A 51,538-nucleotide genomic window follows, 5' to 3' on the forward strand; every position below is an offset into this window, starting at 1 on the left:
CAGGTCCGAATGGACTTTTTATTTTTTATCAAGTGTTCAATTTAATTTTACAATCGGCGTAATTAATAAATGTTGTGTGGTAATGATTTTTATTGAATTAAGAGGACTGTGTCCTCTTTTTTTGATGCAGTAAAAAACCTGTTAACAACTTACCACTAAGATAAGTCATCAACAGGATTTATTATAGAGCCTTTTAAGTTAAGAGAGGCTATGGCCTCTTTTTTATGACGGTTAAAGTGCTACTTTATTCTTAACTAATTCAGCTAAATTTTTAATCAACAATCTATTTCCTTCATTATTCAAATGAATGCCATCTTTTTGCAATAATTTATTAGGATGACCAGTTTGACGCATTACTTTAGCAAAGTTTAAGAATGGAATATTATTTTCGATATGACATTGCTCAGCTACTAATTCAAATTGTAATGTTTTTGGCCATGCTTGATCTTTGGCGATTTTCCAATTAGTATAGGAAGGTCCCATTAAAATTGTTTTGTCGACACCAATTAAATCTACTAGAACTTGCAAGTTATGTGCATAGCGCCCAGCGCTTAAGCCAAATTGCATGTTTGCGTCATTAGTACCTAAGGCAAGTATAACCAAGTCGTAATTGAAAGGTTTAATCCTTAAATCATAAAAATCAATTGCCTCCTCAGTTGTACTTCCAGGTACAGAATTATTAATAATTGTAAAATTAGGTAATTTTTCTTGCAGTCCTTGAGTTACAATATTAGTTGCGTGTCCATCAATATACCCTGCAAGTAGGGAATCACCAAAAAGAATTAATTTTTTCATAGATATCTTCTTTTCTTTCTCTCAATATATATGATAGGCTGAACAATGTAAAAATACTAGGAACAAGGCAGAAGGAAGGCGGGCTTTTTATGCAAGAGCAATTTTTACACTTGACACCTGATAAGTGGCAGGCATTAATTCCTCCAAGTGATGAATTTAGTGCAGAAATTTTCATGATGAAGAATCTTCAATATATCATGAGTCAAAAAAATGCTGTTTACCATACTCAACAAACATTTTATAAAGAACAGTGGCAAAAGATTCCTTTTATAATTGGAGTAACGGGATCTGTTGCTGTTGGTAAGTCCACCTTTGCCAAGAAAATAACGCGGTTATTTGAACGCCTTGAACCGGATAAAAAGATTGCTCAAGTTTCTACTGACGGCTTTTTAATGTCTAATGCAGAACTTAAAGCTAAAAACTTAATGGATCAAAAGGGCTTCCCAGTATCATTTAATTGGGATGCCTTTTCTACTTTTCTGTCAAGTGTTAAAGCTGGTAAAGAAAGAGTACCATATCGACTATACTCACAGGAAATTTCTGATCTAGTTCCTAATGAAGTTGGATCGGTTGAACAGCCGGATGTCTTAGTAGTGGAAGGAATAAATTTACTAGAAGTTCCTCCTAACGGCCAAGCACCGCCAAGTGATTTCTTAGATTATGTGATTTATCTAGATGCTAGTGAAGAGGACCTAGAAAGATGGTATCTTGATCGCTATCATTTAATGTTAGAAATTAATCGCAATAATCCAGACAATTATTTTTATCAATGGGCTCATGTACCACGTGAACAAGCAGATATTTTTGCCAAAAAAGTTTGGCGAGATGTTAATTTGAAGAACTTACACGAGTATATTGAACCAACTAAAAAACGAGCAGACATGATTATTAAAAAGTATGGTAATCATGAAATTAGTGATATGTATATTAAGAAATTTTAGAGGTACTTGTTAATGCAAGCAATTGAATTAAAAAAAGGTATGATTTTTAACCAAGATGGTAAGTTGATTGAAGTATTAAAGAGTAATCACCACAAACCTGGTAAGGGTAATACAGTTATGCAAATGGATTTGCGTGATGTTATGAGTGGTGCAGTTGTACATAAAACAATGCGTCCAAGTGAAAAAGTAGACTTAGTTAATGTCTCCTTGAAAAAGGCACAATATCTTTACGATGATGACACTAACTTTATTTTTATGGATACAGATACTTATGAACAATATTTAATTCCTAAAGAACATTTAGCTTCAGAAGCTAAATTCTTAATGCCAAATATTGAAGTAGACCTTAAGTTTACTGATGAAGGTAAATTAATCGGAATTAACTTACCATCCACTGTAAAGATGACAGTTAAAGAGACTCAACCAGAAATCAAGGGTGCAACTGCTGCTGGTGGTGGTAAGCCTGCAACAATGGATACTGGTTTAGTTGTAACTGTACCAGATTTCATTAAGGAAGGCGAAGAATTAATTATTGGAACTGAAAACGGTGATTATAAAGGCCGTGCAGATAGTATTACTAGATAGTAGAGAAGGAACTGTGTAAAAGCAGTTCCTTTTTCTATATAAACGTGATTCGTCGGATGATATTTCTTAAAACATTTAATAATAGTGCAGCCTTGGTTCAGGACGACCAAGGTCAAGAACAAGTAGTTCTAGGTAAAGGCGTTAGCTTTGGCCTAAAAAAGGGTGATAAGATTGATGAGAGTAAAATTGAAAGACGTTTCATTGCCAACTCTCATCAAGATGAAGTTAACCAAGTTAAAGAAATAAACGCTTCGACCATCGATTTAACTAATAAGGTGATCCAGATGGTTGAACTTTTATTGAATGTAAAGTTCAACGACTTTCAACACTTGGCTTTAGCTGATCATATTGATTTTGCCCTTTCAAGAATTGAAGATAATATTGATATTAGTGCTGCCAATATACGTTGGGAAGTTAAGAATCTTTTTCCTAAGGAATATAAAATTAGTGAAAAAGTCATTGCTTTAATTAATAAAGAAATGAAGGTTAACTTGCCAGTAAGTGAAAGTACTTTTATGACTTATCATTTTGTTAATGCGGCATCTGATAATGATCAAGTGCAAGAAACAGTTGAAATAACTGAGTTCATAAGCGGGATTATTGATATTATTCAATACAAATATCAAATGGACTTAGCTACAGAGTCATTTAACTATAGCCGCTTTATTACCCACTTGAGAGTATTATTAGTAAGACTTTTAAGAAATAAGCATCATAAGAGCGGAGAACTTGATGGTTCTCTACTAGGATTTATGAAGATTAAGTATAATCATGCTTATGATACGGCTGAACAAATCGCAACTTATTTACACAGTAAAAAAGTTTTATTTGACATATTTAATGGCACTTTTCTACATTCACAAGTGCATGCAACATTCTTAGGTATCCCAATTATTTCTATGAACTATACCTCAACTGTTATTCCAATAATTTTGGCAGTGTGATTTGCTTCAATTATTGAAAAATGGTGTAAAAAGTGGATTCCAACTGTTGTAAAAACTTTCTTAGTACCATTTGTTACCTTGTTAATTGTTGTTCCATTGACTTTTTTAATTATTGGACCAATTGCTACTTGGATTGGTAATGCATTAGCTGCTATGACTTCAGCTATTTACGGCTTTAGTCCAGTTCTAGCCGGAGTTTTACTTGGCGTTTTCTGGCAAGTATTCGTTATCTTCGGTGTTCACTGGGGATTTGTCGCAGTTATGATGTCTAATGTAGCTGCAATGGGATATGATCAAATTTTAGGATTGTCATTAGGTGCTTCTTTTGCACAAATTGGTGTCGTTTTAGCAATTTTATTACAAACAAAAGATCAAAAATTAAAGGGAATTGCTTTACCAGCATTTATCTCAGGAATCTTTGGTGTTACTGAACCAGCTATTTATGGTGTAACTCTTCCACGTAAAAAGCCATTTATTTTAAGTTGTATTGCTGCTGGTGTTGGTGGCGGCTTAATCGGCTTCTTTGGTACCAGAATGTACATGATGGGTGGTATGGGAATCTTCTCTATTCCAGCTACTATTGGCCCAAAGAGCGGGGTTGATATGAGTGTTTATGGCTTGATGATTGCCATGGCCGTATCATTTGTTTTAGGATTTGTACTACAAATAGCACTTGGTAAGAAGAGTGTTGATGCTGATTATGATGAAAAACAAGCAAAGGCTGTTCAAGAAGTAGCAAATCAAGCTGATGTAATTGCTAAAGCTGCTCCAGCAAGTAATACTGATTTAAATGTATCAACTGAATTGGTTAGTCCTTTAGATGGTGAATTATTACCATTATCTGAAGTAAAAGATGAAGTATTTTCAAGTGGTGCAATGGGTGAAGGTGTAGCCATTGAACCTAGTCAAGGAGTTTTACACGCACCAGACGATGGTAGAGTTGTGATGACTTCTCCAACAGGACATGCAATTGGTATGAAGACAAAAGATGGTGCAGAAATCTTAATGCACATTGGTATGGATACAGTTAACTTACAAGGCAAAGGCTTTGAAACTTTAGTTGACAAGGGTGACGAAGTTAAGGCTGGTGATGAGCTAGTTAATTTTGATATCGATGAAATTCATTCAGCTGGTTATATTGTTACTACACCGATTGTTGTTACAAATTCTAAAGATTATGAAAAAGTTTCAGTAGTTTGTCAAGGTGAAGTCAAGGTTGGTCAAGAGATTTTAGACTTAGAAGGAGCAACTGAAAAAGAAGTCTCAACTAATGAAAATCCACAAATGGCTTAAATAATGTAATCGATTTCATATATAATAAAAATGATTAGTGTTAAAAAGGAGAATATAGTATGTCATTTCCAAAGAACTTTTTATGGGGCGGAGCTACTGCCGCAAATCAAATTGAAGGTGCCTACGATGTAGATGGTAAAGGCTTATCAGTAACTGATATTATGACAGCAGGTAATCTAGATCATCCCCGCATGCTTACTTATAAGTTTGATGATAAGATGCAAAAAATTCCTTCTGTTCCAGGTGCGGGTCTTCCCAAAGGAGCAGTTGGTGCAATTGATCCAAACGAATATTATCCAAACCATGTAGCAATTGATTTTTATCATCATTATGAAGAAGACATTAAAATGTTTGCAGAAATGGGCTTTAAGAACTTCCGCCTTTCAATTGCTTGGACTAGAATTTTTCCAAATGGTGATGATAAAGAACCAAACCAAAAAGGCTTAGATTTTTATCGTCGAGTCTTTGAAGAATGTAAAAAATATGGTATTGAACCTCTTGTAACTATTTCTCACTATGAAGACCCCCTTCATTTAAGTGAAAAGTATAACGACTGGCAAGATCGCGGAATGATTGATTGTTACGTAAGATATGCCACTACTTTGTTTAAAGAATACAAGGGATTAGTTAAATACTGGTTAACCTTTAACGAAATTAATACTGCCGTTATGTTCTTAGATATGTTTGGTGGTAATGGAACAGATGAAGACTATCAACATGCATATCAAAAGTTACACTATCAATTTGTTGCTTCTGCTCGTTCAGTTAAAGCAGCTCATGAGATTGATCCAAACTATGTAATCGGAAATATGATTTGTGGTATTGTTGATTATCCTCTTACACCGGATCCAAAGGATATTTTGCTTAATTTCCATTCCTGGGAAAAGAATATTTTCTACTGCGGCGATGTGCAATGCAAGGGTAAATATCCAACATTTGCTAAGAGATTATGGGATGAACATAATGTTCATCTTGATATCACTGATCAAGATAAGCAAGACTTACTTGAAGGAAAAGTAGATATGTATACTTTCTCTTATTACATGTCTAATGTTGTTACAACCCATGAAGTAAAGGATAAAGTAGGTGGCAACTTTGCTGCTGGAGCCAAGAACCCATATTTGAAGTATTCTGAATGGGGATGGGCAACTGATCCAGATGGTTTACAATACTATCTTGAATTAATGTATGACCGTTACGATATTCCAATGATGGTTGTTGAAAATGGCCTTGGTGCAGTCGATGAAATTAGTGAAGATGGAAAAATTCATGATGATTATAGAATTGACTACTTAAGAATGCACATTAAGGCAATGGAGCGTGCGATTAATGATGGTGTAGATCTTATTGGTTATACTACTTGGGGATGTATTGACTTAGTATCTGCTGGTACTGGACAGATGAGTAAGCGTTATGGCTTCATCTATGTAGATCGTGACGATAACGGTAAAGGCACTTTAGAAAGAATGCCAAAGGATTCATTCTATTGGTATAAGAAAGTTATTGAATCAAACGGAAAAGATTTAGATTAGGTGAATATAAAAAATACTGCTCGATTTTTCGGGCAGTATTTTTTTATGAAGCGAGAAATAAGTAACAAAGGAAGTATGTTATGATGATTTAGATCAATTTTAATTTGTGAGGAAAAGTTGGATGGATAAACAGTCAAAAAGTAGGTTATGGACAGTCCTAGCTGCTTTAGCAGCAGTAATGTGGGGAATATCTGGATTATTTGCAGAATCTCTATTTAAAGTGAGTAGTAAGATTACACCGATTTGGTTAACACAAATCCGATTAATTATCTCTGGGATTGTTTTATTAATTATTGCGACAGTCTTACACCAAAAGCCATTTTCAGTTTTAAAAGATAAGAAAAATACTCTTCATATTATTGCTTATGGGATTTTTGGCTTGTTACCAGTACAAGTCTTTTACTTTATTGCAATTGAAATGGCAAATGCATCAATTGCTACGATTTTGCAGTTTATTGGACCATTTTTCGTCCTAACATATTTGGCTGTCACTCATCAACAAGTATTAAGAAGATTGGATGTGCTAGCTGCTATCCTAGCTTTTATTGGGGTATTTTTGTTATCAACTCATGGTAATTTTAATCAGCTAGCAATTACTCCTCTTGCATTGCTTTTTGGATTGCTATCGGCATTAGGAGAAGCAAGTTATACTTTAATCCCGGTTAAACTTGTTAAAAGAGTATCAAGTTTGGTTGTAACGGGATGGGGAATGCTATTGGCGGGAATTGGACTGATGCTTGTATATCCGCAGTTTCCATCAATTCCCAATACACTTAGAGTATGGCTGGACGTAAGTGCAATAATTATTATTGGAACGATTATTCCATTTCAAATTATGGCTAACGCTCTACGCTACGTAAAACCATCGAATGTAAGTTTACTAGATGCATTTGAACCCCTATCAGCTACAGTTGGTTCAGTTTTAGTTTTTGGTTTAGTAATGTCGGGGATGGATTGGCTAGGAACCTTCTTAGTAATTGGTTCAGTATTGGCTTTAAATTTTACTCCTAAAAGAAATATTAAAAAGAAATCTTAATTAATAAAAAATATGTGAAAGAAACTGATATATTTTCGTTTAAATAACGAAAGTATATTAGTTTTTTTTATTTGCTCATCTTTATTTTAATGGCTTTCAGTCTATATATTATAAATAAGGAATAAATTCTATTGTAATTTTAAGCTAAATAAAATTTATAACTAAAATATTTTAAATTTTATATTGCTTTTTTCACTTTAATATCATATAATCAAAAACAAGAAATTTAAGTCATCTCATAAAGGAGGAGAACAAATTGAAAAAAGTTAAGTGGTTAGGAGCAATTACAGTATTGTCCGGTGCGGCATTAACTTTAACTGCTTGTGGGAATAACAATAATAATAATGCTAGCGATAAGAAAGTTAGCTTTAAGGAAGCAGTTCCTAAGAAACAAGTTAAAAAAGGTGGAACATTAAAGTACGCAATTGAAAGTGACTCACCTTTCACAGGTATTTTCTTACCAGAATTATCTGACACTTCAACTGATAGTGAAATTCAAGGGCCAGGTTTAGAAGGACTCTTCGCTGTTAATGATACCTATAAAATTAACAACAAAGGTGCAGCTACCTTCAAGTTAGATAAGGATGCTAAGACTATTACCATTGAAGTTAAGAAGGGCGTTAAGTGGTCTGACGGTAAACAAGTAACTGCTAAGGACGTTGAATATGCTTACGAAATTGTTGGTAATCCTAAGACCAAGACTTCAAGATATACGGATTCTTTGGCTAACCTGGTTGGTTTAGATGAATATCACAAAGGTAAGGCCGACAAGATTTCCGGTATTGAAATGCCAAATGGTGAAGATGGTCGAAAAGTTGTACTTCATTTTAAGGAAATGAAACCAGGTATGCTTCAATCTGGTAATGGTTACTTCCTTGAAAGTGCAGAACCATACCACTACTTGAAAGACGTTCCATTTGATAAACTTTTATCAGATGATAAGGTTCGTAAACAACCACTTTTCTTTGGTCCATACAAGGTTCAAAAAGTTGTTCGTGGTCAATCAGTTACTTATGTACCAAATGAACATTACTGGCGTGGTAAGCCAAACTTAGACAAGGTTACTATGGAAGTAATCGGAACTAACTCTGTTTCTCAAGCTATTAAGAGTCATAAGTTTGATGTTACTGGTGTGCTTAACGCTCAATGGAACAATGTTAAGGATACTAAGGGCGTTAACTTCATTGGTAAGATTCCTCTATCTTACAGCTACTTAGGCTTTAAGGTAGGTAAGTTTGACAAGAAGACTGGCAAGAACGTTGAGGATAAGAACGCTAAGATGAACAATGTCTCATTACGTAAGGCGATGGCTTATGCAATGAACATTGACGCTGTTGCCAAGCGTTACGGCAATGGTTTGTCATTTAGAATTAACACATTTATCCCAGCACAATTTGGCGACTTCTCTGATAAGAGTATTAAGGGTTACCCATACAACTTGAAGAAAGCTAACGAGTTATTAGACAAGGCCGGCTACAAGAAGAAGAAGGGTGAAAAATACCGTCGTCAACCAAATGGTAAGAAGTTAACTATTAACGTTGCTGTTCGTAATACACAACCTAATGCTGAAAAGATCTGGACTAACTACCTCCAACAATGGCAAAAGATTGGCTTAGATGCTAAATTTGTTGGGGGTCGTCCAATGGAATTCAACTCTTGGGTACAAGATATTCAAGCAGACAGTCCTAAGATTGATGTTTTTGAAGGTGGTTGGAGTTTATCATCTGAACCATCACCAATGGACCTTTACAGTGAAGGTGCTCCATACAACTTTGCTCGTTTTGTTTCTCCAACTCAATCTAAACTTCTTAATAACATTGATTCAACTAAGGCCTTTAACCACAAGTACCGTGTACAAGCATTTGATAAGTGGCAACAATGGATGTATGACAATGCCTATGTTGTACCTACCACAAACAGTTGGTCAGTAACTGCAGTTAACAACAAGGTAACTGGCTGGTCACTTAAGCCATCTGCAAATTCATGGTATGATGTTGGCTTTACTAAGTAATTAAAATAAATTTTCCTATAATCCTCATATATCAACAAAAATTAAATTCTTAAATAATATTTCATTAAATAAAATTTTCATAGTTATATTCCTTAAGAAGACTCTACTTTTGCCAAGTAGGGTCTTCTTTTTGTATCAATAATGATACCGATTACAAGTATAAAAAAATAAAATTGAACTATACCAATTCCTTATAATATACTACAAAGCGCTATTATATTTAGCTTTAATTTACATACCAATTAGGATAAAATATAAACATTGTGAATTCTGGAGGAATTAAATGTGGATAACTTTTTAATAGTTAGTCATGGTGAATATGCTAAGGCAACTCTAGCTAGCTGTGAAATGATTGCAGGAAAATTATCAAATGTAAAAGCGATTGCTTTTAAACAAACAATGAATCAAGATGATTTACTTGATGAGATTGCTCAAACTGCCGAAAGTTTTGAACAAGTGCCAACTATTATTGTGGATATTGCCGGAGGAACTCCTGCTAACGCTGCATTACGCTATCAGCAAGAACATCCTGAAGTAAAAGTATACAGCGGTCTGTGCTTGCCACTTTTGCTAGCGGCAGTAATGGGAACTCCGATGAAGGAAGCAATCAAACAAGCTAAAGAAAATATGGCGCCTGTTGGAAAGCCAATTGGAGAGAAGACCACCTCAAACAAGAAAGAGTCTCATCAAAGTAACGAATTAAATGAAAATGCGGAAGTAGAACCACAAACTATGCATAACGTTCGAATTGATGAAAGACTTATCCACGGACAAGTTGCCACCATGTGGACAAATGCATTGCGATTAACGCGAATTATGGTAGTTGGGGATGATATCGTAAAGAATGATATTCAAAAAACAGCCTTAAAGACCGCATGTCCGCATGGTGTTCACTTAAGTATTTTGACTGCTAAAGGTGCAGCCAGAAGAATTAATGAAGGAAAATATAAGGGTCAAACCGTTTTAGTTTTAGTTAAAAATCCTGGGGTTTTACGTCAAATGGTTGATAATGGTGTGAACTTGCCTGAAATTAATGTAGGAAACATGTCTACTAAGGCTGATTCACGTCAAGTTGCGAAGAGTGTGGCTGTTACTGCAGAAGATGTGGATAATTTTAGCTACTTAAATGAGCACGGTTGTCATCTTTATCATCAAATGGTGCCGTCAGAAGACAAAGAAGAATTTATGGAGTTATTAAAAAAGTAAAGGAAAGATAAGACAATGACAATACAATGGTGGCAGATTTTATTACTAACTTGCCTAGCATTTTGGGCAATTATTGATCAATTGACTGTATCAATTGTGAATAATCCTTTAGCAATTGGGATGATTTCAGGAATTATTATGGGTGATATTACAACTGGGCTGGCAGTTGGAGCAACGCTCCAATTAATGGTCTTAGGGGTTTCAACATATGGAGGAGCATCAATGCCGGACTTTATGACTGGTGCAATTGTTGGTACAGTTTACGCCGTTATTTCAGGAAAAGGTGTGCAGTTTGCAATTGGTTTGGCAGTTCCAGTAGGACTCTTAATGGTCCAACTAGATGTTTTAGCCAGATTTGCTAATACTATTTTTCAACATCGAATTGATACTTTTATTAAAGAAAATAAGCCAAATGCTGCAGCAAGAAATGCATTGTGGGGAACATTTACCTGGGGATTTTCACGTGCAATCCCAGTTTTTATCTTACTTGTAGTAGGAAATGATGTTGTTAAAGCAATTCTACGAATAATTCCAGCTTGGTTGACTGATGGGTTAAAAGTATCTGGGCATATTTTGCCAATTGTTGGTATTGCAATTTTACTTAGATACTTACCAACTAAAAGATTTATTTCTTATTTAGCAATAGGCTTCATTGCAGCAGCTTACTTAAAAATGCCAATGCTAGGGGTAGCGTTGCTGGGAGCAGCCTTAGCTTACCTTCACTACACTCGTGAAGTAGAAAAATTAAATACAAAGAAAAATAGTTCAGAAAAAGTAACTGAGAGTGAAGAATATACAAATGAAGAGGGAGAATATGAAAACTAATTCAAATAAATTAACAAAAAAGGATCTTTTCCGAGCAAATTGGCGTTGGCTCTGGGCTAGTCAGTTATCTTGGAACTATGAAAAAATGATGGCTCCCGGTTACTTTTATACTGTTTTGCCATTTTTAAAACGCTGGTACAAAGATGAAGAATTAGTTGAAATGATGCAGATGCAGTCACAATTCTTCAACGTGAATGCATTTGATGGAAACTTTATCATTGGAATGGATCTGGCAATTGAAGAAAAGCAAGGAAGTAAAGCTAAAGAAACAATCGCCGGCTTAAAGACAGGTTTAATGGGCCCCTTAGCTGGAGTAGGAGACACAATTTTTGGTGCTATTATTCCTACAATCTGTGGATCAATTGGTGCATATATGGGATTACGAGGAAATCCTTTTGGAGCTTTCTTGTGGATAATTGTTAATTTGATTGTTTTATTCACAAGATTTGGCTTTTTAAACCTCGGTTATTCACAGGGAGCAAAATTAATTGATTCTGCTTCAGGTAAGTTAAATGCAATTACCGACTCTGCTATTTTACTTGGGGTTACCGTCGTTGGGGCTTTGATACCAACTGTAGTTAATGTGAAAGTCCCCTTTGTATATCGAGCAGGCAAAGTAACATTAAAGATGCAAACAATTTTAAATCAAATTATGCCATCTTTAGTACCTGTTTTACTTGTAGCTTTAGTTTACTGGTTACTAGGAAAGAAACATGTGACGTCCACTAAGATGATCTGGTTTGTTTTGATTTTAGGAATTGTTTTAAGTTACTTCCATATCTTAAGTGCCTAAAGCCAGCTTTAATATTTTTAATGCTGAAATGAAGGCTATTGTTCTATAATTAAAAGAAACAATAAGATTGATAAAGGGACTTTTATGAAAGAAAAAGAAAAGAACACCATTGTAGGACAATTGCTTACTTTAGATTTATTTGCAATGATTTGTGGCTATTATTTTATTGATACGATAAATATGTTTGTTAAGCGACAAGAATGGTGGTATGACCTACTAGTAGTGTTAATCGTAATTTGTGAGATAGTCTACAATTGGCTTCAGCTGCTAAACTATAAGAAAAAAATAACAAATTTAGTAGTTATCTTAACTAGCATTACATTAAGTGCAATTCTGAGTGGAATATATATTGGTGTGATTTGGGGTAATATTCAAAGTAAACAAAGTTACCAAAACAACGTATTTCTCGCAGCTATCTGGATATGTATGCTGGTAATTGGCAATATAGTTTTGTGGAATAGATATAAGAAAAATAATTAAAAAATGCATTATTACTAGTTTCAAACTAGTAATAATGCATTTTTATATTTATTCAGAAAAATTATTCTACAACATGTCTCTCAAAGGGATCATCGGAAATACCTTTTTCTAAAATATCTCTTGACCATTGCTTAGCTGAGAAAAGGGAGTGATCGCGATAATTACCACAAGATTTAATTGTAGTACCTGGAACATCTTCCCAGGTAATGTTATCGCGAATTTCTTCAAGCGATTCTTTAAGTGCCTTAGCTACCTCTGTAGTAGATGGAGTACCCCAAACTAAGAGGTGGAAGCCGGTGCGACAACCAAATGGTGAACAATCAATATAACCATTAATGCGGTCACGTAATAATCCAGCTAATAAGTGTTCAATGGTATGCAAGCCTCCAGTAGGAATGGCATTTTCATTAGGCTGAACCAAACGAAGATCAAAATTACTAATTTTATCGCCTTTTTGTCCTTCTTCAACAGTAATTAAACGAACGTAAGGTGCCTTAACTTTAGTATGATCTAATTAAAAACTTTCAACTTTACCCATAATATTTCCCTCCGTTAAAAACTTTTCCAAATATTATTTGCTATCTTAACAACAAATTTAATCTTTTTCCATTGATCAGCTTCACTTAAAATGTTTCCTTCTTCAGTAGAAGCAAAGCCGCATTGGGTACTTAGAGCCAGATTATTCAAGGGTACTAATTGGCCGGCTTCCCTGATGCGTTTTGCGATTGTAATCGGATCTTCTAATTCGCCATTTTTTGAAGTAATCAAGCCTAGAACAATAGTGACATTATCACGATTATTCCAAATTTGCTTAATTGGTTTTAAATCACCAGCACGATCACTGTCATATTCTAAGAAAAAGCGATCATAGTTTAACTGCCCAAGATATTTCGCAATTGGTTCATATCCACCAGAAAAAAGAAAAGTAGACTTAAAATTTCCACGACAAATATGTGTAGCAATTGTTAGATCAGCAGGCAGCTTTTCTATTGACTTATTAATTACATAAACAGACTCTTCTGCTAATTGAACATATTTTTCATGTTCTTTGGGATCATTTTGTGTTTCGTTTAATTTACTGATCAAAAAAGCCCAAGTAGTATCATCAATTTGAATATAGCGACAACCTAAATCATAAAAATGTTTGATTGTTTTATTGTAGGCTGTAGCTAGGTCATCTAAGTAAGCTTTTTTATTATCGTAGAAGTTAGGCCAATTATCAGAGCGATTGTCCCGAAATAGTAGAGTTGGAGAAGGAATCGTTTGCTTAGCAATTGCATTTTTTACATTAGCCTTAACAAATTTAAATGCTTCAAAAAAAGGATGGTCAGGATTATAAGCAATTTTTCCAGATAGCTCTGCATTATCGGTCCTAGTTTTAGCACCGTAGAACTTATAGCTCTCTTTGTAATCATATTTGGCAACGCCATTTAATCCCCACAAGAAGTCAAGATGCCACCAACTACGACGAAATTCACCGTCTGTGACTGCTTTTAGTCCTAATTCTTCTTCTTTTTGAATTAGCTTTTTAATTTCTTGATCTTCAATTTTAGTTAGCTCTTCTTGTGAAATCTTTTCCTGATTGAAATTCTTTCTTGCTTCTTTTAATTCTTCTGGTCTTAAGAAACTACCAACAATATCGTAATGTGCTAATTTTGTCATCAAATCTACCTCCTAATTTTAACTAAAAATTTCTTTTAAATATTATCTGAAGATCCGCTGACAAGAGGGATCAGAGAATGTAAGCTGCACATTCGATTAAATACCTGTTCACTAAAATATTCTTTTTTGATATTCAAAATAATCCCTCCTTTGAATTTAATAAACTAATTGAGCAAAAGAAAAAGCGCCCCAAGTATAGTTTTTAAACTACACTTGGGACGCTTAATAGCGTGTTACCACCCTGCATTCGAATTAATCTTACAATTAATTCCTCACTAAGTACTCCAACATTTGGAAGACTCGGACATGATAACGAACGTCAATCGTAAATTGCTTACTTAAATTAGCTTGCACTTTAATTTAGCTCCAAGACCATCTTCATTACATCAGCAACATCGGCTTGCACCTAATCCGACTCTCTGGGGGATGCTTTAAGTAATTACTCATCTTTTCTAAGCTTTAATTAATTTTGTTGTCATAATATTACAACGCTAAAAAAATAATGTCAATAAAAATTTTTAGTAAGCTATTCAACTTCAGCATCTACATCAGATTTTTCATTATTAAAAGTATTCCAGTTTAGTTCTGCGGTACGCTTAGCAGTGATAACACCAGCAACCATTGAGTCGTTAACGTTAAGAGCAGTTCTAGCCATATCAACAACTGGGTCAATAGCAATTAAAACACCTAAAACTGTTACTGGTAGGTTAAGAGCACCTAAGACCATTAGAGTAGTAAATGTAGCACCGCCACCAACACCGGCAACGCCGAAACTAGAAATAACGTCAATTACAACTAAACTTAATACAAATTGCCATGAGAAAATGTTAACTCCAACAAGTGGGGCAGTGATTGCTGCTACCATTGATGGATAAATACCTGCACATCCATTTTGACCAATAGTTAAACCAAAGCTAGCAGCAAAGTCGGCAATCGTATCGCTTACTCCCATTGATTCACGTTGAGTACGTACGTTAAGTGGTAAACTACCACCACTAGTTCTAGAAGTGAAAGCAAAGACTAAGACAGGCCATGCCTTCTTGAAGTAGGTAATTGGATTAATTCCGTTAATTAAAAGTAGAACTGCATGAACAATGAACATAACAGCAATTGCAAGGTAAGCAGCAACGATAAAGACAAGTAGTTTACTCATTGTTGCAAAACTGTTACTTGCAGTAGTTCTAGCAATCAAAGCAAAAATTCCATAAGGAGTGATTTCAAGTACAATCTTAACTATGCGCATGATAACTGCACGTAAGGCTTGAATACCGCGTGCAAATGTAGCAGCTACATCTGCTTTTTCTTTCTTAATTTGTAAGAAGGCAATTCCAACAAAAATAGAAAAAATTACTACTGCAATTGTGCTAGTTGAGCGCATTCCAGCAAAATCCGCAAAAATATTTTGTGGGAAGAAGGATGTTATTTGTTGAGGAAGGGTCAAGCCTTTTAATTGAGCTTGATGATCTTTAATAGAGGTAAGAGCAGTGGAGGATGCAGACATTCCCTTAGCAAAGCCAGCCCCACCTAAATTAAAAATAGCTACACTACTGAAACCTAAGAAGGAAGCAACAGCTGTAGTTCCTAACAAAATAGCTAAAACACTGGTAGCAATTTTTCTAATCTTAGTAGTCATTTTTAGTTGAGTGAATGCACCAACTAAAGAAACAAAGATTAGAGGAATTACTAGCATTTGTAGTAAGGAAACATAGCCATCTCCAACAATGGAAATCCAGTCGATACTATTTTTTACAATATTACTATTAGCACCAAAAATTAATTGAAGGGAAACGCCAAAGACGATTCCGACGATAAGGGAGAGGAATACTAATTTAGTAAATCCCCAATTCTTTTTATGCAAGTAAGCCATACCAGCTAGAATAGCGATGGCCACTAAAACAACGAGAGTAGTTTGCACTTTATTCAACTCCAATTCTAAGCAAACAAAAAAGAGCCATTGGCCTAATGTCAACAGCTCTTGAGAAAAATCATAGTTATAACTTTGAAAAGCTAGTTTCTAACTAGAGAAATTCTTGAATGAACTAATGACTGTACGCCAAATAATTGCCAAATTTTTTTGACAATTGCAACAACAAGAATTTGCTTGACGTACATTAAACATAATCATTAGCTCCTTTCTTACTTTTCACAAGTTATATTATCGTATAACTTACTTTTAGTCAACATCTAATTTTAAAAATAATTTATATTCCATAAATATATATTATGCCAACTTTATATATAAAATACTGCATATAAACATTGCAAGCCCTTTCGTTAGTGGGTATAATCAAGTTGAAGAGACGTAGATTTATGAGGTGAAATAAAATGGCAGAACCTAAATGGTTACAAGACTTAAAAGAAGAAGATTATATTAAAGAGGATTTTGATGCTACTGGTAAATCACGCTACACAGTCGAAGGTGTAGATAAAAATGATCCAGATTGGTTAAATAAAGCTGCTAAAAAAGTACATGCAGCTGAAGGCGATGATTATGTAAAGCTTGATGCAGGTCTTCTTACTGTTAACCAAATTAATTGGATGCTTCGTCGTGCATTTGGTGAATTAACTTATGTAGATGATAATAATCAATTCTTGTGGTATAACAGACCAACTGATCCAAATAAGAAAATGCTCGCTAAACGTACGCCAGATCAAGTTGGTGATACAATGGGCGCTGTTCATCCAGATATTCGTAATGTTATTCCTGAAGCCAAGAAAGTTATTTATGCTTTAAGAAACAAGATAGATGGCCATGATGAAGTGAAGATGCCCGTGCCTAATGGCAATCGCCATAAGTTGATTCTCCATGACTACAAGCGAATTGAAGATGACGAAGGAAATTACGTGGGAACTTATGAATGGGTACAAGATATTTATCCATTTGTGAAGTACTTCTGTGAAACTACTGGTCAAAAGCTAGTAGATGATCCGGATGCTACAACGGGTGCAACTTATAAGAGAGATGAAGTTGATACTGCAACTGGTGCATCTAAGCATGAAGAGCATGTGGAAAAGAAGCAAGAAGAAACTGATACAAGTTCCGGTGCTTCAGAGTATTAATTGAATAGAAGTTAAAAATAAAAATGCCGTTAAATCTTGGTAGTAGTGAACCTTGATTTAGCGGTATTTTTGTTTTGATCAATATAGAGAAATTGAATTATATAAAAATATTATTATTCTACTTATTCTTTTCTTGCAATAAGTCACGAATTTGGCGAAGATATATTTCTTCGTTAGTTGGTGCAGGATCTTCTTCAACTTCTTTTTTAGGTGTAATTTTGTTAACTAACTTAATTAAGAAGAAGACAACTAGAGCAATAATTAAGAAGTTAATAACAGCATTTAAGAAGCTACCGTATTTAAATGTAGCTTCACCAATAGTGAATTTTAAGTTGGAAAGGTCAATTTTTCCAATAAATAATCCAATTAGAGGATTAATTAAATTTTTGACTAAAGAATTTACAATTGCTGTAAAAGCAGCCCCGATAATAACCCCGACAGCTAAATCCATCATGTTACCCCGAGAAATAAATTCTTTGAATTCTTTAACCATGGTTGATCTCCTTTCAAAAAAATACTTATTAATTAAAAATTATATCAAAAGTAGAAATGGTAACGCTAGAAAAAATGTTAGAAAGCAATCTAACGTTTTTTAAGATAATTAATTATGCTTTTTTCTGTTAACTTTATCGCTAATAAGTCCAAGTAGAGAGGCTGCAGTAGCAAAGGCTAAACCGAGAATACTTATATCCGTTGTTTTTGTACCAGTTTGAGGTAAAATCTTTTTCTTTTGAACTGATACATTCTTAGTGTTTTGACGGCTCACTTTAGAATAAGGTAAAAAACGACTGAAAAAGTAAACATAAAAATAAAAAATACGTGGCTTATTGAATCATAAAGACAAAAAAATATATAAAAAGTTAGTTGAAGATAATCATCAAGATGAAGAAAGCGCTATCCAAATTTTAAATGACACCTACCCGCATATTTAACGAAAATTGTAAACTCTTGTTTTAAATTTATTAACTACTATACTAGATACAGATGCTTTTTTGATAAAAATGCGGATAAGGCACAATATATTGTGTGACCTAATATAAAGAAAGAGGAGTTAATACATGGACAATTCCACATCATTACAGGAAGATCGTAAAGAAAGAAAGGATAACTACTTCGTTTGGCTTTTTAAGCAATTACACGGTTGGCCAGTTCAAAATTATATGCTTTGGTTCTTTGCTTTTGGCTTCCAATTAGCTATTTTGATTCAAAACAAGATTACTACTTTAACAGTAATTACTTTCATTGGTACATTGCTTGGGACTTTATGTGTTTTAGCTATTAATGCAACGAAAGCAATTAATGGATGGTTAGGATTAATCTCAGCAGCTTGTTTCATTTATGCAGGACTAGCTGCTAAGAATTATCTTTCAATTTTTGAACAAATTGCCTATATTTTAACTTTAGACTTACCAGTTATTATTTCAGTTAGATCTTGGAATGATGATACTAAGAACCACTTACGTAAGTTTGGTACTAAAGAATGGATTGTTGCTATTGTTGGTACATTAGTTGTTTACGCTGTATCTGGCTACTTGATCGGTAAATTTACTAATGATCCACGTCCTTGGATCGATGCTATTAGTTTTGCGATTTCGTTAACTGCTGGTATTATTTGTTTCTTACGATACAACAACCAATATTTCTGGTGGACTGCCAGCGGAATTTTTCAACTAATTCTTTGGGGCATTACTTATGCACAGGGAGATGCAACTTTAGCAATGGCTGTTAACTCCTTAATTTATGTTGTTAATGACGTTTTAGCCTTTACTGTTTCACCATGGTTCAATATGGGAAGAAAACGTGAAGGATTAAAGTCTATTAAAGACTAACAATAATCAAAATAAGTTAAAATTAGCATGTCGAGTTCGACATGCTTTTTTATTTGTGAGGTATCAGATATGAATGAAAATTGGACTGAAAATTATAGAAATGCTGCACAAGGTAATGACTATGTAAGGTTAAACGCGGGACTAATGAAAGTAAAAGACCTCGATAATTATCTTTCTTCGTTTCCCAGCAGCTTGCTCAGTTTTAATAAGACTGGAGAATTTACATATTATAAACAATTGCCAGGGATGAATTACAATCCGCCAGAACTTGGAGAAAATATTACGGCTCTTGGTCAAACCGAGAACGAAAAGAAGCAATTAACAGAAATATTCCACAAGTTAAGCACGGGGGAAGAAAAAGAATTGCACTTTGTGGATCAAACTAATACTCAAAAACGATTTATGGTAGACACATATCGGGCTATTTTTGATAAAGACCATCAGTTTGCTGGAATTAATGAAACGGTTCAAGATATTTATCCACTTGTGGAATACTACTTAAAAGAAACCGGACAAAAATTGGTTGATGATCCCAATAATCCTAAAGGGGACATTTATCGTAAAAATCAGAAAATTGATGCAGAGAGTGGAGCCTCGGAACTATAGTTAATTGACAGAAAAATATTTTTTCTTAAAATATAATTAAAAATAGTTTGGGGGATAGTAAAAATGCCTGAAATCGATCAAAAATATATTCAAGATAAATTTATAGAATACTGTAAAGTAAATACCCGATCAGACGAACAAAGTACAACTGTACCGACAACTGTGGGACAAGTTGACTTGTTGAAAATTATTGAGAAAGAATTAGAAAAATTAGGCTTGGAAGAGATTTCTTTTTCAGAAGAAGATTCATATTTAGTAGGAAAACTAAAAAAGACAACTAAGAAAGAAGTAACTCCAATTGGTTTTGTAGCACATGTAGATACGGCTGATTTTAATGCAGAAAATATTAAGCCATTAATACATCAAAACTATGATGGAAAGGATATTTTTTTAAAAGAAGGACGTGTCTTATCCACAAGTGAATTTCCTAGTTTAAAAAAACATTTAGGTGAAACTTTGATTACCGCTGATGGCACTACATTACTTGGTGCAGATGATAAGGCGGGAATTGCTGGATTACTAGGAATGCTTAAATCTTTAAAAGAAAATCCTGATCTTGAACATGGAGATATTTGGGTTGCTTTTGGTCCAGATGAAGAAATTGGTAAAGGTGCTGCTCGTTTTAATGTGGAACGTTTTCCTGTGGAATTTGCTTATACATTAGATAATGGTGATCCAGGAGATATTGCCTTTGAGACCTTCAATGCTGCCGCTGCTACAATTGATTTTTATGGAACAGTAGTTCATCCTGGGGAGGCGTACGGACTTATGGTCAATGCTGCATTGATGGCTAGTGAATTTATTCAGGCTTTACCAGCAAGTGAGGTGCCTGAAAATAGTAAAGATTTTGATGGCTATTTGATGGTTTTATCTAATAATGGCAATGTCGATCATGCACAAATTCAACTGATTATTCGAGATTTTGATACTGATGGTTTTGAGCAAAAGAAAAAGTTAATCACAAGTACAGTGGATAAGTTGAATAAAAAGTATGGAACAAATCGAGTAACTTTTGAAATGCATGATCAATATCATAGTCCAGGAGATTTGATTAAAGAGCATCCCTATGTAGTAAATCTAGTTTTACATGCCTATAAGTCTCTTGGATTAGAGCCAAAAGTTATCCCATTTCGGGGAGGAACAGATGGCGATTTTATTTCAGAAAAGGGTATTCCTACACCTAACTTATTTAATGGTGGGGCAAATTTCCATGGACCATATGAATATGTAACAACTGAAAGTATGGCTCTTTTAGCTAAAACATTGATTGAAATTGCGAAGCAGCATGTTTTATTAAATGATAAACGTGACGAAAGTCCATTAAAGAGAAAGTACTAGACTTAAATGAATTTCTATACAATAAATTATATTCAGAACCATCAAAATACAGATCGAACAGCCTTATATATTCTAATGATTGTTGCTGCCAGTGCGATGATTATTTTTACAATTCTATATTTACGTGATCGTTTTAATACAAGATATAGGGATTTAGGAATCATTGCCCTCTTATTTTTATTATTATTTACTGGCACACAATATGAAAAATATGTGCAAAATAATGAACAGAAGTCTAAGGCTGCCCAAATTGTTCCCTTTATTAAATCAGTTGCTGATGATGAGAACGTTAAAGAAAGCGATGTGATGGTCAGTTCGATGAATTTGCAGGATGGGATGATTGTGCGGATTGATTCGAAAAATGAAGACTATCAATTGAATTTAAACGAGGATAATAATAGTTATACCTTAAATCGGGCGCACGTGATTGATCATCATGTATATGTACAAGAGTAGGTAAGAGATGGATTATACACAATTATTTATTAAATTTTCTCTAGGAATATTAACCTTGATTATCCAAATTAATGCTTTTGGAAAAAGTAATTTAGCTCCAACAACGGCTTTGGATCAACTCCAAAATTATGTACTAGGCGGTATTATCGGTGGTTTAATATATAATCAAAGTATTACCGTTCTTCAATTTTTATTGGTGTTAATCATTTGGACTTTAGTAGTTTTTATTTTGAAGTTTGGTCGTGAGCGTAGTAATTGGATTCGTAATTTGATTGATGGAAAACCGGTTCAAGTAATTAAAAATGGTCATGTGTTGGTAGGAAATTGTATGAAAGCCGGTATTTCTGCTAACGAATTAATGTTTAGGCTTAGAAGTCGCGGGATTTATTCAGTTGAAAAAGTGAAAAATTGTATTTTTGAGCAAAATGGACAATTAACGATAATTGAAAACGATGAGGACAATATTCGCTTCCCGATTATTAGTGATGGACAGGTAAATGAAGACGTTTTGGAGTTGATCCATAAATCTAATGCTTGGCTTGAACAAGAAGTAACTAAAGCTGGTTATAATAGTCCTGATGATGTCTTTTTAGGAGAATATATTGATGGACAGTTACGTCTGATAGGATATTCTGAAAAATAAAAAGGAAGAAATGATCATGAAAGATTTTAAAGAAATAAAAAAATGGTTAGCAGATGCCGATGCGGTTATTGTGACTGCAGGTAATGGGTTTGCACAGATGGAAGGTCTTGATATGTTTGACAATTTGGCCTTTCCGATTGAATATAAAAATATAAGTGAAAAATATCATGTAAAAACAATTGCGGATGCACTAGATAAAGATTTGGATTCTTGGGATGAAAAGTGGCAATTCTGGAGTCAACTAATTAATGAGTATTCAGTTGAATATGAGCCAAGTAAAGCAATGAAGCAATTAAAAGAACTGTTAAATGGAAAGAATTATTTTATTGCTACTAGTACTTTTGGCCATTTTTTTGAAAAAGCTGGCTTTGATCAAGAAAAAATCTTTAATGTTTTTGGTGACTGGACAATGATGCAGTGCTCTAGTGGTTTAAATCACGGTACACGTTCTGATTTGTCAACAGTGAAGAGATACGTTAATGGCCAGGGTGAGGTTCCAATATGCGAGGATTGTAATTCACCAATGGAACTTCATATGCCGCTAAATGCTCACTTCTTTCCAGATGAAGATGCAAATACGAGATTTCGTTGGTTTTTAACAAGAAATCAGACTAAGAAGGTCGTAGTGCTTGAACTAGGAGTTGATCCAACTAGTCCTCAGCTTCTTGATCCAATGGTAAAACTGGTTGAGCAGTTCAAAGATTGGCATTATGTAGCAGCAGACTTAAGTCAAGATGAATTGCCAGACGATATCCAAAAAAGAAGTGTCGGCCTAGAAATGGCTCTTCCTGGAGCAATTGAACAGATTTCAAAATAATGAAAGGTAAAAAATGAGTATTTCAGTTATTCAAGGTGTTTTACGAATTCCAGCAGCTCAAGAAAAAATACGGCAAAAAGGCATTGAAAAGCCTGGTTTTCCTGATAACTATACCTTAATTGATGTGGAGACTACGGGGCTTAGTCCATACCGTGATCGAATTACAGAGATGGGTGGTTTAAGGGTTCGCCATGGAGAAGTAGTTGCAACTTTTTCAGAATTGGTGAAGTTTCCTGATAGCAACAAGGTGCCTGCTTTTATTACCAAATTAAATGGAATTGATGAAGCGACGATTGAAGAAAAGGGTCTACCGGTTCAAGAGGCAATAAAGAAATATCGTGAATTTATCGGTAGTGATCCGATTGTTGGATATAATGTGAATTTTGATTTGAATTTTGTCTATGACCTAGCTGAAAAATATCACTTAACTGTCTTAAATAATGATTATGTTGATGTTTATCGTTTGGCTCGTAGTTTTTACCCACAAGAACAACACAATCGTCTTTTAGATTGCATGCACCGATTAGATATCGCAGAAACGCAAGAGCACCGCGGGTTAGATGATTGCCTAGATACAAAAAAGGTTTTTGATGAATTTCATAGATTATTTAGACAGGAACATATGCTTAGAGCGCAAGAAATGGTCAAAACACTAGACTTAACTAGTGAATGGCCTGAGATTGTTAAACAAAGCCAAGTTTTTCGTAGTCCTTTTGCTCATAAGAATGTTGTAATTGCTGGTGACTTAGATGTAGATGACTATGAACTAGCTAATGCTGTAAAGAATTTGGGTGGCTTTATTCGGGATGAAGTTGGTCAAGATACAGACTATCTTTTAGTTGGAGATCATGATTTCTTAAGAACTGATATCGTTGAATTAAATAAGGCAAGAGCATTAAAGAAACAAGGTCAAAATATTAGAATTTGGTCGGAACAATTTTTCTTGAATGTTCTTGATAATTGGGCACGTAGTTAAAATATTTTTACATTAAAAAGGAATCCTAAAGCAGGATTCCTTTTTTGATATGGGGAAGATTTACATGTACGAGCCAATCAATATTAATTGAAACAATAATAAAAGTGAGAATAGTAATAACTTCAAAGCTTGACCAGATGAGACAAGAAATAGTTCCAATTAAAGTTGTACTAATAAAAAGAAAAATAGTTGATTTTTTTAACTTAAATTGCAGTTTATTGTAATGAGTTGAAAATAATAATCCTAAATAGAATAAACCAGTTCCACAATATAAACATAAAACAGCAAACCATGAGTTAGCATCCGATTCATGGATAAATTTTATACTTACAGTAATTAAACTAATGCCAAAGATTATTAAATAGTGAAGATAGATTAGTATATTACCTGTTACATCCTCTTGGTCTTCATTAATTAATTTATCAAATTGTAGTGCATACGTGCAAAAGAGCAAGGCAACAGTTAAAAAGATAAGAATAGAATAGAAGGAAAAGTTTTAGGTTGAAAGTAATCCGCAATACCAATAATTTTTTCACCAAAGATAATAATTACTAAAAGATTCAGTCTTTCAAGTAAATGGGGAAAAATAATTGGATGCTTAAGGGTATATTTTGTAGTGAGAAGTGGCATTAACCAACTTAGTATGATGCCGATAACAGCTAAAATAAAGCCAAAAATATTATCTAAAATTCCTCCGATAATTAAGGTAAGGGCTCTAAAAATTAAAATCATGAAAAATGCCAGGGAAATATTTTGATCAACGGGATTTTTAACCTGAAAGTAATTAATTAAATAGTGACTTGCTAGAGTAAGAGATAGTAAGCCAGCAGAAATAAATAGGATTTTCATCTCAGTTAGATTATTAGTATCAAAGGAATTAGACATGTAGAGTACGATCATCATATCAATAAAGTAAAAAGCAATGTCAGCCCAACTACCGATCCCATATCTATTAGTAAAGACAGTCTGAATCATCCATGAATTAATAAAAATAATTACAATCAATGCAAAAAGAGAAAAAGAGGTAGGTGAAACTAATCCATGCTCTAGATGATGAAGAATCTCGGTTGTTTTAGATATCATGTAGACAAAAACGAGGTCATAAAACAAGGCAATTTTTGAGACTCACTTATTTAACATATTTTGCCTCCAACCTACCTACTTTCTAAAATTCTTCATGTTCATTAGGATCAAATCTTCTTGCAGAAATTTTGTCTAAATTGATAAGTTTTTGGACTTCTTCAGGCGTTAATTTGAAATCAAAAATATCCAAATTGCTAATTTGATGTTCATAGGAACTAGCTTTAGGAATAGGAACAACATTAAGTTGAGTTTCCCACCGTAAAATTATTTGAGCGGGTGACTTATGGTATTTTTGAGCTAAGTCAATGATTTCTTTTTCTTTAAAAGCTTCACCTGCACGCTGCAATGGACTCCATGCTTCGGTAATGATGTTATGGTTATCATCATACTCACGAATTGTCTTGCTGGACCAGTAGGGATGAAGTTCTACTTGGTTAACAGCTGGCATAACGCCTGTTTCACGGTATAAATGTTCAATATGCGATGGTTCAAAGTTAGAAACACCGACTGAACGAATTAAGCCAAATCTTTGGGCATCTAGCATGGCTTGCCAGGCTTCAAGATAATGATTTTCCTTTGGATTTGGCCAATGGATCAGATAGAGATCATAGTAATCAAGATTAGCAGCATAAAGCGATTCTTGAATTTGTTCTATGGCTTCCTGATATTTATGATGACGACCTGGTAATTTAGATGTTATAAAAATATCATCACGATTTATACCGCTATTTTTAATAGCACTACCTACTGCTCCTTCGTTTTCATAATTAACAGCAGAATCAAGTAGACGATAGCCATTTTTTAATGCAGCTTGGATAGCAAAAACCCCACGAGAACCATTTAATTTATAGGTTCCGAAACCAATTTTTGGGATTCGATTTCCATCATTTAAATTAAAGTATTCCATTCTTAATCTTCTTTCTATTTTCAGTATACTTATTACGTTTATTGTAACAGTCTGAATAAACAAAAACTTATTAATTACATTGCAAACGTACGTTCAAATATCTATACTGAAAGAAATAATGTTAGGGGAAAGAATAAATGGCGAAGAGAAAAAAATATCGAAAAAAACAGACAAATACAGTAGCAAACTGGATTATAGCGCTAGTAATTATTATTTGGGGTGGTTGGTTTAAGCTTAATTCTTCTAATCAAGCAGCGAATCAAAATCAAAACCAAGATAATTCCCAGCAAGTAGTAAAGAATGCTACAACAGCGGATACCAACTATGGCGGATTGTCCAGTGCTGACTATCAAAAATTAGCTAATTTAGACTTTAAGAGCGGGGACAAGGCCTATGTCTATGTAAATAATAATAAGTCAACTTTGATTAAAAATGCCTGGAAGGTTAATAAAGTAATCTATTCTAATTTAGATAATTTGAACAGAACTTCTCATTCAAATACTGCCTTCTTAGAGCCAAGAAATGTGGCAAATGATTCTTTACGTGTAAGACAGTTCATCAATCCAACTGCATGGCATTCTAATCGTGAAAATGGGACTCAAATTTATAATCGTGGACACTTAATTGCTTATTCAGTTTCTGCAGGAATTGATCAAGATGGAAATTATAATCCTGATAATCAATCAGGCGATCAAAATAATCCCAAAAACCTATTTACGCAAACAGCTTTTTCTAATCAGAAAATCCAGACTATTTTTGAAGGAAAAGTACGTAATGCCTTAAAACAAGGAAATAAGGTTATTTTTCAGGCAACGCCAATTTTTAGGGGAAATGAATTAATGGCACGTGGTATTAATTTGCAGGCTATAAGTTTAAATAATAATTTAGATTTCAACGTTTATATCTATAACGTGCAGCCTGATTATGTATTTGATTATAATAATGGTAGGGCTAAAATAGATCGGAATATGGTAGTTAATCAATAGTTAATTTTTATATTTAATTTAGGAGAAAATAATGAACAAAAGCAAGGATAACTGTACGGCAATGATTGTCGGAAAAAAAGCTACAATTGATGGCTCAACTATTATTGCCCGTGATGAAGACGGTTATGGTGGTATTAATGAAAAGCTTTTTGTTGTCCATGAAGCAAAAGATTACGATGAAGAATATGTTTCAAAATATAATGGTTTAAAGCTTCATTTAAAGGGACATGGTTGCAAGTGGACCGCAACCCCAACAGCTGATGAATCAGAAGGCCGCTGGGATGAACAGGGAATTAATGAATATAACGTTGCTATGTCGGCTACTGAAACAGAGGCCACAAATGCGCGCTGCTTAGGTCACGATCCATTAGTAGAGAATGGAATAGATGAAGATTCGATGGTTTACCTTGTCTTACCATTTGTTAAGACTGCTCGTGAAGGGGTAGAACGTTTAGGTAAATTAATTGAAAAATATGGTACTGGTGAAAGTAACGGTATCGCTTTTTCTGACCACGATGAAGTTTGGTATTTTGAAACTGGCGCTGGTCATCAATGGGTAGCACAAAGAATTCCCGAAGATTCTTATGCAATTTGTCCTAATATAATGGTGATTCAAGATATTGATTTTGATGATCATGATAATTTTATGTATGCACCAACTATTCGTGATTTTGTAGAAAAAAATCACTTAAATCCAAGTACTGATGGTAAGTGGAGTTTTAGAGATATTTTTGGTACAAAAGCAGAAGCAGACAGTTACTATAACACCCCAAGAACTTGGTACGGTCAGAAGCTTTTTAATCCAAGTGTTGAGCAAGACCCATTAAGTCAAGAAATGCCATTTATTAGAAAGCCAGAAAAGAAAATTGGCGTTGAGGATGTAGAATTTTTCTTGTCTAGTCACTATAACGGTACTGAATATGACCCAATGGGATCTTTTGCTTCAGGGGATGATAAGAAGCAAAAAATGTTTAGATCAATTGCTTTGGACAGAAATCAATCTAGTTGTATTCTCCAAATTAGAAATGATGTTCCTAAAAAAATAGCAGGTATTCAATGGGTTAACTTTGGTTTTTATGCTTACAGTCCTTATGTACCTTTCTATACAAATATTGATGACACGCCATTAAATTATCAAACGGCTAGTCATATGGTTACTCCAGAATCTAGTGCATATTGGTTGTATAAGAGTTTGCAAGTTTTAGTAGAGCCAAGATATCATCAGTTTATTTACCAAGTTGAGAACTTTAGAGATGAATGTCAAAGTTACGCTGTTAGCCGCATTTCAGCAACCGATGAGAAAGCTGGAGAATTAGCTGGAAAAGAACAAACTAAATATTTAACTGCTGCTAATGCTGAAACTGCTGCTTATATTACTAATGAAACTACGAAATTGATAAGTGATTTGACGAGACAAGCACTAAATTCTTCTAAATTTCAATTTGAACGTGGCGACAATTTGTAATTTTTTGAAAAACACTGCACAAGATGTAGTGTTTTTTTATTGTTCGACTTTCTCTATCTTGTATGTTGGTAAACTAGGTCTTCAAAGGATATCTAAAAAATGCAAGAGGAAAAACACGATTTATTTATATTTATATGGAAATATTGTTCCTAAAATGATATTATCATCCATATCTTATCCATGAAAAAGCAGCAAAAATTCACAAAGTACGAATTATTTATTGAAAAAATATTTGTGATTTTGTTGCTTTTATCATAAAATTTGTGGTGTAATATGATTTAAATCTAAATGTAGTAGTGAGAGATATATGAACGAAGATAAATTCATTCAGGTAAATAACCTAGAAAAAACTTATGAGAATGGTTACCAAGCAATTAAGTCTGTTAGTTTTTCTGTAAAAAAGGGCGACTTAGTGTGCTTATTGGGGCCTAGTGGTTGTGGAAAAACTACAACTTTAAATATGATTGCCGGATTATTGAATCCGACCGGTGGAGACATTATTGTAAATGGTAAGTCTCTTCTTAATGTTGCGCCAAAAGATCGTAATATTGGCTATGTATTCCAGAATTATGCCTTATACCCACATATGACTGTTTTACAGAATGTAATGTTTCCAATGACAGTGGGAAAGAATAAGAAGCCAAAAGATGAAGCTGAAAAAATTGCCCAAAAATTTATGAAATTAACTCATATTGAAGAATTAGCTGATCAAAAGCCGGGCAACCTTTCTGGTGGGCAACAGCAGCGTGTTTCGATTGCACGTGCACTAGTGCAAGAACCACAAATTTTGTTAATGGATGAACCATTAAGTAACTTAGATGCCCGCTTACGTTTAAAGATTCGTGAAGAAATTCGTAATTTGGTTAAGGAAGTAGGAATTACTACTTTATTCGTTACCCACGATCAAGAAGAAGCACTCTCAATTGGTGATAAGATTATTCTTTTCCATAATGGAGTAATTCAACAAGACGATAAGGGTCAAGACCTTTATCTTGAACCTAATAATCAATTTGTTGCTAACTTTATTGGTAATCCAGTAATTGATAATTTTGATGTAAAGGTAGCAGACAATAAGATTATTGGGACAGACTTTGAGATTCCAGTTGAAAAATTAGATAGTACAAAATTTAGAGGCAACTTAGTAGCCGGAGACTATACATTGAGTATTCGTCCTGAAAACTTAAAGTTAAGTGATGAAGGCGAACTTTCCGAAGTAATTGATGATATCGAATTGATTGGACGCGAACGAGTATTGAAATTTACTCATGCTGGAACAAATCAGCGTGCATTGATTGATTTAGAGCAAGAAATAAAACCTGGAGATAGCGTGAAATTTAAGATGAACTTAGACCGCGTTTACTTATTTAAGCCAGATGGGGAGCGAATCTATTAATGAAAGATAATCAGAAAAAAGCTTGGTTATTTTTAGCACCGGCCATTATTTGTGTTACGGTATTTAGTATTTGGCCAATTCTACGTGCTTTTACGATGAGTTTTCAGGGTGGACCATTAATTGACCTACAATTTAATGGCCTTTCTAACTATCAATATATTTTTAGCGATCCAGAATTTTGGCGTGCAATTATGAATACCGCCATTTATTCATTTTTAGCTGTACCAATTGCCTTAATAATTTCTGTTGCGTTAGCATGGTTTATCTTTTCAAAGATTAAACATACCGCCTTCTTTGAAACTATGTTTTTTATGCCATATGTTACAAGTACGATCGCAATCGGAATTGTATTTCGTTATATCTTTAATGGTGAATATGGTTTATTGAACTTCTTATTAAAACTTGTTCATTTACCACAACCTGATTGGTTAGATAATCCGAGTCTAAGTCTTGTTTCATTGATTATCTTTGGTGTTTGGTCATCTTTGGCATTTAACATCGTTATCTTAATGGGTGCGTTAAGAAATATTGAACCAAATTACTATGTTTTAGCTGATATGTATGGTGCAACAAGTAGGGAAAAGTTTTGGCGCATAACAGTGCCACAGTTAGTCCCAACTTTAGCCTTTCTTTTAACTGTTAACTTAATTGGGGCATTTAAGATCTATACTCAAGTTTATGCATTATTTAATGGACAAGCTGGTGTGGGTAATTCGGCAATGACGGCAGTTTACTATATTTATAATAAATTCCAAATTGTTGGTACGCCTGGTGTAGCAATGGCTGCAACAGTAGTCTTGTTCCTATTTATATTGTTCGTAACTTTCTTACAAAGAAAATTGATGAAAAAGGTGAACAGTTAGAATGAAGAAGAAAAAACTACGTTGGGGAATGATTTTTGTCTATCTATTCATTGGAATTTTTGGCATTATAACTGTTTTCCCATTTATTTATATGATCTTAGGTGGATTGATGTCCTATCAAGAAACCACTACTATTCCACCAACTTTAATTCCAAAGACTTTGAGGTGGAGTAACTATCAAAAAGTATTTGAGCAAGCACCATTTGCAAGATACTTCTTAAACACATTTATTACAGCGGCAGCTACAACAATTGTTACATTGTTTACTTCAATTCTCGGTGCATTTGCAATGACCAACTTGAAGTTTAAGGGAAAAGGATTTATTCAGTTAATTTTTCTTTCACTCTTAATGGTTCCGGGAGAAGCAATAATTTTTACTAACTACAATACAATTGCTCATTTAGGCTTATTGAATACATATTTAGGATTGGTTTTACCGTTCTTAACATCTATCTTTTATATGTACTATTTACAAAGCTACTTCACAGCAATTTCACCAACAATTTATAAAGCAGCCATGATTGATGGAGCTTCTGACTGGGAATATATTTGGAAAATTCTAGTTCCAATGTCTAAAGGTGGATTAATTACTGTTGCCTTGCTTAGTTTTATTTCAGGATGGAACGCCTTCTTATGGCCATTATTGGTAACAAATGAAGATAAGATGCGCTTGTTGAACAATGGTTTAGCTGCCTTTGCCTCTGATGCGGGTGCTCAAACGCAACTTCAACTAGCAGCAGCAACTTTAACAGTAGTACCTGTTTTAATTGTTTACTTCATTTTTAGAAAGCAAATTATTCGAGGAGTAGTACGTAATGACCTCAAAGCCTAAAACTACAGTTACTTTTTATAATGGGTTAACGACTATTGGCGGCCCAATGATTGAAGTAGCTTATGATAAGTCACATGTATTATTTGATTTAGGAGAAGTGTACCGTCCAGAACTGGGACTGAAAATGGAAGATGAGGATTTTTCAACTCTTCTTAAATATCAATTGATTGGTGATATACCAAATTTCTATGATCCAAAGATTACGGGAAAAGAAATAGATCATGAACGTTGGCAACACAGCGCAGCTTATATTTCTCACCTTCATCTAGATCATAGTAAAGCTATGAATCTTTTAGCGCCAGAGATTCCATTGTATGCTGGTCCATTAACTGCGGCCTTGCTACCAGTGTTGAATCGGGATGGGGAATTTTTATTACCAGCAGCTGATAAACCAAAGAATTATACTCGTCCTATAATTGCTGCTAAATTAAACTACCCCATTAAAGTTGGAGATATAACTTTAACAGTTGTTCCTAGTGATCATGATGCTTACGGGGCAACTGGATTAATTATCGAAACACCTGATAAAACAATCGTTCATACTGGAGATATTCGCTTGCATGGTTATCATCCCGATTGGGTGCGTCAATTTATGGCGGCCGGTAAGGGATGTGATATGCTAATTATCGAAGGTACTGGTGTTTCATGGCCAGAACGTAGTGAAGAGGATAGTGAAGAGTTCAAAGGGGTTAAGAATGAGGTTGAGCTTACTGAAAGAGTAGTTAAATACCAAAAAGATAATCCAAAGCGCCAGTTAACTTTTAATACTTATCCTACAAACGTAGAGCGAATTTTGAGAATTATTTCAGATTCGCCTCGAAAAGTAGTGCTTCATGCTAAACGTGCTGAATTATTAAAATTAGCATTAAAGCAGGATGTTCCTTATTACTACTTGCCAGAAGATGAAAAAATTGATGCGCTCGATCCAAATCTTGAAATTAGTTATCAAGATCTTCTAAAAGACGATCATCAATATTTCTGGCAAGTAGTTGGTCATTATGATCAACTACAAAAAGGTGGCTTATACATTCACAGTAATGCTGAGCCTCTTGGGGATTTTGATCCAGCTTATGCTCCGTTTATTGAAAATATTGAAAAACGTGGAATTGAATTGATAACTCTGCGTTGTTCAGGACATGCGGACGTAGCTGAATTAAAAGAAATAATTGCGGGTTTTGAGCCAAAAATTTTGGCTCCTGTGCACACATTGCATCCAGAATTAGAAGAAAACCCATTTGGAGAAAGGATTTTACCTAAGCGCGGAGAGACATTTACGCTTAGTTAAAATTAAAATTTTATTTTGTTGTTTGTTTTTATTGGGAGAAACATATGAAGTTCACTAAAAAATTTGCAGCAGTTGCAGTTGCTGCTTTAGCCCTTGTAGGCACTACTGCTTGCTCAAATTCTAAGAGTAATGATAGCTCAAGTAGTAAGTCAGCTGATATTCCAACTAAGATTACCAAGAAAACTACTATTGTTTTCTGGCATGGTATGACTGGAACTCAGGAAAAGACTTTACAAAGCTTGACTAAGGATTTTGAAAAGAAGAATCCTAACATTACTGTTAAGCTTGAAAACCAAGGTAAGTATAATGATTTACAAGCAAAGATTAACTCAACTTTGCAATCACCAAATAACTTGCCTACAATTACTCAAGCTTATCCTGGCTGGCTTTTAAATGCCGCTAATAGCAAACGCTTGGTTGATATGACCCCTTACATTAACAATAGTAAGATTGGCTGGGGCTCAGCTAAGAAGAGTGACATCCGTGAAGAATTATTAAAGGGTGCACAAATTAAGGGTACTCAATATGGTATCCCATTTAATAAATCTATTGAAATGTTAACTTATAACAAAGATTTATTAGATAAATATGGTGTTAAAGTACCAAAGACAATGGCTGAATTAAAGGCAGCATCTAAGAAGATTTACGAAAAGAGTAACCACAAGGTTGTTGGTGCTGGATTCGACTCACTTTCAAACTACTACGTTTTAGGTATGAAGGATGAAGGCGTAAACTTCTCTAAGAACATCAACTTTACTGGTTCTAAGTCTAAGAAAGTAATCAACTACTATGCTGATGGTATTAAAGCTGGTTACTTCAAGACTGCTGGTTCAGCTGGTTACCTTTCTGGTGACTTCTCTAACCAAAAGGTTGCAATGTTTGTAGGTACTAGTGCTGGTGAAGGATTTGTTAAGATGGGTGTTGGTAATAAGTTCCAATACGGTGTTGCACCTCGTCCTTCTAAGTACAACATGCAACAAGGTACTGATATCTACATGTTTAACAAGGGTACTGCAGAACAAAAAGCAGCTGCCTTCATGTACATTAAGTACTTGTTAGGTAAGAACCAACAATTGACTTGGGCTGATCAAACTGGATACATCCCTGTAACCAACAATGTAATTAACTCTAGTGCTTACAAGAACTCAACTAAGTCTAAAGTTCCTGCTCAATTAGACAAGGCAATGAAGAACTTATACAGTGTTCCTGTAGTTAAGAATAGCAACGCTGCATACACTCAATTGAATTCAATTATGCAAAACATCTTTGCACAAGCAAAGAAGGGTCAAAACTGGAATTCACAAATTGATGCCGGTAAGACTAAGTTACAAAGTGCTTGGAATCAATAAAAACAGAATATTAAGTAAAAAATGAGGACTGTCATTATGACAATCCTCATTTTTTTATAGATTTTTTAGAAGAAAAGTAGAATGAAGGCAATTAATGCAGGTAGCATTTGAACAACAAAAATCTTTTTACTTGCTGTAAAGCCCCCAAAAATAGCGACAACTACAACAAAGGCAAGCAAAAGTTGCCATACAGTGATTAAAGTTGGCACTCTGAAGAAGAAAAATACAATTAAGATTAAAAGACCTAGCATTCCATTATAGATACCTTGATTAGCTAAAGCTGTTTTTGCGGCAGGCTGTTTAACAAAATCTACATCCATGTCAAACGACTTAGCTTGTAAGTCAGGTTTCCCAAAAATTTCTAACCACATAATTCCAATATGCTCAATTCCAACAATAATTGTTAGAAAAATTCCGATATTTCTTAAAATCATTTTATAATCCCCCTTATTTAACTATTCAGATAGATTTTACTTATTGTTAACATAGAAATCAAATAGAGTAATAATCATTTTTATTATTATTGCATTTGCAACAATAATAACCTATACTAGAACAAACAAATAGGAGGGATAGACATAAAGATGGCAGAAGAAGATATTTTGAGAGAAATTGGTTCAATTTCACGAGCCTTGGATTCGATTGCTAATATTGAGTTTAAAGATTTGGAATTAAATCGTGGTCAATACTTATATTTAACTCGCGTTTTTGAACACCCAGGGATTATTTCTGATCATCTAGCTATATTATTAAATATTGATCGTACAACGACTGCCCGTGGAATTAGAAAACTTGAACGAGCGGGACTTATTTTTAAAGAAGATGATGAAACTAATAAGAAAATCAAACATTTATTTGTAACCAATACAGGTAAAAAATTAGCTAAAGAAATAGAAAGAGAAAATGTCTATTCAAATACGTTAGTAACAAATGGCTTAACTAAAGATGAACAGGCTCAATTACAAAAATATCTAAGCGTTCTCGAGAAAAATGCACGTGAAAATTGGAATTTTGTAAAGAATGGCGGAAAGAGGAAGTATTAGTATGACGGTAAAATATGAGATTAAAGAAGTATTAGCAGATAATATTAAAGAATTACAACAAATTTCAAGACAAACATTTTTAGAAACGTTTGGATCACAAAATACTGCTGAAGATATGAAAGAATTTTTGGATACAGCATATGCAGAAGAAAAATTAAAAGATGAAGTTGAAAATGCGAATAGTAGTTTTTACTTTTTAACTGTAGATAATAAAGTGGCTGGCTATCTAAAGGTGAATGAAGGACATGCGCAAACAGAGCAGGTAGTTCCTAATGCTTTAGAAGTCGAAAGAATATACTTGAAGCAAGCTTTTCAACATCAAGGTTTAGGATTAGTGCTAATCAAATTAGCTGAGAAAATAGCTAAAGAAAAAGAGAAGGACAACATGTGGCTTGGAGTTTGGGAGAAAAATTATCAAGCTCAGGCTTTCTATGAAAAAGATGGTTTTAAAAGAGTTAGTCAACACACTTTTGTAGTTGGAGAAGATTCACAGACGGATTTGATTTTAGTTAAGAGGTTGAAGTAATGAAATTTTGTTTTAAGACAATTGATGAAATGACTGGATATGAGGCTTTTTGCGTCGAAAGGCTAAGAAATGAGGTTTTTGTTAGTGAACAAAAAATCACTTTACCTGAAATAGATGATGAAGATTTTCATGCAATTCATGTTTTTAGTTTAAATGATGGAAAAGATGATGCTTTAGCTACTTGTCGAATTTTTAAAGATAAAAATGGAGATTGGTATTTAGGTCGAGTTGTGGTCTCAAAAGATGCACGAGGGATGTATCTTGGAAGCAAGATGATGAAAGAGGTGCATGAGTACCTAAAAGACAAGAATGTTAATCGGATATACTGCCATGCGCAAATAACAGCGAAGCCTTTTTATGATCGTCTTGGCTATCAAGTTAAAGGTGAGATATTTGATGAGGGTGGTATAGAACACGTATTAATGTATAAAGATTTATAGATAAAAAAAACCTCGGAGATCGAGGTTTTTTTTATGTTTTTAATTTAATTATTCATCATCGTTATGATTAGTGAAGTAGCGGTAATCTTTGCTCTTATCAAAAATTACACCACGTGCGTTTTCACCGTTTGAAACGCTAAATACTGCGTCTGGGTATTTTTCTTTAACTTCTGCTTCCATGTATGAACGCATCATAGCGTTGTTTGAAAGAACTGAACCAGTTAAAGCAACGCGCATTGGCTTAGGATCTTCGTAACGGTCTAAGCACATAATAATATCGCGTGCTAAAAGATGCGCTTGATCTGCAATGATTTTACGAGCATCTTCATCACCGTTATCTGCTAACTTAGCAACTTTAACAGCCTTTGAAGCAACTTCTGGACTAGTTAAGTTGTAGAATTTAGCAGGAACTTCACCCATGTTATCAACATTGAATTCTTTAACGAATAAATCAATTAAAGAATTCTTTTCACGCTTGTCCCAGCTAAGAAGAGCAGCTTGAAGAGCAGCCTTGGTAATAGCGTAACCACTACCTTCATCTCCAAGTAAAGAACCGTAACCACCAACAGCAATTAAAGAGCCGTTTTGACGACCATTAACAACAGATCCAGTACCAGCAATAACTAAAGCACCGTCTGCTCCTTCAAGACCATTGTAAAGAGCAAGAAGTGAGTCAGTAATAGCACGAGTTGGAATATTACCAACCATTGAAGAAATAGTTGCTGCAACTTCTGGTGCATTACCAACAACGGATAAACCGGCAATTCCGGCTAAAACTTTAATACAATCGCCATCAATTTTGTCACGCAATTCATTAACTGCTTGAGCAATATTTTTGATACCGAGTTCGTAGTCATTGTTGATTTGACCTGGGCCGGATTCAGCACGACCTAATTCTTTACCATTTTCATCATAAGCGATTGCCGTAGAGTGTGTACCACCTGCGTCAATACCGATCATATATTTCAACATAAATAATAATCCCTCACTGTAAATATTAATACTGGAATTATTGTACTAAAAAAAGAACAATTTGTGAACGCATTCAGCAAATCCTATATAAAGAAAAGATAATCTTAAAAAATATAATAATCCTTAGTCTTTAAAACTTTTTTAGGTATTAGCATGATAAAATAAAAAATATGTGATTAAGGAGATTTTTAATGAAAAATAAAATATTTTTAGGGGCGATTTTATCCTCTTTTTGTGCATTAGCTTTTTATATGACTAGTATTAATCATATGAAGACACAAACTTTAGAAATTTATGGAAATTCAACAGCCAAAGTAGCTCAAAAAAGTAAAATGAAAGAGGGTACTAAACAAACTCGTATTACTAATGGAGAAAGCGAGATTGGAGAGGCCGCTATTTCAAAAAATAGTAATAAAAATTTAGCCAAAGATATTGTTAAAGCTAGTTCCAACGTTCAAGGAAACTATCAAGTAAGTGTAAAGGACTTGAATAATCCTAAAATATTTGCCGATTTAACAAATACTAGTCAGGACAATTTAAATGCTGGGAATGTTCTAAAATTATTTGTGTTGCTGGCTTATTACAAGTCAGTTCAAGATAAAAGCTTAAACTCAGCAACTCCTTATAAAGTTAAATCAAGTGACTTAAATGGCGGAGATAAGGTATTAAAGACTGATATGGCCTATTCCTATACATATTTACTTGATTTAATGATGCGTCAGCAAAATAATAATGCAGCTAATATTATTTTGAATAAAATTGGAAAAGAAAAAGTAAATCAAACTGCAAAAGAGTTTGGTGCAGGCAATACTGAAATTACTGATAATTTTGGTAAAGATTTTGCCGGAAAAACCAGTAGTGGTGATTTAGTTAATACTATGCAAAAGCTTCACCAGGGAAAAATTTTAGGAACTAATGTTGATAATCAAATTTTAGGACAATTAGCTAATTTTCCTGAAAAAGGCTTAGCGAAAAACATTAGTGGTGTGGTTTATAAAATAGCTGATAAAAAACAAGGAGCAGCCATAATTCAAGAAGATGGTAAGACTTATACCATGGCAATGGTTAGTGAAGAAGATGCGGATCTAGCTAAAATTGGTGATTCGATTAATAATTGGATGATTAAACAAAAATAGATTTAAAGGAGTTTTTAACTCCTTTTTATTTTTTCCAAAAAGTAGATAAATTTCTACACATTGTAGATTGTTTTCTACACATTGACGTGCTAAAGTATATGAGTACACAAAAAAGAAGGTGATTATCTTGGCTAAAAAAAGATCTTTGGACCGCTCAAAAGTGATTGATCAAGCTATAACAATTATTAGTGAAAAGGGATTAAGCGAATTAACAATGCCAGCTTTAGCTAAAGCATTGGGGATTAGGTCTCAATCTTTGTATCACTATGTTGCTAATCGTAATGATTTATTAGTTTTAGTTTGTGTCAATAGACTGCAAGTTTTGCGTCAGCACCTAACAAAGAAGATAATAGGCCATTCAGGTCTAGATGCTTTGTTTAGATTTGCAGATGAAATACGAGACTTTTTACTACATGATAAGGCTATTTCTAGTATTTACTATGGACTAAATGAATATGTTCAAAATGATCAAATTCGTGAAGAGGTTTTAAAGATAGTAGATCTAGGAGAAAAGCTGGATGTAGGCAAGAAGAACGTTGTCTCTTTGCATAGTTTACTTGGAGCTGTTTTGGGTTATGTTTTCTTAGATCGATATGTGATCGATGAAACAGAAAAAGAAGCTGACGATAATTACCATGAGATGCTTTTAAGACTTGTAGCGCCAAAACTTCAAGTTGAAGGTACAAAATAAGGGGAAAGGAAAGTAGCATATGAAATTGCTGAAAAATCATCTTGGTGCTTTGATAGCATGGATAGCAATTTTGCTAATTGCTGTCTTCTCGTTGCCAAATGTGGATGCATTGACACGTCAGCATTCAGAAATTTCACTTCCTAAGGATGTTCAAAGTTCTATTGCAACTAACATCGAAAGTAAGTGGGGGCATGGACAAGATAATACCTATGTTGTAGGGGTAGTTTTTAATAAAAAACACGGGAAACTAACCTCGAGTGATAAGGAGAAAATTGGAGATACAATTCGCTTTTTAAAGGACAATAAGAAAAAGCTTGGTATCAAGTCAATGATGACTCCTAATGACAACTATGCAACAAAAGCACAATTAATTTCTAAAGATAAAACAACAGAAATTGTGCAATTAAATATTGCTAATGATCATTCGACTGTTTCTAACGTTAATAAGACTTTAACAAAGGTTGTTAAAACTCCAGGAGTTAGAACATATGTAACTGGGGTTAGAATTCTTGAAGATGATTTCTCTGCTTCGGTTCAAGAAGGTATTAAAAAGACTGAATTAATTACTATCTTCTTCATTTTTATTGTTTTAGTAATTGTATTCAAGTCGCCAATTGTACCAATAATTTCATTATTAACAGTTGGTGTTTCATTTATTACTTCATTCTCAATTGTTACTAATTTAGTAGAGAAATTTAACTTTCCATTTTCAAACTTTACTCAAGTTTTCATGGTTATTGTTTTGTTTGGTATTGGTACTGACTACAATATCCTGCTGTATGATAAATTTAAAGAGAACTTGAGTAAGGGGATGTCGAACCATGAGGCAACAAATGATGCGTTGCGTAAAGCTGGTAAGACAATTCTTTATTCTGGATCTTCAATCTTAATTGGATTTAGTGCATTAGGTTTAGCTAACTTCTCAATTTACCGTTCAGCTGTTGGAGTTGCTGTTGGGGTCGCTGTATTATTAGTAGTACTTTTAACTTTAAACCCATTCTTTATGGCTGTCTTAGGTAAGAAATTATTCTGGCCAGTTAAGAAGTTTGAAGGTGAAAGCAACTCTAAGTTATGGCATGCTCTTTCAAAAGGGAGCTTGACTCATCCGATTATTTACTTAGTTGTAATGGCAGTCGCAGTATTGCCATTTGCCTTATTCTATTCAAATAATTTGAATTATGATGATGCAGATGAAATTTCTAATTCTACACCATCAAAAGCTGGACTATTAGTTTTACAAGATCATTTCTCAATTGGTACTCCTGAATATTCAACTTTATATATTCAGAGCAAAGATAAGCTTGATAACGAAAAGAGCTTAAAAGAAATCGATCAGATTGTTAAAAAGATTCAGGCAGACCCAGATGTTAAATTTGCATCTTCTGTAACTGAACCAAATGGAAAATCAATTAAACGTCTTTACGTTGACAACCAATTAGGTACTGTTAACTCAGGTGTTAATACTGCTAGAAATGGTTTAGGAACTTTAAGTAACGGTAGTAAACAAATTACTAATGGTGCTGTTCAACTGCAAAATGGTGCAAATCAACTTTCTAACGGAACTGGCCGTCTGCAAGCTGGTGCAAATCAATTAGCTAGCGGAACTACACGTCTTCAAAATGGTGCAGAAGCTCTTAGATCAGGAACTATGCGTTTAGCAACTGGTGCTGGTCGTTTAGAGAGTGGTACTTTGAACTTACAACAAGGTGCTGTACAACTTGAAAACGGAACTATTAAGTTGGCTAATGGGGCTGCCAGTTTACAAAGTGGTACTCAGAGTTTGCAGGTTGGTACTCAAGCCTTAGTAAATGGTTTGAATACTATGAGTGCACAATTATCTGGACAAATGAATAGTGCTACTAAGGCACAATTAGATGCTCTTCAAAAGGGATTGCCTCAAATTAATAATGGTATTCAACAATTGAATCAAGCATTGGGTCAATCATCAAGTTCTGTAGATACTGCTGGTCTAAAAGCTAATTTAACTGATGTTGGTACTCAAGCCAAAACTATAGGCGATAATTTAACTCAAGCAGGTAACACTTTAAAAGGTTTACAAAGCTCAGGTGCTGGTCTTAGCGATAGTGAAAAAGCTGAATTAACACAAGCTTATGCTCAAGCTATGGATAGCGCTAAGTTAAATGATCAACAAAAGCAGGCTATGAGTGCAGCCTTTAGTCAAATTTTAGGTAAAGTAGAATCTGCTTCTACTCAAAAAACTCAGAATCTTACATCAAGCTTACAAAGTGTAGCTGGTAATATTCAAGCAGCTGGCGACGCAGATAAGAAACTTGGAGAGTCAGCAACTAATGTAGGAAACACTCTACAAACCCTTCAAGGTTTAATGGGTCAAGTTGATAACTTGAAACAACAAGTAAACACTTTAGCTACGGCATCAAACACTGCTTTACCAGGCGCAACTACTGCTTTGAACCAATTAAGCTCAGGCTTAACTCAAGTTCAAGGTGCTGTAGCTCAAGGCGCTGCAGGTGCTAGTCGCTTAAATGATGGCGCAGCTCGCTTAAACAGTGGGGCAGGTCAACTTGCAAGTGGTTTACAAGCAGGTGTAGCTGGTTCTAGTCAACTTGCAAATGGTGCCGGTCAATTAGCAAATGGTGCTAGCCAATTAAACACTGGTTTACAATCTGGCTTAAACGGCACTAACCAATTGGCAAATGGTATTGGTCAATTAAACAGTGGAGCAGGTCAATTAAGTTCCGGTATTGGTCAACTTAATGGCGGTGCAAACCAATTAGCAAATGGTGCTGGTCAAATTGCATCAAATAATCCTAAGATTACTGCCGGAATTGACAAAGTAAACAGCGGTTTAGGTGCTGGTCAAGAATACTTAACTGGCTTAGCTGATTCAGCAGCTGGTAAGACTTTCTACATCCCAGCAAACATGATTCACTCATCTAGCTTTAAACCTGCTCTTGATAACTACATGAGTTCAGATCTTAAATCTACTAAGATTATCATCATTCTAAAGATGAACCCTGCTTCAACTGAAGGAGCAAAGAAGGCTCATGAAATTAGTAACATGGTTAAGAAATCAGTTAAGGGTACAAGTCTTGCTGGTTCAACAGTTGCAATGGGTGGACAATCTGAAAAGATTTACGATACTCAAGAAACTGCAAGTAGCGACTTCTTAAGAACTGCAATTATTATGTTAGTAGGTATTGGTATTGCTTTGATCTTTGTTACTAGATCTGTATTACAACCAATGTTTATCCTAGGTACTTTAGTAATTGCATATCTAACTTCTCTATCAATTAATCAATGGATTGTTAAGGCTGTTTTAGGTAGATCATTATTGGCTTGGAACACTCCATTCTTCAGCTTCATCATGATTGTTGCTTTGGGTGTTGACTACTCAATCTTCCTAATGATGCGTTATCGTGAGTTGGGAGACGTAAACCCTGGCTGGAGTACAAGTCAACGAATGCTTGAGGCCTGCGACATTATCGGAACAGTTGTAATATCAGCAGCTATTATCCTTGGTGGTACTTTCGCCGCCTTAATCCCATCTGGTGTACCAACTTTAATTGAAGTTGCATTATGTGTGGATATTGGATTATTACTTTTGGTATTCTTACTTCCAATTAATATGTCTGCTGCTATGAAGATTACTTATGAAGGCTTAGGCAGAAAAAAGAATAAAGAAGAGGCTAAATAATATTTAGTACTCTTAGACAAAAAAAGATTGAAGTTTATCCTTTTGCTAATGAGGATTAAAACTTCAATCTTTTTTAGTTAGAAATTTTATTTAATACTGCAGCAATTCCATCGTGATTATTATCAAGAGTTATTGGAATAGATAAGCTCTCTTTCAAGTCTTTTGGAGCATTTCCCATTAAAATGGGATGGCCAACTGAATTAAACATTGATTCATCATTGTAATTATCACCAAAGGCCCAAGCGTTGCTTTTGTCCATTGCAAAGCTATCAAGAACAATTTTAACTGCATTTCCTTTATTAACACCCTTAAGAACGATTTCTAAAAGATGAGGTGCTGATTTAACAAAAACTAGGCTAGGAAACTTAGATTCAAGGCTAGGAATAATTTTATCTATAAGAGTGGGTTTGCCTATAATTAGCATCTTATGAACTCCCTTTAATTCTTTTATTTGCTCTGTAGAAGCTGGCAAGGATTTAACTCCTATTGTTTCTTCCTCTTTGGCAATTAATGGGTTTTTATTAAGAGAAGAAAACCAGTTATAGCCACTATAGACATTCCAGGCAAGATCATTAGTATTAAGTGCTTCAATTTCTTTAATTAACTTAAGAGCAAGTGAAGCTTCGAAGAATTGTGAATTAATTGGACGCCCCATTTCATCTAAAACTAATGCTCCATTATAGGCAATTATTGGACAGAAATTGGTGATTTTATCTACTACATTCATAATTCCTTTAGGAAAACGGGCAGAAACTGGAATAAATAAATTACCAGCTATAATTTGTTTACGTATTGCCTCAATAGTAGTAGAAGAGACGACACCTTGAGAAGTAATAAGAGTTCCATCTATATCACTAAAGATAAGTTTTGCGGACATTTTTTCCTCCTTTTGAGATAGCTTTATTTTTACTATTATAATACGATAAAGTATAAGAACGAATGGATAATAATAGTTTTGATAATTGGTCTGAAACGTGAAAAAATATTATTATGGCATATGAATTTAGAATAAACGAGTGAAATAATGACAAAAAAATTGAGAAAAATATTATTTATAATCTGTGGGATTTTAGCAGCAGGAATTTTATTATACTTGCTTTATCGTGACTATCGCCCTGAAATTGATTTGTTAATGCACCCAGGGAAGGATATGAAAACAAAACTACTCTATTTGCTTCGACAACATGAAGTACGGGATGGCTTATTTTTACTAGGATTAATAACCATCTTAAATGCGATTCCGGGAATGTCGAATTCTGTTTTTTGTATTTTAGCCGGTCTTTGTTATGGTCCGTGGATTGGATTAGCCATTAATTGGTGCGGAAATGTTCTTGGAAACTGTATCGTAGAAAGTCTAATAAAGAGAGTTAGTTTTTCGCATAAGTTTAAGAAAAATAGATTTCTTAATTGGTTAATGAATCAGAAACATCCCACTTTTGGAATGACTTTAGGTTTCATGGTACCAGTTATACCAAGCGTATTAGTTGATTATACGGCTGCACGACTAGAAACGCCGCCTAATAAGTTTTTGTCAATGGTGATTGTGGGAATGTTTCCTACTTCATTTATCTATGCTTTTGGAGGGGATGCGATCTTCAATGGTGATATCAAAAAATTAGCTGGTGCGTTAATTGGGATCGCCATTTTATTTATTATGGCTTGGTGGTTAGTTAACCGCGCGTCAAGAAAAAAGCAGAAAGCAGCATAACGATGCTTTCTGTTTTTTTAGTTTAAGGGCTAGAATGCTATAATAAGCTAAAAAAGTTTATGAGGGAATAAAAATGAAGTGTCCAAATTGTGGAGAAGATGTAAAGCCAACTGACAAGCAGTGTCCTAATTGTCACTTTGACCTGGAAAAGTTTAGAAATGAATTCTTTACTGGTCAGGGTACTACACGTAATGAAAAAAATGATGATCATCAGAAACAAGAAACACGTTCTGTTAAGAAAGTTGAACCAAAGAAACAAAATTCTACCATTGCGACTATGATTAATTGGATTCAAGTGAATTCAATGATTGTTTTTGTAGTTGGAATTATTCTTTTGATTTTAACAAGTTTTTCCCCATCTTTAGGATGGTCTTGTTTCTTTGCTTTATTAATTTGGTTATTTATAGTTTCTGATAAGAATAAAGGAAAGAAAATGGAGCAGTATACGGTTGATCAACGACTGACGGAACATGTTAATAAGGTTGGTTCCGATGTGGTCAATTCTTTTGAAGAAGGGGAGAATAAAGTAAGGGCTCACCGTCAAAAGATTGATGATAAATTAGGTCGGGATCCAGAAGCTATAAAAAAGGTTGTTAAACAAAAACGAACTGCAACTCAATTAGGAGTAATCTTAATTGCAGTTTTAAACTTACTTTTGGTTTTCAGTGGTCCATTTTCATCTGGAATGATGCAAGGCTACCAAGCACTATCTATTTCTAAGGCGCTCCTTTCAATTGGTAGATTTAATGGAAAATATATTTTTATTGGTTATGGGATGTGGCTACTTTTAGTTGGTGTACCAATTGCAATCATTATCTTGACTATTAAAAATAGTAAGAATAATAAGAAATTAGTTTTCTTCCTTTCATTAATTGAATCAATTGTTTTAATAGTTTGTGCTGTAGAATTGATCTTTATGAATGCTGGATCTCCTCTAGGTATTACCAATAATACAGTAGCCAATAGCATTGAAATTCAACGTATTGTTGCGAATGCAATTTCTTTTGGAGTTTCGACATATTTATTATTTGTATCAAGTATTCTTTTAACAGTAGTTGCTTTTCGCAGTATGAGACAAAATTAAAAAGGCCTAGATCAATATTGATCTAAGCCTTTTTTGTACACTTAAAGATTATTTTGAAACGTCAATAACTAAATGTTCGTTTACAAATGACATCAAGCCCAATTCACTAAGTTCACGACCATAGCCAGATTTTTTAACACCACCGAATGGTAATTCAGGAGCGGTAATCCAGCGCCCATTAATAACAGTCATGCCGGTTTCAATTTCACTTGCAACTTCTTGGGCATGAGTTCTATTTTCAGAAATAACACTAGATCCTAAACCAAAGCTTGAAGCATTTGCTAGAGCAATTGCTTCTTCTTCGTTTTTGACCTTGAATACTTCAGCAACTGGGCCAAACAACTCTTCATCAAATAATGGATTCTTCTTATCAATATTGGTTAAAATCATTGGCCGGAAGAAGGCACCAGAACTTTTAATTTCAGGATATTGATAAGCAACTTCTGCACCATGTTCAATTCCTTTTTTAACTTGCTCAGCTAACTTATCAGCAGCTCTTTGAGAATTCATTGGTGCAAGACTAGTATCTTTATCTAAAGGATCACCAGGTTTAAGTCCAGCAAAAGTATGGTGCAAGATATACATTACTTCGTCATAACGAGATTCAACAACAATAATTCGTTTAGAAGAGGTACAGACTTGACCACAATTATAAGTTCTGGCATCACTTAGTACATTCTTTAATACAGTAGAGTCAGCATCTGCCAAAACAATAAATGGATCATTTCCACCTAGCTCCATTGTCGACTTTTTAATATTTTTACCAGCAGCTTCTGCGACACTACTACCACCACGTTCTGAGCCAGTTACTGCAACGCCTTGAACACGTTTATCGGCAATAACATCGCCAATCTGGTCATAGGATAGGAATAAGTTTTGCAGACTTCCTTTTGGAGCACCAGCTTCTTCAATAATTTCTTCTATTAATTGGGCTGAGCCAGGAACATTATGAGCATGCTTCAAGATGATAGGATTTCCAACCATAAAATTAGGAGCAAAGACTCTAATTACTTGATAAAGTGGGAAGTTCCATGGTTCACAGGCCATGATAATACCTGTAGATTGTTTTAGATAATAGGCATTTCCTAAATCTGTTTCTAAAGGAGTAGGCTCTAACATTTCAGGAGCTTTATCAGCATAATAGTTACAAATATTTATACATAGATCTACTTCTTCAAGCGATTCACGATATAATTTTCCCATTTCTAAAGTCATGGTTTTTGCCATTTCTTTGCGATGTTTTTGAAAGTTATTTGCTATCTTGTGAAGTAACTCGCTTCTAGTAGCTGGCAGCTGACTATGCCAAGTTAGATATAATTTTTCTCCGGTTTCAAGTGCTTGCTCAATTTCTTCTTGAGTTGCAGTTGGATAACTTTTAATTAATTGGTTTGTATATGGATTAATTGATTCGTATTTAGACATAAAATTTCCTCTTTTCAATACAATATATTATAAAGCGCTTTCTTATAGATGTATATAAAAATCACTTCTCTTTAGTAAGAAATTAAAAAGAAGTGATTACATTTAAGCTAGCTTATCAATTTTTTCCAGTAAAACATGATTATTATTCAGACGAGCAAAGGCAGCCGAGTCATTTAAATATTGAGCAGTCTTTTGCGGCGATCCATTTTCAGCAATATTATTTTGTGCCAATTGATAAAGAATGCGAGCAGCAAAATAAATTACATGTCGTTTTTTACATAGATCATATCCCATATTTAATAACTTATCCGATTGCTCATAATCGTCATTACGACCATAAAATTCTCCACCATTACAAAGAATAGAAAGAAATTGTAGTAAAGAGTCTTCATCTTCGAGCGGAACATTGGATATTGAAGACAAAATGATGTCATAATAATGTCGTGCTTTATAAACATCATCTTGTAAGTCATAGACTTGACTGCAGCCTTTAAGGGCAAGAAGATAATAGATTTTATTTCGTTTTGATAGGTTTGTATCTAGAATTGAATTAAAGTAGTAAAGTGCGTCAGTTTTAGCATGATCTAAATTTAAAGCTAGTAGACCGCGCAGATAATAATAGTGAAGAATATCTTCTTGGCGGACTAATTCATCCTTATTAACACTGCTTAAAATTTGAGCAACTTTTGGAAAATCAAGCTGAATAACAGCAAAATCCGCCTCAAATAATTTATGGGATGTTTTTTTATTAGAGTCAACGTCCATGATATCAGCTACATTAATATTCATTCGGTCGCACAGACTATTTAAAATTTTTAGAGAAGGAATACGGCCATTATTTTCAAATTTACTTAACGTAGATTGAGTACAAATTCCATTGCATAGTTCAGTTTGAGACAAACCTAATTTTTTACGAATGAAAACAAATTTGTTAATGTTGATCATTCTTCTTCTCCTTGATTGTCTGATACAAAAAATCTAAAGATTCATCAATATAATCCATGGCGTAATCCATTGCATGCCGATGACCTTTAATGACTAATAATTCAACCTCATGATCATTGTTAGCTAAAAAGTCGATAAATTTTAAAACACCATTTAGTGGAACTAATTCATGAGAAGAATTAATCATTTTTAGCCGGCCCAAATGGCTAAGATCATAATTTTCGACATCCATTTTTTTTAAAATAGCTTGATCATTTTTCCCAGCATAGGTTTTTACAAAAAATTTATAGAATGATTCAAAAATATCATATAAATTTGTTAGTTTTAACTCATTGGCACCGTATCTTGATGGAATAACATCTTGATGATTTTTCATCCAGTTCGAGAAGTCTACCGATGCTGACCACGTAACCGTAGGAAAACCGTAAATTCCAGCAATATACAAAGCTAGTGTGCCGCCGACACTTGCACCAATTTGTACAATATTTTGTTGATCGTCATCATCGGTATAATCAGAATCTAAAAGCCATTCAACAAATTTCTTACTATCTTGATGAGCAGCTGGATAAGTAAAAGCGGGTGCTAAACGATAATCAGGAATTAAGGTCATAAAGCCAGCATTTGCTAACTTTATTCCTAGGTCCTTAACGTCATTTTTAGACCCAGCAAACCAGCCTCCTCCATGCCAAAAGATTAATAGTTTTGTTTGTGAAGTAGTATCATTTGGAAAATAGATATCAGTCTTTAAATTGTTATTTTCATCGTAAATTATATCTTTTTTTATAACAACCATAGTTATGCCTCTTAGTTATTTTATAACACACTAATATTATAGAATAAATTTTAATGATAAGTCATATCTTATTTTCACTATAATTAAGTTTAATTCATAGGTTAGTGCGTCTATTTTACCTTGTTTTTGTTATCATTAATTTAACATACCAAGGAGGGCAGAAAAATGTCTACTAAAACGAGTCGTAAATTAATTAATATTTTGACCATTGTTACTACAATTATTCTAATTTTGCTAAGTATTTATTGGTATAGGTTAGGAATTTTTACAAGCCAAGAAAAAATGAAGGCCTATCTAGCAGACAAGCAAATTATCGGTCCTTTAATTTTTACATTAATTCAGATAATACAAGTTGTAATTCCGATTATCCCTGGTGGAGTTTCGCTGCTTGGAGGAGTAATATTTTTTGGTCCAATATGGGGGTTTATTTATAATTATGTCGGGATATGTTTAGGATCTATTATTTTGTTCTTCTTGGCCAGACATTATGGTAGACCCTTTATCCTACATTTAGTTTCTGAAAAGACGTATGAAAAATACATGAAGTGGACAGCCAATCAGAAAAAATTTAATTGGTTTTTTGGTCTGTGTATTATTGCGCCAATGGCGCCAGATGACATTTTATGTATGATTGCTGGATTAACTGAAATGAAGTTCTCAACATATTTATGGATAATTTTATTAGGAAAACCTTGGACCATTGCAGCCTATAGTTTAGGGTTAGTTTATGGTGCAAAATGGTTAGTAAAGTTAGTAGGCAAGTAATGCTAGAAACTGAGAGAATTATTTTAAGAAAAATTGAACCTAAAGATGCTCCTACGCTTCTTAAGTGGGGACAAGATAATATTTATCACAAAAGTGCAGGTTACCAATATTTACAAGATTTAGATGCGGCCAAAAAAAGTGCCCTTCAATATCAAGCACGTCCCTATAGCTACGGTATAGTACTAAAAGAAAATAATCGCTTAATTGGTTTAGTTGAACTATATGAACGTGGATTAGATGAATACAATGGTCTTTTATTAACAAAAGATTTAGGTTTTTTGTTAGATAAAGAATATTGGCACAGAGGTTTAATGACCGAGGCATTACAATTAATTATTGATTTTGCTTTTAAAGAATTAGAGCAAAATCAAATTTGGGCGGGTACATTTGTATCTAATACAAATTCACAAAAATTGTTAAAAAAATTAGGGTTTAGATATGTCTATACCACTGATTATTCAATGGTTTCTTCACTTTTTAATTATCAAGAAAAATATTATTTGTTAACACCACAGGATTGGCATGATATAATGCAAATAAACATGAAATCCTAAGACTAGTTTCAGAGAGCTCATGGTTGGTGTAAATGAGTAAAAAAAGTCGTTTCCAGATTTCGAATGTGGGTAGGTAATTCTACACGGTTAGCACCGTTATCGCTTTTTGAGTGTGGTATTTTTTAACCAAATGTGGGTGGTACCGCGAATCGTGTAAGTCGATTCGTCCCAGTGTAGGGATGAGTCGGCTTTTTTGTTTTATTTTTAAGGAGGAAATATGTTAGACATTAAAGTAATTCGAGAGAATTTAGACTGGTCAAAGAAAAAATTAGCTACACGAGGAATTAAACCAGAGGAATTAGACAAATTAGTAGCTATTGATAAAGAAAGACGTGAAGCTTTAACTAAGAGTGAACAATTAAAGCAAAAGCGTAATGAAGTATCTGATCAAATTGCTCAAGCTAAACGCAATAAAGAAGATGCAAGTGATGCCATTAAAGCAATGCGTGAAGTAGGTAAAGAAATTAAAGATTTAGATAAAGAAGTAGAAGATTTAACTCAAAAGCAAAACTATATCTTACTTCGTTTACCTAACTTCCCAGCAGACTCAGATCCTATCGGACCTGATGAAAGTTACAATGAAGAAGTTCGTAAGTGGCATGAGCCTACTAAACTTGATTTTGAACCAAAACCTCACTGGGAAATTGGAACAGATTTGAATATTTTAGACTGGGATACTGCTGCTAAAGTTTCAGGTGCTCGCTTTGTTTATTACAAAGGCGCAGGAGCATTACTTGAACGTGCAGTTTCAAACTTTTTCTTAGATGAAAATACTAAAGATGGATATACGGAAGTAATTCCACCATACTTAGTTAACGATGCTTCTATGCAAGGAACTGGTCAATTCCCTAAGTTTACTGAAGATGTTTATACAATTGTAGATAATGATGATCCTGATAAACCACGTGATTTAACTTTAATTCCAACTGCTGAAGTACCATTAGTTAATTACTTCCGTGGCAAGATTTTAGATGGAGAGCAATTACCAATTAATGTAACTGCATTCTCTCCAGCATTTAGAAGTGAAGCAGGATCAGCTGGACGTGACACTCGTGGATTAATCAGAATGCACGAATTTAGAAAAGTTGAAATGGTAAAAATTGTTGACGAAGAAAGTTCATGGGATGAATTGGAAAAATTAACCCATAATGCTGAACATTTACTTCAAAAACTTGGTTTACCATATCATGTTGTTGCTCTTTCAACTGGGGATGCAAGTTTTACTAGTGCAAAAACTTATGATCTAGAAGTTTGGATGCCAGCACAAGATAAGTATCGTGAAATTTCAAGTTGTTCAAACTGTACTGACTTCCAAGCACGTCGTAGTTTAATTCGTTACAGAGACGAAAATGGTAAACTTCATTTAGCACATACTTTAAATGGCTCTGGTCTAGCTGTAGGTAGAACAGTAGCTGCTATTTTGGAAAATTACCAAAATGAAGATGGAACTGTAAATATTCCAGAAGCTTTACAACCATATATGCATGGAATGAAAGTCATTACTAAAGAGCCAAAATTTGGTGAATAAAATTTAATAAAGTAAGAATGGTATTCAATTGCTAAAATAGCAAAAGAATACCATTTTTTAATATCTAAAATACTAGAGAAAAGGCTTGAAATTAGCACTCTAAAAAATATTGCTAATTTTTTGCAAAAAAGGGTTGACGAAAAGTGAAAAAGCCTGTAAAGTAATACATGCTGTTTGAGGCAAGCGAAAAGAGCGAATAAAAAAGTTCAAAAAAAGCTTGCCAAAGCGAGCAAAAGATGATAATATTATAAAGCTGTCATTTGA

At 34.1% G+C, this 51,538-nt stretch carries 49 protein-coding genes, 2 pseudogenes and 1 other annotated feature; of the genes and pseudogenes, 37 read left to right on the forward strand and 14 right to left on the reverse strand.

Going from position 1 to position 51,538, the window contains the following annotated elements:
- Positions 1 to 231: 231 nt before the first annotated feature.
- On the reverse strand, positions 232 to 795 hold the full coding sequence (locus CP370_RS05130) for an SGNH/GDSL hydrolase family protein (protein ID WP_087712649.1): 564 nt from the start codon (positions 793 to 795) through the stop codon (positions 232 to 234).
- Between the two features lie 89 nt (positions 796 to 884).
- On the opposite strand from CP370_RS05130, the gene coaA reads away from it, so the two are divergent.
- The 11 genes from coaA to CP370_RS05185 all read left to right on the forward strand — a co-directional run bounded on the left by coaA (position 885) and on the right by CP370_RS05185 (position 12,441).
- Positions 885 to 1,736, forward strand: a complete 852-nt coding sequence (coaA, locus tag CP370_RS05135) for a type I pantothenate kinase (protein WP_004897971.1) — start codon at positions 885 to 887, stop codon at positions 1,734 to 1,736.
- Between the two features lie 12 nt (positions 1,737 to 1,748).
- On the forward strand, positions 1,749 to 2,321 hold the full coding sequence (gene efp / locus CP370_RS05140) for an elongation factor P (RefSeq protein ID WP_012846655.1): 573 nt from the start codon (positions 1,749 to 1,751) through the stop codon (positions 2,319 to 2,321).
- 56 nt (positions 2,322 to 2,377) lie between these two features.
- Complete coding sequence (locus CP370_RS05145; RefSeq protein ID WP_087712650.1) at positions 2,378 to 3,265, forward strand: PRD domain-containing protein; 888 nt, start codon at positions 2,378 to 2,380, stop codon at positions 3,263 to 3,265.
- Positions 3,266 to 3,277: 12 nt separating this feature from the next.
- Positions 3,278 to 4,558: a glucose PTS transporter subunit IIA gene (locus CP370_RS05150; RefSeq protein WP_087712651.1), complete on the forward strand. Its 1,281-nt coding sequence runs from the start codon at positions 3,278 to 3,280 to the stop codon at positions 4,556 to 4,558.
- Between the two features lie 59 nt (positions 4,559 to 4,617).
- Positions 4,618 to 6,090: a glycoside hydrolase family 1 protein gene (locus CP370_RS05155; RefSeq protein ID WP_087712652.1), complete on the forward strand. Its 1,473-nt coding sequence runs from the start codon at positions 4,618 to 4,620 to the stop codon at positions 6,088 to 6,090.
- A gap of 121 nt (positions 6,091 to 6,211) precedes the next feature.
- Positions 6,212 to 7,126, forward strand: coding sequence for a DMT family transporter (locus tag CP370_RS05160; RefSeq protein ID WP_087712653.1), 915 nt, complete (start codon positions 6,212 to 6,214; stop codon positions 7,124 to 7,126).
- A 256-nt stretch (positions 7,127 to 7,382) separates the two neighbouring features.
- On the forward strand, positions 7,383 to 9,137 hold the full coding sequence (locus tag CP370_RS05165) for an oligopeptide ABC transporter substrate-binding protein (protein ID WP_087712654.1): 1,755 nt from the start codon (positions 7,383 to 7,385) through the stop codon (positions 9,135 to 9,137).
- Between the two features lie 285 nt (positions 9,138 to 9,422).
- Positions 9,423 to 10,343 carry a PTS mannose/fructose/sorbose transporter subunit IIAB gene (locus CP370_RS05170; RefSeq protein ID WP_087712655.1) on the forward strand — a complete coding sequence of 307 codons (921 nt, stop codon included), beginning with the start codon at positions 9,423 to 9,425 and terminating at the stop codon, positions 10,341 to 10,343.
- 15 nt (positions 10,344 to 10,358) lie between these two features.
- The gene (locus CP370_RS05175) at positions 10,359 to 11,168 is read left to right on the forward strand and encodes a PTS sugar transporter subunit IIC (RefSeq protein ID WP_004896597.1); all 810 of its coding nucleotides are present in this window, start codon (positions 10,359 to 10,361) and stop codon (positions 11,166 to 11,168) included.
- The gene (locus tag CP370_RS05180; protein WP_172972215.1) at positions 11,143 to 11,961 is read left to right on the forward strand and encodes a PTS system mannose/fructose/sorbose family transporter subunit IID; all 819 of its coding nucleotides are present in this window, start codon (positions 11,143 to 11,145) and stop codon (positions 11,959 to 11,961) included. Before CP370_RS05175 ends, CP370_RS05180 begins: the two co-directional genes overlap by 26 nt.
- A gap of 84 nt (positions 11,962 to 12,045) precedes the next feature.
- Positions 12,046 to 12,441, forward strand: coding sequence for a hypothetical protein (locus CP370_RS05185; RefSeq protein ID WP_087712656.1), 396 nt, complete (start codon positions 12,046 to 12,048; stop codon positions 12,439 to 12,441).
- Positions 12,442 to 12,502: 61 nt separating this feature from the next.
- On the opposite strand, the pseudogene CP370_RS05190 reads toward CP370_RS05185, so the two are convergent.
- The 3 genes and pseudogenes from CP370_RS05190 to CP370_RS05200 all read right to left on the reverse strand — a co-directional run bounded on the left by CP370_RS05190 (position 12,503) and on the right by CP370_RS05200 (position 16,018).
- Positions 12,503 to 12,979, reverse strand: a pseudogene (locus CP370_RS05190) (S-ribosylhomocysteine lyase).
- 14 nt (positions 12,980 to 12,993) lie between these two features.
- Positions 12,994 to 14,103 carry a vitamin B12 independent methionine synthase gene (locus tag CP370_RS05195; RefSeq protein ID WP_087712657.1) on the reverse strand — a complete coding sequence of 370 codons (1,110 nt, stop codon included), beginning with the start codon at positions 14,101 to 14,103 and terminating at the stop codon, positions 12,994 to 12,996.
- Positions 14,104 to 14,314: 211 nt separating this feature from the next.
- Positions 14,315 to 14,567: a binding site (T-box leader), on the reverse strand.
- A 62-nt stretch (positions 14,568 to 14,629) separates the two neighbouring features.
- The gene (locus CP370_RS05200) at positions 14,630 to 16,018 is read right to left on the reverse strand and encodes an L-cystine transporter (RefSeq protein WP_087712658.1); all 1,389 of its coding nucleotides are present in this window, start codon (positions 16,016 to 16,018) and stop codon (positions 14,630 to 14,632) included.
- Between the two features lie 410 nt (positions 16,019 to 16,428).
- Here CP370_RS05200 and CP370_RS05205 point away from each other — a divergent pair, with 410 nt between their 5' ends.
- The gene (locus CP370_RS05205; RefSeq protein WP_061400226.1) at positions 16,429 to 17,163 is read left to right on the forward strand and encodes a PAS domain-containing protein; all 735 of its coding nucleotides are present in this window, start codon (positions 16,429 to 16,431) and stop codon (positions 17,161 to 17,163) included.
- 118 nt (positions 17,164 to 17,281) lie between these two features.
- Here CP370_RS05205 and mscL read toward each other — a convergent pair whose 3' ends face one another.
- Positions 17,282 to 17,656: a large-conductance mechanosensitive channel protein MscL gene (mscL, locus tag CP370_RS05210; RefSeq protein WP_012846642.1), complete on the reverse strand. Its 375-nt coding sequence runs from the start codon at positions 17,654 to 17,656 to the stop codon at positions 17,282 to 17,284.
- A gap of 108 nt (positions 17,657 to 17,764) precedes the next feature.
- Complete coding sequence (locus CP370_RS05215; protein WP_004896605.1) at positions 17,765 to 17,929, reverse strand: LPXTG cell wall anchor domain-containing protein; 165 nt, start codon at positions 17,927 to 17,929, stop codon at positions 17,765 to 17,767.
- Positions 17,930 to 18,221: 292 nt separating this feature from the next.
- Between CP370_RS05215 and pnuC the strand changes: the two genes are divergently transcribed.
- The 7 genes from pnuC (at position 18,222) to CP370_RS05250 (ending at position 23,828) form a co-directional block, all read left to right on the forward strand.
- Positions 18,222 to 18,992 (forward strand): nicotinamide riboside transporter PnuC, encoded by a 771-nt coding sequence (gene pnuC / locus CP370_RS05220; protein WP_087712660.1) that lies wholly within the window; start codon positions 18,222 to 18,224, stop codon positions 18,990 to 18,992.
- A 69-nt stretch (positions 18,993 to 19,061) separates the two neighbouring features.
- Entirely contained in the window at positions 19,062 to 19,598 is a 537-nt protein-coding gene (locus CP370_RS05225; protein WP_012846640.1) for a PAS domain-containing protein, read from the forward strand.
- A gap of 63 nt (positions 19,599 to 19,661) precedes the next feature.
- On the forward strand, positions 19,662 to 20,936 hold the full coding sequence (gene pepT / locus CP370_RS05230) for a peptidase T (protein WP_087712661.1): 1,275 nt from the start codon (positions 19,662 to 19,664) through the stop codon (positions 20,934 to 20,936).
- A 6-nt stretch (positions 20,937 to 20,942) separates the two neighbouring features.
- Positions 20,943 to 21,392: a DUF3290 domain-containing protein gene (locus CP370_RS05235; RefSeq protein ID WP_012846638.1), complete on the forward strand. Its 450-nt coding sequence runs from the start codon at positions 20,943 to 20,945 to the stop codon at positions 21,390 to 21,392.
- A gap of 7 nt (positions 21,393 to 21,399) precedes the next feature.
- Complete coding sequence (locus tag CP370_RS05240) at positions 21,400 to 22,035, forward strand: DUF421 domain-containing protein (RefSeq protein WP_087712662.1); 636 nt, start codon at positions 21,400 to 21,402, stop codon at positions 22,033 to 22,035.
- A 16-nt stretch (positions 22,036 to 22,051) separates the two neighbouring features.
- Complete coding sequence (locus CP370_RS05245; protein WP_087712663.1) at positions 22,052 to 22,852, forward strand: Sir2 family NAD-dependent protein deacetylase; 801 nt, start codon at positions 22,052 to 22,054, stop codon at positions 22,850 to 22,852.
- 13 nt (positions 22,853 to 22,865) lie between these two features.
- Positions 22,866 to 23,828: an exonuclease domain-containing protein gene (locus CP370_RS05250; protein WP_087285253.1), complete on the forward strand. Its 963-nt coding sequence runs from the start codon at positions 22,866 to 22,868 to the stop codon at positions 23,826 to 23,828.
- Between the two features lie 25 nt (positions 23,829 to 23,853).
- Here the strand turns inward: CP370_RS05250 and CP370_RS10285 are convergent.
- Together CP370_RS10285 and CP370_RS05260 are read right to left on the reverse strand one after the other, a co-directional pair.
- A pseudogene (locus CP370_RS10285) lies at positions 23,854 to 24,944 on the reverse strand (low temperature requirement protein A).
- Between the two features lie 49 nt (positions 24,945 to 24,993).
- A complete protein-coding gene (locus CP370_RS05260) occupies positions 24,994 to 25,818 on the reverse strand; it encodes an aldo/keto reductase (RefSeq protein WP_087712664.1) in 825 nt (274 codons plus the stop codon).
- A gap of 137 nt (positions 25,819 to 25,955) precedes the next feature.
- On the opposite strand from CP370_RS05260, the gene CP370_RS05265 reads away from it, so the two are divergent.
- The 7 genes from CP370_RS05265 to CP370_RS05295 all read left to right on the forward strand — a co-directional run bounded on the left by CP370_RS05265 (position 25,956) and on the right by CP370_RS05295 (position 33,991).
- Positions 25,956 to 26,804: a DNA/RNA non-specific endonuclease gene (locus CP370_RS05265; RefSeq protein WP_087712665.1), complete on the forward strand. Its 849-nt coding sequence runs from the start codon at positions 25,956 to 25,958 to the stop codon at positions 26,802 to 26,804.
- Between the two features lie 31 nt (positions 26,805 to 26,835).
- Complete coding sequence (locus tag CP370_RS05270) at positions 26,836 to 28,269, forward strand: C69 family dipeptidase (RefSeq protein ID WP_087712666.1); 1,434 nt, start codon at positions 26,836 to 26,838, stop codon at positions 28,267 to 28,269.
- Positions 28,270 to 28,576: 307 nt separating this feature from the next.
- Complete coding sequence (locus CP370_RS05275) at positions 28,577 to 29,662, forward strand: ABC transporter ATP-binding protein (RefSeq protein WP_087712667.1); 1,086 nt, start codon at positions 28,577 to 28,579, stop codon at positions 29,660 to 29,662.
- Positions 29,662 to 30,525, forward strand: a complete 864-nt coding sequence (locus tag CP370_RS05280; RefSeq protein WP_004897934.1) for a carbohydrate ABC transporter permease — start codon at positions 29,662 to 29,664, stop codon at positions 30,523 to 30,525. Before CP370_RS05275 ends, CP370_RS05280 begins: the two co-directional genes overlap by 1 nt.
- 1 nt (position 30,526) lies before the next feature.
- Positions 30,527 to 31,357, forward strand: coding sequence for a carbohydrate ABC transporter permease (locus CP370_RS05285; RefSeq protein ID WP_012846628.1), 831 nt, complete (start codon positions 30,527 to 30,529; stop codon positions 31,355 to 31,357).
- Positions 31,341 to 32,642 (forward strand): MBL fold metallo-hydrolase, encoded by a 1,302-nt coding sequence (locus CP370_RS05290; RefSeq protein WP_087712668.1) that lies wholly within the window; start codon positions 31,341 to 31,343, stop codon positions 32,640 to 32,642. The genes CP370_RS05285 and CP370_RS05290 overlap by 17 nt, the downstream gene beginning before the upstream one ends.
- Positions 32,643 to 32,686: 44 nt before the next feature.
- Positions 32,687 to 33,991 carry an extracellular solute-binding protein gene (locus tag CP370_RS05295; protein ID WP_087712669.1) on the forward strand — a complete coding sequence of 435 codons (1,305 nt, stop codon included), beginning with the start codon at positions 32,687 to 32,689 and terminating at the stop codon, positions 33,989 to 33,991.
- A gap of 65 nt (positions 33,992 to 34,056) precedes the next feature.
- Here CP370_RS05295 and CP370_RS05300 read toward each other — a convergent pair whose 3' ends face one another.
- On the reverse strand, positions 34,057 to 34,425 hold the full coding sequence (locus CP370_RS05300) for a DUF1304 domain-containing protein (protein WP_087712670.1): 369 nt from the start codon (positions 34,423 to 34,425) through the stop codon (positions 34,057 to 34,059).
- A gap of 150 nt (positions 34,426 to 34,575) precedes the next feature.
- Here CP370_RS05300 and CP370_RS05305 point away from each other — a divergent pair, with 150 nt between their 5' ends.
- Genes CP370_RS05305 through CP370_RS05315 form a run of 3 tightly spaced genes read left to right on the forward strand, consistent with a single transcriptional unit; the run spans position 34,576 to position 36,000 of the window.
- The gene (locus tag CP370_RS05305) at positions 34,576 to 35,034 is read left to right on the forward strand and encodes a MarR family winged helix-turn-helix transcriptional regulator (protein WP_087712671.1); all 459 of its coding nucleotides are present in this window, start codon (positions 34,576 to 34,578) and stop codon (positions 35,032 to 35,034) included.
- A 1-nt stretch (position 35,035) separates the two neighbouring features.
- Positions 35,036 to 35,560 carry a GNAT family N-acetyltransferase gene (locus CP370_RS05310; RefSeq protein WP_012846623.1) on the forward strand — a complete coding sequence of 175 codons (525 nt, stop codon included), beginning with the start codon at positions 35,036 to 35,038 and terminating at the stop codon, positions 35,558 to 35,560.
- Positions 35,560 to 36,000: a GNAT family N-acetyltransferase gene (locus CP370_RS05315; RefSeq protein WP_087712672.1), complete on the forward strand. Its 441-nt coding sequence runs from the start codon at positions 35,560 to 35,562 to the stop codon at positions 35,998 to 36,000. Before CP370_RS05310 ends, CP370_RS05315 begins: the two co-directional genes overlap by 1 nt.
- Before the next feature lie 48 nt (positions 36,001 to 36,048).
- Here CP370_RS05315 and CP370_RS05320 read toward each other — a convergent pair whose 3' ends face one another.
- Positions 36,049 to 36,972 (reverse strand): BadF/BadG/BcrA/BcrD ATPase family protein, encoded by a 924-nt coding sequence (locus tag CP370_RS05320; RefSeq protein WP_004896629.1) that lies wholly within the window; start codon positions 36,970 to 36,972, stop codon positions 36,049 to 36,051.
- A gap of 191 nt (positions 36,973 to 37,163) precedes the next feature.
- Here CP370_RS05320 and CP370_RS05325 point away from each other — a divergent pair, with 191 nt between their 5' ends.
- From CP370_RS05325 to CP370_RS05335, 3 genes are all read left to right on the forward strand, one after another.
- Entirely contained in the window at positions 37,164 to 38,108 is a 945-nt protein-coding gene (locus CP370_RS05325; RefSeq protein ID WP_087285242.1) for a serine hydrolase, read from the forward strand.
- Between the two features lie 127 nt (positions 38,109 to 38,235).
- Entirely contained in the window at positions 38,236 to 38,799 is a 564-nt protein-coding gene (locus tag CP370_RS05330) for a TetR/AcrR family transcriptional regulator (RefSeq protein ID WP_012846620.1), read from the forward strand.
- Positions 38,800 to 38,818: 19 nt separating this feature from the next.
- A complete protein-coding gene (locus CP370_RS05335) occupies positions 38,819 to 42,475 on the forward strand; it encodes an MMPL family transporter (RefSeq protein ID WP_087712673.1) in 3,657 nt (1,218 codons plus the stop codon).
- A 73-nt stretch (positions 42,476 to 42,548) separates the two neighbouring features.
- Here the strand turns inward: CP370_RS05335 and CP370_RS05340 are convergent, their stop codons facing one another.
- Positions 42,549 to 43,352 carry a Cof-type HAD-IIB family hydrolase gene (locus tag CP370_RS05340; protein ID WP_087712674.1) on the reverse strand — a complete coding sequence of 268 codons (804 nt, stop codon included), beginning with the start codon at positions 43,350 to 43,352 and terminating at the stop codon, positions 42,549 to 42,551.
- A 147-nt stretch (positions 43,353 to 43,499) separates the two neighbouring features.
- On the opposite strand from CP370_RS05340, the gene CP370_RS05345 reads away from it, so the two are divergent.
- Entirely contained in the window at positions 43,500 to 44,183 is a 684-nt protein-coding gene (locus CP370_RS05345) for a TVP38/TMEM64 family protein (RefSeq protein ID WP_087712675.1), read from the forward strand.
- Between the two features lie 73 nt (positions 44,184 to 44,256).
- Positions 44,257 to 45,267, forward strand: a complete 1,011-nt coding sequence (locus tag CP370_RS05350) for a zinc ribbon domain-containing protein (protein ID WP_087712676.1) — start codon at positions 44,257 to 44,259, stop codon at positions 45,265 to 45,267.
- Positions 45,268 to 45,315: 48 nt separating this feature from the next.
- On the opposite strand, the gene CP370_RS05355 is transcribed toward CP370_RS05350, so the two are convergent.
- The 3 genes from CP370_RS05355 to CP370_RS05365 all read right to left on the reverse strand — a co-directional run bounded on the left by CP370_RS05355 (position 45,316) and on the right by CP370_RS05365 (position 48,427).
- Positions 45,316 to 46,689 carry an NAD-dependent succinate-semialdehyde dehydrogenase gene (locus tag CP370_RS05355; RefSeq protein WP_087712677.1) on the reverse strand — a complete coding sequence of 458 codons (1,374 nt, stop codon included), beginning with the start codon at positions 46,687 to 46,689 and terminating at the stop codon, positions 45,316 to 45,318.
- 102 nt (positions 46,690 to 46,791) lie between these two features.
- Positions 46,792 to 47,634, reverse strand: a complete 843-nt coding sequence (locus CP370_RS05360; protein WP_012846614.1) for a helix-turn-helix domain-containing protein — start codon at positions 47,632 to 47,634, stop codon at positions 46,792 to 46,794.
- A complete protein-coding gene (locus tag CP370_RS05365; protein WP_087712678.1) occupies positions 47,621 to 48,427 on the reverse strand; it encodes an alpha/beta hydrolase in 807 nt (268 codons plus the stop codon). Before CP370_RS05365 ends, CP370_RS05360 begins: the two co-directional genes overlap by 14 nt.
- Before the next feature lie 165 nt (positions 48,428 to 48,592).
- Between CP370_RS05365 and CP370_RS05370 the strand changes: the two genes are divergently transcribed.
- The 3 genes from CP370_RS05370 to serS all read left to right on the forward strand — a co-directional run bounded on the left by CP370_RS05370 (position 48,593) and on the right by serS (position 51,274).
- Entirely contained in the window at positions 48,593 to 49,192 is a 600-nt protein-coding gene (locus CP370_RS05370) for a TVP38/TMEM64 family protein (RefSeq protein WP_004896640.1), read from the forward strand.
- A complete protein-coding gene (locus tag CP370_RS05375; protein WP_004897917.1) occupies positions 49,192 to 49,746 on the forward strand; it encodes a GNAT family N-acetyltransferase in 555 nt (184 codons plus the stop codon). The genes CP370_RS05370 and CP370_RS05375 overlap by 1 nt, the downstream gene beginning before the upstream one ends.
- A gap of 217 nt (positions 49,747 to 49,963) precedes the next feature.
- Complete coding sequence (gene serS, locus CP370_RS05380) at positions 49,964 to 51,274, forward strand: serine--tRNA ligase (protein ID WP_087712679.1); 1,311 nt, start codon at positions 49,964 to 49,966, stop codon at positions 51,272 to 51,274.
- Positions 51,275 to 51,538 lie beyond the last annotated feature (264 nt).

Source organism: Lactobacillus sp. UMNPBX19 (assembly GCF_002553805.1).
In the GTDB taxonomy this organism is placed as follows: domain Bacteria; phylum Bacillota; class Bacilli; order Lactobacillales; family Lactobacillaceae; genus Lactobacillus.

Coding starts and splice junctions, on each gene's coding strand:
- coaA (WP_004897971.1), top strand. CDS start 885: ATGCAAGAGCAATTTTTACACTTGACACCTGATAAGTGGCAGGCATTA.
- pepT (WP_087712661.1), top strand. CDS start 19,662: ATGCCTGAAATCGATCAAAAATATATTCAAGATAAATTTATAGAATAC.
- CP370_RS05285 (WP_012846628.1), top strand. CDS start 30,527: ATGAAGAAGAAAAAACTACGTTGGGGAATGATTTTTGTCTATCTATTC.
- mscL (WP_012846642.1), bottom strand. CDS start 17,656: ATGGTTAAAGAATTCAAAGAATTTATTTCTCGGGGTAACATGATGGAT.
- CP370_RS05240 (WP_087712662.1), top strand. CDS start 21,400: ATGGATTATACACAATTATTTATTAAATTTTCTCTAGGAATATTAACC.
- CP370_RS05180 (WP_172972215.1), top strand. CDS start 11,143: ATGAAGAGGGAGAATATGAAAACTAATTCAAATAAATTAACAAAAAAG.
- CP370_RS05345 (WP_087712675.1), top strand. CDS start 43,500: ATGACAAAAAAATTGAGAAAAATATTATTTATAATCTGTGGGATTTTA.
- CP370_RS05265 (WP_087712665.1), top strand. CDS start 25,956: ATGGCGAAGAGAAAAAAATATCGAAAAAAACAGACAAATACAGTAGCA.
- CP370_RS05355 (WP_087712677.1), bottom strand. CDS start 46,689: ATGTCTAAATACGAATCAATTAATCCATATACAAACCAATTAATTAAA.
- CP370_RS05290 (WP_087712668.1), top strand. CDS start 31,341: ATGACCTCAAAGCCTAAAACTACAGTTACTTTTTATAATGGGTTAACG.
- CP370_RS05160 (WP_087712653.1), top strand. CDS start 6,212: ATGGATAAACAGTCAAAAAGTAGGTTATGGACAGTCCTAGCTGCTTTA.
- CP370_RS05375 (WP_004897917.1), top strand. CDS start 49,192: ATGCTAGAAACTGAGAGAATTATTTTAAGAAAAATTGAACCTAAAGAT.
- pnuC (WP_087712660.1), top strand. CDS start 18,222: ATGGACAATTCCACATCATTACAGGAAGATCGTAAAGAAAGAAAGGAT.
- CP370_RS05225 (WP_012846640.1), top strand. CDS start 19,062: ATGAATGAAAATTGGACTGAAAATTATAGAAATGCTGCACAAGGTAAT.
- CP370_RS05305 (WP_087712671.1), top strand. CDS start 34,576: ATGGCAGAAGAAGATATTTTGAGAGAAATTGGTTCAATTTCACGAGCC.
- CP370_RS05175 (WP_004896597.1), top strand. CDS start 10,359: ATGACAATACAATGGTGGCAGATTTTATTACTAACTTGCCTAGCATTT.
- CP370_RS05130 (WP_087712649.1), bottom strand. CDS start 795: ATGAAAAAATTAATTCTTTTTGGTGATTCCCTACTTGCAGGGTATATT.
- CP370_RS05365 (WP_087712678.1), bottom strand. CDS start 48,427: ATGGTTGTTATAAAAAAAGATATAATTTACGATGAAAATAACAATTTA.
- CP370_RS05325 (WP_087285242.1), top strand. CDS start 37,164: ATGAAAAATAAAATATTTTTAGGGGCGATTTTATCCTCTTTTTGTGCA.
- CP370_RS05370 (WP_004896640.1), top strand. CDS start 48,593: ATGTCTACTAAAACGAGTCGTAAATTAATTAATATTTTGACCATTGTT.
- CP370_RS05145 (WP_087712650.1), top strand. CDS start 2,378: ATGATATTTCTTAAAACATTTAATAATAGTGCAGCCTTGGTTCAGGAC.
- CP370_RS05315 (WP_087712672.1), top strand. CDS start 35,560: ATGAAATTTTGTTTTAAGACAATTGATGAAATGACTGGATATGAGGCT.
- CP370_RS05335 (WP_087712673.1), top strand. CDS start 38,819: ATGAAATTGCTGAAAAATCATCTTGGTGCTTTGATAGCATGGATAGCA.
- CP370_RS05235 (WP_012846638.1), top strand. CDS start 20,943: ATGAATTTCTATACAATAAATTATATTCAGAACCATCAAAATACAGAT.
- CP370_RS05300 (WP_087712670.1), bottom strand. CDS start 34,425: ATGATTTTAAGAAATATCGGAATTTTTCTAACAATTATTGTTGGAATT.
- CP370_RS05270 (WP_087712666.1), top strand. CDS start 26,836: ATGAACAAAAGCAAGGATAACTGTACGGCAATGATTGTCGGAAAAAAA.
- CP370_RS05275 (WP_087712667.1), top strand. CDS start 28,577: ATGAACGAAGATAAATTCATTCAGGTAAATAACCTAGAAAAAACTTAT.
- CP370_RS05155 (WP_087712652.1), top strand. CDS start 4,618: ATGTCATTTCCAAAGAACTTTTTATGGGGCGGAGCTACTGCCGCAAAT.
- CP370_RS05320 (WP_004896629.1), bottom strand. CDS start 36,972: ATGTTGAAATATATGATCGGTATTGACGCAGGTGGTACACACTCTACG.
- serS (WP_087712679.1), top strand. CDS start 49,964: ATGTTAGACATTAAAGTAATTCGAGAGAATTTAGACTGGTCAAAGAAA.
- CP370_RS05245 (WP_087712663.1), top strand. CDS start 22,052: ATGAAAGATTTTAAAGAAATAAAAAAATGGTTAGCAGATGCCGATGCG.
- CP370_RS05280 (WP_004897934.1), top strand. CDS start 29,662: ATGAAAGATAATCAGAAAAAAGCTTGGTTATTTTTAGCACCGGCCATT.
- CP370_RS05360 (WP_012846614.1), bottom strand. CDS start 47,634: ATGATCAACATTAACAAATTTGTTTTCATTCGTAAAAAATTAGGTTTG.
- CP370_RS05350 (WP_087712676.1), top strand. CDS start 44,257: ATGAAGTGTCCAAATTGTGGAGAAGATGTAAAGCCAACTGACAAGCAG.
- CP370_RS05340 (WP_087712674.1), bottom strand. CDS start 43,352: ATGTCCGCAAAACTTATCTTTAGTGATATAGATGGAACTCTTATTACT.
- efp (WP_012846655.1), top strand. CDS start 1,749: ATGCAAGCAATTGAATTAAAAAAAGGTATGATTTTTAACCAAGATGGT.
- CP370_RS05185 (WP_087712656.1), top strand. CDS start 12,046: ATGAAAGAAAAAGAAAAGAACACCATTGTAGGACAATTGCTTACTTTA.
- CP370_RS05260 (WP_087712664.1), bottom strand. CDS start 25,818: ATGGAATACTTTAATTTAAATGATGGAAATCGAATCCCAAAAATTGGT.
- CP370_RS05295 (WP_087712669.1), top strand. CDS start 32,687: ATGAAGTTCACTAAAAAATTTGCAGCAGTTGCAGTTGCTGCTTTAGCC.
- CP370_RS05310 (WP_012846623.1), top strand. CDS start 35,036: ATGACGGTAAAATATGAGATTAAAGAAGTATTAGCAGATAATATTAAA.
- CP370_RS05195 (WP_087712657.1), bottom strand. CDS start 14,103: ATGACAAAATTAGCACATTACGATATTGTTGGTAGTTTCTTAAGACCA.
- CP370_RS05250 (WP_087285253.1), top strand. CDS start 22,866: ATGAGTATTTCAGTTATTCAAGGTGTTTTACGAATTCCAGCAGCTCAA.
- CP370_RS05205 (WP_061400226.1), top strand. CDS start 16,429: ATGGCAGAACCTAAATGGTTACAAGACTTAAAAGAAGAAGATTATATT.